At 58.1% G+C, this 57,671-nt stretch carries 50 protein-coding genes, 3 tRNA genes and 1 pseudogene (1 of these 54 only partly in view); 32 read left to right on the forward strand and 22 right to left on the reverse strand.

What is annotated here, in order from left to right:
• Positions 1-348: 348 nt before the first annotated feature.
• Positions 349-429 (forward strand): annotated as a pseudogene (locus ASD60_RS28740) (lactoylglutathione lyase); the annotation flags it as partial.
• Positions 430-617: 188 nt separating this feature from the next.
• Here ASD60_RS28740 and ahpF read toward each other — a convergent pair.
• The 3 genes from ahpF to ASD60_RS04045 form a co-directional block, all read right to left on the reverse strand.
• Complete coding sequence (ahpF, locus tag ASD60_RS04035; protein ID WP_056852762.1) at positions 618-2,180, reverse strand: alkyl hydroperoxide reductase subunit F; 1,563 nt, start codon at positions 2,178-2,180, stop codon at positions 618-620.
• 127 nt (positions 2,181-2,307) lie between these two features.
• Positions 2,308-2,871, reverse strand: a complete 564-nt coding sequence (gene ahpC / locus ASD60_RS04040; protein ID WP_007975937.1) for an alkyl hydroperoxide reductase subunit C — start codon at positions 2,869-2,871, stop codon at positions 2,308-2,310.
• A 174-nt stretch (positions 2,872-3,045) separates the two neighbouring features.
• On the reverse strand, positions 3,046-3,984 hold the full coding sequence (locus tag ASD60_RS04045; protein ID WP_056852763.1) for a site-specific integrase: 939 nt from the start codon (positions 3,982-3,984) through the stop codon (positions 3,046-3,048).
• Between the two features lie 177 nt (positions 3,985-4,161).
• Here ASD60_RS04045 and ASD60_RS04050 point away from each other — a divergent pair, with 177 nt between their 5' ends.
• The gene (locus ASD60_RS04050; protein WP_056852764.1) at positions 4,162-5,178 is read left to right on the forward strand and encodes a DNA-binding protein; all 1,017 of its coding nucleotides are present in this window, start codon (positions 4,162-4,164) and stop codon (positions 5,176-5,178) included.
• Here the strand turns inward: ASD60_RS04050 and gorA are convergent.
• The 3 genes from gorA to galU form a co-directional block, all read right to left on the reverse strand.
• On the reverse strand, positions 5,175-6,533 hold the full coding sequence (gene gorA, locus ASD60_RS04055; protein WP_056852765.1) for a glutathione-disulfide reductase: 1,359 nt from the start codon (positions 6,531-6,533) through the stop codon (positions 5,175-5,177). The genes ASD60_RS04050 and gorA overlap by 4 nt on opposite strands.
• 107 nt (positions 6,534-6,640) lie before the next feature.
• Positions 6,641-8,170 carry an MFS transporter gene (locus ASD60_RS04060; protein WP_056852766.1) on the reverse strand — a complete coding sequence of 510 codons (1,530 nt, stop codon included), beginning with the start codon at positions 8,168-8,170 and terminating at the stop codon, positions 6,641-6,643.
• Between the two features lie 229 nt (positions 8,171-8,399).
• Entirely contained in the window at positions 8,400-9,239 is an 840-nt protein-coding gene (gene galU / locus ASD60_RS04065; RefSeq protein ID WP_008065368.1) for a UTP--glucose-1-phosphate uridylyltransferase GalU, read from the reverse strand.
• A 290-nt stretch (positions 9,240-9,529) separates the two neighbouring features.
• On the opposite strand from galU, the gene ASD60_RS04070 reads away from it, so the two are divergent.
• Entirely contained in the window at positions 9,530-9,718 is a 189-nt protein-coding gene (locus tag ASD60_RS04070) for a hypothetical protein (protein ID WP_056852767.1), read from the forward strand.
• A 140-nt stretch (positions 9,719-9,858) separates the two neighbouring features.
• Positions 9,859-10,140, forward strand: a complete 282-nt coding sequence (locus ASD60_RS04075) for a hypothetical protein (RefSeq protein ID WP_056852905.1) — start codon at positions 9,859-9,861, stop codon at positions 10,138-10,140.
• A 15-nt stretch (positions 10,141-10,155) separates the two neighbouring features.
• Here ASD60_RS04075 and ASD60_RS04080 read toward each other — a convergent pair whose 3' ends face one another.
• On the reverse strand, positions 10,156-10,386 hold the full coding sequence (locus tag ASD60_RS04080) for a hypothetical protein (RefSeq protein ID WP_056852768.1): 231 nt from the start codon (positions 10,384-10,386) through the stop codon (positions 10,156-10,158).
• A gap of 73 nt (positions 10,387-10,459) precedes the next feature.
• The gene (locus ASD60_RS04085; protein ID WP_056852769.1) at positions 10,460-10,816 is read right to left on the reverse strand and encodes a hypothetical protein; all 357 of its coding nucleotides are present in this window, start codon (positions 10,814-10,816) and stop codon (positions 10,460-10,462) included.
• Positions 10,817-11,025: 209 nt separating this feature from the next.
• Here ASD60_RS04085 and ASD60_RS04090 point away from each other — a divergent pair, with 209 nt between their 5' ends.
• The 4 genes from ASD60_RS04090 (at position 11,026) to ada (ending at position 13,382) form a co-directional block, all read left to right on the forward strand.
• Positions 11,026-11,328: a DUF1883 domain-containing protein gene (locus ASD60_RS04090; protein ID WP_007912251.1), complete on the forward strand. Its 303-nt coding sequence runs from the start codon at positions 11,026-11,028 to the stop codon at positions 11,326-11,328.
• Positions 11,329-11,363: 35 nt separating this feature from the next.
• Positions 11,364-11,534, forward strand: coding sequence for a hypothetical protein (locus ASD60_RS29085; RefSeq protein WP_162250568.1), 171 nt, complete (start codon positions 11,364-11,366; stop codon positions 11,532-11,534).
• 30 nt (positions 11,535-11,564) lie between these two features.
• Positions 11,565-12,230 carry a DNA oxidative demethylase AlkB gene (alkB, locus tag ASD60_RS04095; protein WP_056852906.1) on the forward strand — a complete coding sequence of 222 codons (666 nt, stop codon included), beginning with the start codon at positions 11,565-11,567 and terminating at the stop codon, positions 12,228-12,230.
• A gap of 87 nt (positions 12,231-12,317) precedes the next feature.
• A complete protein-coding gene (gene ada / locus ASD60_RS04100) occupies positions 12,318-13,382 on the forward strand; it encodes a bifunctional DNA-binding transcriptional regulator/O6-methylguanine-DNA methyltransferase Ada (RefSeq protein ID WP_056852770.1) in 1,065 nt (354 codons plus the stop codon).
• A 50-nt stretch (positions 13,383-13,432) separates the two neighbouring features.
• On the opposite strand, the gene acuI is transcribed toward ada, so the two are convergent.
• Positions 13,433-14,416 carry an acrylyl-CoA reductase (NADPH) gene (acuI, locus tag ASD60_RS04105; protein ID WP_056852771.1) on the reverse strand — a complete coding sequence of 328 codons (984 nt, stop codon included), beginning with the start codon at positions 14,414-14,416 and terminating at the stop codon, positions 13,433-13,435.
• A 214-nt stretch (positions 14,417-14,630) separates the two neighbouring features.
• Between acuI and ASD60_RS04110 the strand changes: the two genes are divergently transcribed.
• From ASD60_RS04110 to ASD60_RS04155, 10 genes are all read left to right on the forward strand, one after another.
• On the forward strand, positions 14,631-15,695 hold the full coding sequence (locus ASD60_RS04110; protein ID WP_056852772.1) for an NAD(P)H-dependent flavin oxidoreductase: 1,065 nt from the start codon (positions 14,631-14,633) through the stop codon (positions 15,693-15,695).
• A 107-nt stretch (positions 15,696-15,802) separates the two neighbouring features.
• On the forward strand, positions 15,803-16,570 hold the full coding sequence (gene modA / locus ASD60_RS04115) for a molybdate ABC transporter substrate-binding protein (protein WP_056852773.1): 768 nt from the start codon (positions 15,803-15,805) through the stop codon (positions 16,568-16,570).
• Positions 16,571-17,251: a molybdate ABC transporter permease subunit gene (modB, locus tag ASD60_RS04120; protein ID WP_056852774.1), complete on the forward strand. Its 681-nt coding sequence runs from the start codon at positions 16,571-16,573 to the stop codon at positions 17,249-17,251.
• Between the two features lie 3 nt (positions 17,252-17,254).
• A complete protein-coding gene (gene modC, locus ASD60_RS04125) occupies positions 17,255-18,334 on the forward strand; it encodes a molybdenum ABC transporter ATP-binding protein (protein WP_056852775.1) in 1,080 nt (359 codons plus the stop codon).
• A 74-nt stretch (positions 18,335-18,408) separates the two neighbouring features.
• Positions 18,409-19,428 (forward strand): DNA topoisomerase IB, encoded by a 1,020-nt coding sequence (locus ASD60_RS04130; protein WP_442965976.1) that lies wholly within the window; start codon positions 18,409-18,411, stop codon positions 19,426-19,428.
• A 72-nt stretch (positions 19,429-19,500) separates the two neighbouring features.
• On the forward strand, positions 19,501-19,722 hold the full coding sequence (locus ASD60_RS04135; protein ID WP_056852776.1) for a hypothetical protein: 222 nt from the start codon (positions 19,501-19,503) through the stop codon (positions 19,720-19,722).
• A 128-nt stretch (positions 19,723-19,850) separates the two neighbouring features.
• On the forward strand, positions 19,851-20,081 hold the full coding sequence (locus ASD60_RS04140; protein ID WP_056852777.1) for a hypothetical protein: 231 nt from the start codon (positions 19,851-19,853) through the stop codon (positions 20,079-20,081).
• 202 nt (positions 20,082-20,283) lie between these two features.
• Positions 20,284-20,568, forward strand: a complete 285-nt coding sequence (locus ASD60_RS04145) for a hypothetical protein (protein ID WP_056852778.1) — start codon at positions 20,284-20,286, stop codon at positions 20,566-20,568.
• A gap of 136 nt (positions 20,569-20,704) precedes the next feature.
• Positions 20,705-21,130: a hypothetical protein gene (locus ASD60_RS04150; protein WP_056852779.1), complete on the forward strand. Its 426-nt coding sequence runs from the start codon at positions 20,705-20,707 to the stop codon at positions 21,128-21,130.
• Positions 21,131-21,272: 142 nt separating this feature from the next.
• Positions 21,273-21,482 carry a hypothetical protein gene (locus ASD60_RS04155; RefSeq protein WP_056852780.1) on the forward strand — a complete coding sequence of 70 codons (210 nt, stop codon included), beginning with the start codon at positions 21,273-21,275 and terminating at the stop codon, positions 21,480-21,482.
• An 88-nt stretch (positions 21,483-21,570) separates the two neighbouring features.
• Here the strand turns inward: ASD60_RS04155 and ASD60_RS04160 are convergent.
• Positions 21,571-21,657 (reverse strand) — tRNA-Leu (locus tag ASD60_RS04160).
• 400 nt (positions 21,658-22,057) lie between these two features.
• On the opposite strand from ASD60_RS04160, the gene ASD60_RS04165 reads away from it, so the two are divergent.
• The gene (locus ASD60_RS04165) at positions 22,058-26,206 is read left to right on the forward strand and encodes a CheR family methyltransferase (protein WP_056852781.1); all 4,149 of its coding nucleotides are present in this window, start codon (positions 22,058-22,060) and stop codon (positions 26,204-26,206) included.
• A 127-nt stretch (positions 26,207-26,333) separates the two neighbouring features.
• Here ASD60_RS04165 and ASD60_RS04170 read toward each other — a convergent pair.
• The 6 genes from ASD60_RS04170 to ASD60_RS04195 all read right to left on the reverse strand — a co-directional run bounded on the left by ASD60_RS04170 (position 26,334) and on the right by ASD60_RS04195 (position 30,227).
• Positions 26,334-26,407, reverse strand: a tRNA-Cys gene (locus tag ASD60_RS04170).
• A gap of 46 nt (positions 26,408-26,453) precedes the next feature.
• Positions 26,454-26,529 (reverse strand) — tRNA-Gly (locus ASD60_RS04175).
• A 63-nt stretch (positions 26,530-26,592) separates the two neighbouring features.
• Positions 26,593-27,153: a CDP-diacylglycerol--glycerol-3-phosphate 3-phosphatidyltransferase gene (pgsA, locus tag ASD60_RS04180; RefSeq protein WP_056852782.1), complete on the reverse strand. Its 561-nt coding sequence runs from the start codon at positions 27,151-27,153 to the stop codon at positions 26,593-26,595.
• A 32-nt stretch (positions 27,154-27,185) separates the two neighbouring features.
• Positions 27,186-29,009, reverse strand: a complete 1,824-nt coding sequence (gene uvrC / locus ASD60_RS04185; RefSeq protein ID WP_056852783.1) for an excinuclease ABC subunit UvrC — start codon at positions 29,007-29,009, stop codon at positions 27,186-27,188.
• 6 nt (positions 29,010-29,015) lie between these two features.
• Entirely contained in the window at positions 29,016-29,657 is a 642-nt protein-coding gene (gene gacA, locus ASD60_RS04190) for a response regulator transcription factor GacA (protein WP_008015884.1), read from the reverse strand.
• A gap of 126 nt (positions 29,658-29,783) precedes the next feature.
• Positions 29,784-30,227: a GNAT family N-acetyltransferase gene (locus ASD60_RS04195; RefSeq protein ID WP_056852784.1), complete on the reverse strand. Its 444-nt coding sequence runs from the start codon at positions 30,225-30,227 to the stop codon at positions 29,784-29,786.
• A 700-nt stretch (positions 30,228-30,927) separates the two neighbouring features.
• Between ASD60_RS04195 and ASD60_RS04200 the strand changes: the two genes are divergently transcribed.
• Positions 30,928-32,007, forward strand: coding sequence for a 3-deoxy-7-phosphoheptulonate synthase (locus tag ASD60_RS04200; protein ID WP_056852785.1), 1,080 nt, complete (start codon positions 30,928-30,930; stop codon positions 32,005-32,007).
• 56 nt (positions 32,008-32,063) lie between these two features.
• Here ASD60_RS04200 and ASD60_RS04205 read toward each other — a convergent pair whose 3' ends face one another.
• Positions 32,064-33,107 (reverse strand): hypothetical protein, encoded by a 1,044-nt coding sequence (locus tag ASD60_RS04205; protein WP_056852786.1) that lies wholly within the window; start codon positions 33,105-33,107, stop codon positions 32,064-32,066.
• Positions 33,108-33,445: 338 nt separating this feature from the next.
• On the opposite strand from ASD60_RS04205, the gene ASD60_RS04210 reads away from it, so the two are divergent.
• The 10 genes from ASD60_RS04210 (at position 33,446) to ASD60_RS04255 (ending at position 46,433) form a co-directional block, all read left to right on the forward strand.
• A complete protein-coding gene (locus ASD60_RS04210; RefSeq protein WP_056852787.1) occupies positions 33,446-34,327 on the forward strand; it encodes an esterase/lipase family protein in 882 nt (293 codons plus the stop codon).
• Between the two features lie 106 nt (positions 34,328-34,433).
• Positions 34,434-34,715 (forward strand): peptidylprolyl isomerase, encoded by a 282-nt coding sequence (locus tag ASD60_RS04215; RefSeq protein ID WP_007984657.1) that lies wholly within the window; start codon positions 34,434-34,436, stop codon positions 34,713-34,715.
• Between the two features lie 137 nt (positions 34,716-34,852).
• On the forward strand, positions 34,853-36,721 hold the full coding sequence (locus ASD60_RS04220; RefSeq protein WP_056852788.1) for an extracellular solute-binding protein: 1,869 nt from the start codon (positions 34,853-34,855) through the stop codon (positions 36,719-36,721).
• On the forward strand, positions 36,721-37,779 hold the full coding sequence (locus tag ASD60_RS04225) for a microcin C ABC transporter permease YejB (protein WP_056852789.1): 1,059 nt from the start codon (positions 36,721-36,723) through the stop codon (positions 37,777-37,779). Before ASD60_RS04220 ends, ASD60_RS04225 begins: the two co-directional genes overlap by 1 nt.
• Positions 37,779-38,801, forward strand: a complete 1,023-nt coding sequence (locus tag ASD60_RS04230) for an ABC transporter permease (protein WP_056852790.1) — start codon at positions 37,779-37,781, stop codon at positions 38,799-38,801. Before ASD60_RS04225 ends, ASD60_RS04230 begins: the two co-directional genes overlap by 1 nt.
• A gap of 13 nt (positions 38,802-38,814) precedes the next feature.
• On the forward strand, positions 38,815-40,392 hold the full coding sequence (locus ASD60_RS04235) for an ABC transporter ATP-binding protein (RefSeq protein ID WP_056852791.1): 1,578 nt from the start codon (positions 38,815-38,817) through the stop codon (positions 40,390-40,392).
• A 131-nt stretch (positions 40,393-40,523) separates the two neighbouring features.
• Complete coding sequence (locus ASD60_RS04240) at positions 40,524-41,939, forward strand: sigma-54 interaction domain-containing protein (protein WP_056852792.1); 1,416 nt, start codon at positions 40,524-40,526, stop codon at positions 41,937-41,939.
• A gap of 289 nt (positions 41,940-42,228) precedes the next feature.
• Positions 42,229-43,620, forward strand: coding sequence for a GntP family permease (locus tag ASD60_RS04245; RefSeq protein WP_056852793.1), 1,392 nt, complete (start codon positions 42,229-42,231; stop codon positions 43,618-43,620).
• Positions 43,621-43,627: 7 nt separating this feature from the next.
• Positions 43,628-44,401 carry a 3-hydroxybutyrate dehydrogenase gene (hbdH, locus tag ASD60_RS04250; RefSeq protein ID WP_056852794.1) on the forward strand — a complete coding sequence of 258 codons (774 nt, stop codon included), beginning with the start codon at positions 43,628-43,630 and terminating at the stop codon, positions 44,399-44,401.
• Positions 44,402-44,477: 76 nt separating this feature from the next.
• The gene (locus tag ASD60_RS04255; protein WP_056852795.1) at positions 44,478-46,433 is read left to right on the forward strand and encodes an acetoacetate--CoA ligase; all 1,956 of its coding nucleotides are present in this window, start codon (positions 44,478-44,480) and stop codon (positions 46,431-46,433) included.
• A gap of 19 nt (positions 46,434-46,452) precedes the next feature.
• Here the strand turns inward: ASD60_RS04255 and ASD60_RS04260 are convergent, their stop codons facing one another.
• The gene (locus ASD60_RS04260) at positions 46,453-50,304 is read right to left on the reverse strand and encodes a hypothetical protein (protein WP_056852796.1); all 3,852 of its coding nucleotides are present in this window, start codon (positions 50,302-50,304) and stop codon (positions 46,453-46,455) included.
• 135 nt (positions 50,305-50,439) lie between these two features.
• Positions 50,440-51,549, reverse strand: a complete 1,110-nt coding sequence (locus ASD60_RS04265; protein WP_056852797.1) for a PilT/PilU family type 4a pilus ATPase — start codon at positions 51,547-51,549, stop codon at positions 50,440-50,442.
• A 111-nt stretch (positions 51,550-51,660) separates the two neighbouring features.
• Here ASD60_RS04265 and ASD60_RS04270 point away from each other — a divergent pair, with 111 nt between their 5' ends.
• Together ASD60_RS04270 and ASD60_RS04275 are read left to right on the forward strand one after the other, a co-directional pair.
• On the forward strand, positions 51,661-54,198 hold the full coding sequence (locus ASD60_RS04270; RefSeq protein ID WP_056852798.1) for a PAS domain-containing hybrid sensor histidine kinase/response regulator: 2,538 nt from the start codon (positions 51,661-51,663) through the stop codon (positions 54,196-54,198).
• 54 nt (positions 54,199-54,252) lie between these two features.
• Positions 54,253-54,528, forward strand: coding sequence for a peptidylprolyl isomerase (locus tag ASD60_RS04275; protein ID WP_007933743.1), 276 nt, complete (start codon positions 54,253-54,255; stop codon positions 54,526-54,528).
• A 139-nt stretch (positions 54,529-54,667) separates the two neighbouring features.
• On the opposite strand, the gene ASD60_RS04280 is transcribed toward ASD60_RS04275, so the two are convergent.
• The 3 genes from ASD60_RS04280 to ASD60_RS04290 form a co-directional block, all read right to left on the reverse strand.
• Complete coding sequence (locus tag ASD60_RS04280; protein WP_056852799.1) at positions 54,668-55,600, reverse strand: sugar kinase; 933 nt, start codon at positions 55,598-55,600, stop codon at positions 54,668-54,670.
• Between the two features lie 142 nt (positions 55,601-55,742).
• A complete protein-coding gene (locus ASD60_RS04285; protein WP_056852800.1) occupies positions 55,743-56,960 on the reverse strand; it encodes an amino acid deaminase in 1,218 nt (405 codons plus the stop codon).
• 38 nt (positions 56,961-56,998) lie between these two features.
• On the reverse strand, positions 56,999-57,671 hold the 3' portion of the coding sequence (locus ASD60_RS04290; protein ID WP_056852801.1) for an IclR family transcriptional regulator. The gene runs 92 nt beyond the window's last position; 673 of the gene's 765 nt are visible here — the last part of the coding sequence; its start codon lies beyond the right edge, outside the window; the stop codon is at positions 56,999-57,001.

Consider the following 57,671-nt stretch of genomic DNA (forward strand, 5'->3'; position numbering starts at 1 on the left):
GCACCGCTGTAAAAAAGTTTGCTGCCACTGATCGTTCCCACGCTCTGCGTGGTAACGCCTCCTGTGACGCTCTGCGTCACGCTTTTGGGGACGCGGAGCGTCCTGGGCTGMATTCCCACGCAGAGCGTGGGAACGATCAGTAAGCGTTTGACTGGCCGCAGGGGTTCATCAAGGACCCGGATGCCTACTGGGTCGAAATCATTCAGCCGACGCCGCTGTAAAAAAGTTTGCTGCCACTGATCGTTCCCACGCTCTGCGTGGTAACGCCTCCTGTGACGCTCTGCGTCACGCTTTTGGGGACGCGGAGCGTCCTGGGCATTCCCACGCAGAGCGTGGGAACGATCATGTAAGCGTTCGACCGATGGCCGCATGAAGAGCCTGGCGTTCATCACTTACTGGGTCGAGATCATTCAGCCGGCRCCGCTGTAAAAAAGTTTGCTGCCACTGATCGTTCCCACGCTCTGCGTGGTAACGCCTCCTGTGACGCTCTGCGTCACGCTTTTTGGGACGTGGAACGTCCTGGGCTGCATTCCCACGCAGAGCGTGGGAACGATCATGTAAAGAAAAACAAAAACCCCATGATCACTCATGGGGTTTTGTATTTTCAGCGTCCCGGTTTACGCCGGGGCTGAAGTTCGGATCAGGTGATCAAATGCGCTCAGGGAAGCCTTGGCGCCCTCGCCCACCGCAATCACGATCTGCTTGTAAGGCACGGTCGTTACGTCACCGGCGGCAAACACGCCAGGGATTGACGTTTCACCACGGGCATCGACGATGATCTCGCCGCGCGGCGACAACTCGATGGTGCCCTTGAGCCAATCGGTGTTCGGCAACAGGCCGATCTGCACGAAGATCCCTTCCAGCTCAACAGTACGCAGTTCGTCACTCTGACGATCCTTGTAACGCAAGCCGTTGACCTTCTGTCCATCGCCAGTCACTTCAGTGGTTTGCGCACTGGTAATCACGGTGACGTTGGGCAGGCTGTGCAACTTGCGCTGCAATACCGCATCGGCGCGCAGTTGTACGTCGAACTCCAGCAGCGTGACGTGGGAGACGATACCGGCCAGGTCAATGGCCGCTTCGACGCCGGAGTTACCGCCGCCAATCACTGCAACGCGCTTGCCTTTGAACAGCGGACCGTCGCAATGCGGGCAGTACGCCACGCCCTTGTTGCGGTACTGCTGCTCGCCGGGGACGTTCATTTCACGCCACCGCGCACCCGTCGCCAGGATCACGGTCTTGGCTTTGAGTTTCGCGCCGCTGGCGAAGTGGACCTCGTGCAGCTCACCCTCTTTGCCAGGCACCAGTTTGTCGGCACGCTGCAGGTTCATGATGTCCACATCGTACTGTTTAACGTGTTCTTCCAGCGCTACGGCCAGTTTCGGCCCTTCGGTTTCCTGCACCGAGATGAAGTTCTCGATGGCCATGGTGTCCAGCACCTGTCCACCGAAACGCTCAGCCGCCACACCGGTACGAATGCCTTTACGCGCGGCATAAATCGCTGCCGAGGCACCGGCCGGGCCACCGCCCACCACCAGCACGTCAAACGCGTCTTTGGCGCTGATCTTTTCAGCCTGACGCTCGATGCCGCTGGTGTCGATCTTGGCGAGGATTTCCTCCAGGCCCATGCGGCCCTGGCCGAAGTTCACGCCATTGAGGTAGATGCTCGGCACCGCCATGATCTGACGCTCATCGACTTCAGCCTGGAACAGCGCACCGTCGATTGCGACGTGGCGGATGTTCGGGTTGAGTACGGCCATCAGATTCAATGCCTGGACTACGTCGGGGCAGTTCTGGCAGGACAGCGAGAAGTAAGTCTCGAAGTTGAACTCACCTTTGAGCGAACGGATCTGTTCAATGACTTCAGCGCTGGCCTTCGATGGATGACCGCCAACCTGCAGCAGAGCCAACACCAGCGACGTGAATTCGTGACCCATGGGGATGCCGGCGAAGCGCAGGCTGATGTCGGCACCCGGGCGATTGATCGAGAACGATGGCTTGCGTGCATCGTCACCGTTGTCGAGCAAAGTAATCTGGCTGGAAAGACTGGCAACGTCCTTCAGCAATTCAAGCATTTCCTGGGATTTCGCACCGTCGTCGAGGGATGCAACGATCTCGATCGGCTGGGTGACCCGTTCCAGGTACGATTTCAACTGGGCTTTAAGATTGGTGTCCAACATACGGGCGATTTCCTTGAATTTGGTGCATAAAAAAACGCCCGAGCGAATCTCGCCCGGGCGTTTTTAGTGGGCGGTGCAGCTTGCTTAGAAGGTGCGGAAGTCCGCCCTGATGAAGCGCGTCACTGACTTAGATCTTGCCGACCAGGTCCAGGGACGGAGCCAGAGTGGCCTCGCCTTCTTTCCACTTGGCTGGGCAAACCTGGCCTGGGTGAGCAGCGACGTACTGAGCAGCCTTGATCTTGCGCAGCAGCTCGGAGGCGTCACGGCCTACACCGCCGTCGTTCAGTTCAACGATTTTGATCTGGCCTTCAGGGTTGATCACGAAGGTGCCACGGTCAGCCAGACCAGCTTCTTCGATCAGCACGTCGAAGTTGCGGGAGATCGCGTGGGTCGGGTCGCCGATCATGGTGTACTGGATTTTGCCAATGGCTGGCGAAGTGTTGTGCCAGGCAGCGTGGGCAAAATGGGTGTCGGTGGAAACGCTGTAGATTTCGACGCCCAGCTTCTGGAAGGCATCGTAGTTGTCAGCCAGGTCTTCCAGCTCGGTTGGGCAAACGAAGGTGAAGTCTGCTGGGTAGAAGAAAACTACAGACCACTTGCCTTTCAGGTCAGCGTCCGAGACTTTTACGAAGTCGCCGTTTTTGAATGCGTCAGCTTTGAATGGTTTAACTTGGCTGTTGATGATAGGCATCGTTGACTCTCCGTCAGGGGTTAAGAAGTTGATGGGGAGAACTTTACCCACTCGACGGACGGTTGGCTCATTGGCAAACCTGATGCTGCTGATTGGCTTTGGCTATTAGCCAACAGTATTAATAGAAGAAAACGGTATCTGGGGAATTGCAGTGAGGGCGCGCTTGCGCTTGGCTCAGGGAACCAGCGCTTTTTCAGGCAGGCGCGCCATGCCGAGAAACGGGCTGGCTTCGATATAGCGCATGGCCGATTTCATGTCCTTCCAGCCGACGTAACTCATCAACGATTTCAGATCCCAGCCGGCCTGATGCGCCCAGGACGCAAAGCCGCGGCGTAACGAGTGACTGGTGTAGAGTTCGGCGGCAATCCCCGCGCGCTCCAGCGCTTGACGCAGCAAGGGTATGACGCTGTTGGCGTGTAGCCCCTCCTCACTCAAATGCCCCCAGCGATCAATGCCACGGAAAACCGGCCCGCGCACCAGCGCAGCTTCGGTGATCCAGTCGATGTAGGCCTGCACCGGACACAGGCGTTGCAGCGCCGGTGTCTGGTAAGTCTTACCGAGGTTTTCCCGATCACTCTTGCTGCGCGGCAGGTAGAGCGTAATGCCCGAGTTGGCGTTGACCTGTACATGTTCAATCTGTACGCGGCACAACTCGTCGCTGCGAAACCCGCGCCAGAAGCCCAGCAGAATCAGCGCGCTGTCGCGCTTTGCCCGCAGCAAACCGGGGCGATCGCCCTGTGCCCTGGCGGTTGCCGCCTCCTGCTCGAGCCAACCAATCACTTGCTCCAGATGCTGAAGCTGCAAGGGCTGCGCCTGTTTCTCTTGCGCAGGGTGCAACGCACGAATCCCTTTGAACACCTTGCGCACCACGGGCGCCTTGGTCGGATCGGCAAAACCTTGGCTGTTGTGCCATTGCGCCAGCGCCGACAAACGCAACTTGAGCGTATTGATCGACAACACGCCTGCATGGGCAACCAGGTAGCGCGCAACGCTGTCGCTGGTGGCCGGCAGAAACCCGCCCCAACTGACTTCGAAGTGCTCGATTGCCGCGCGATAACTGCGACGGGTGTTGTCGCGGGTGGCGGCTTGCAGGTAGCGGTCCAGTTCAGTCATGGCGCAGATCTCGAAAACGTACCGTTTCAGCGGGAAAATTCACGGCTTTTGCTGTATCACATGGGGTAATACCAGTATATCCCATGTCAATAACGCTTTGTATTTAACTTCTATGATTGAATGGTACAATGTGTATTCAGGTAGTACGTACCACATTACGAAATTGTAGGAGTAGTCATGGCCCGTGGCGGTGTAAATAAGGCGGTCGTGCAAGCGGCCCGTTTGGCCATTCTTGCCCGCGGTGAGAACCCGAGCATCGATGCAGTGCGGATCGAAATGGGCAATACCGGCTCCAAAACCACCATTCATCGCTATCTCAAGGAACTGGACGACGGCGCTCAGCGCGTAGAAGCCGAACCTGCCGAACCGATCGACGATGAACTGCTGGCCTTGGTTTCGCGACTGGCGCAACGCCTGAAAGAACAGGCGCAAGAGCCGATTGATCAGGCCCGCGAACAGTTCGAGCAGCAGCGCAAAGCGCTTGAAGCCCAGCTGACAGAAGCGCAGGAAACCAACAACGAACTCCACGAGCAGTATGAAATCCAGAGCCTGGCGCTGACTCAAGAACACGAATCCCTGCAAGAAACCCTGGCTACGCTGCAGGCCGAACAGACCCGCAACGCCGGATTGAACCAGGCGCTGGCGGATTTCGAATTACGCTTGCAAGACAAAGACGAGCAAATCCGCTCGCTGGAAGAAAAGCACCTGCATGCCCGCGATGCTCTTGAGCACTACCGCAATGCCGTCAAGGAGCAGCGCGAACAGGAACTCAGCCGTCATGAAAGTCAGGTGCAACAGTTGCAGATGGAGTTGCGCCAAGCGCAGCAAAATGCGCTGGTGCGCCAGGACGAAATCACGCAGTTGCACCGTGACAACGAACGATTGCTCACGGAGAACCGCGGAACGTTGCGTGAGCTGAGCCTGTTGCAGGATCAACTCAAGCAAAGCAATAACCGTCAGGACCAGCTACTGGAACAGGCCACCCGTGTCGACGCCGAACGCACCCTCCTCCAGGAACGCCTGCGCGTTGCCCTGTTGGAAAGTCAGGCGCAAAAACAGAACATCGATGAGCAATCGCACATCAACAAAGCACTGGAAATTGAACTGACGAAAACCCAGGCAGCGCTGGAAGAAAGCGTACGTCTGGCCGCTGCAGCAGCAGCAGCGGCGGCAGACGCAGCCAAAGACGATTAACCGGCGACCGGCGTACGCATGGTGACGAACTCTTCGGCGGCCGTCGGGTGCACGCCGATGGTTTCGTCGAAGTGGCGCTTGGTAGCGCCTGCCTTCAAGGCAATCGCCAGGCCCTGAACGATTTCACCGGCGTCCGGCCCGACCATGTGGCAACCCAGCACCTTGTCGGACTTGCCGTCCACCACCAGCTTCATCAGCGTGCGCTCCTGGCATTCGGTCAAAGTCAGCTTCATTGGGCGGAAGCGGCTTTCGTAGATCACGACGTCATGCCCGGCGTCGCGCGCCTCTTCTTCGGTCAAGCCGACGGTGCCAATGTTCGGCAAGCTGAACACCGCGGTCGGGATCATCTTGTAATCCACTGGGCGATATTGCTCAGGTTTGAACAAACGGCGCGCCACCGCCATGCCTTCGGCCAACGCCACAGGTGTCAGTTGCACCCGACCGATCACATCACCCAGCGCCAGGATCGACGGTTCGGAGGTCTGATACTGCTCATCCACCTCGACAAAGCCTTTCTTGTCGAGCTTGACCGCGGTGTTCTCCAATCCGAGATTGTCCAGCATCGGCCGGCGACCCGTGGCGTAAAACACGCAATCGGCTTCCAGCTGACGACCGTCCTTGAGCGTGACTTTCAGGCTGCCATCAGCCTGCTTGTCGATGCGTTCGATGTCGGCGTTGAACTGCAGGTCCATGCCGCGCTTGGTCAGCTCTTCCTGCAAATGCTTGCGCACGGAACCGTCAAAGCCACGCAGGAACAGTTCACCGCGATACAGCAGCGTGGTTTGCGCACCGAGGCCATGGAAAATCCCGGCAAATTCGACCGCAATGTAACCACCGCCTACCACCAGCACACGCTTGGGCAGTTCTTTGAGGAAAAACGCCTGGTTGGAACTGATCGCGTGTTCATGCCCCGGAATGTCCGGGATCTGCGGCCAGCCGCCAGTGGCGATCAGGATATTCTTCGCGGTGAAACGCTCGCCATTAACCTCGATCTGATGCGGATCGACGATCTTCGCGTGGCCTTCATGCAGCGTCACACCACTGTTGACCAGCAGGTTGCGGTAGATACCATTGAGGCGATTGATCTCGCGATCCTTGTTGGCGATCAGCGTCGACCAATCGAACTGCGCTTCATCCAGCGTCCAGCCAAAACCCGACGCCTGCTCAAAATCTTCGGCAAAGTGCGCGCCGTAAACCAGCAGCTTTTTCGGCACGCAACCGACGTTCACACAAGTGCCGCCCAGGTAACGGCTCTCGGCCACGCCCACCTTCGCCCCAAAACCCGCCGCAAACCGCGCAGCCCGCACACCGCCGGAACCGGCGCCAATCACATAAAGATCAAAATCGTAGGCCATTGTCTATCTCCTCGGCAGGTGATCAGCATACCTGCGAGCCGCCATTGAGCAAGCTTTGCACTAAAACGCTGGCGGCACGCGATGTATGACGCAGCCTCCGTTTTCGATCAATGGCCCTCTGCAGATTGCATTTTGGCTGCCCGCAAACAGCGCCAGGCCATCAAAATCGCCATGAGAGCCAAGCCGGACGTCACCCACGAAACCAAACCGATTCCACCTTCGAATGCCCTTCCCGCCTGTGCCATCAACTCATTCGCTTGGTCACCTGACAGGCCTGCTGCCACATTATGGGCACCAGACAGCGTCTCCGTAGCCAGAACCATCTGCAATTCGGTTAGAAACACCGGTAGCTGCAACGCACCGCGATAGTAGGCAGTGACGACACCGCCGAGTACAGTGGTGCCCAAAACTACGCCGACTTCATAGGCTGTTTCGCTAATGGCCGACGCTGCGCCCGCCTTTGCTGGAGGTGCTGCTGACAGAATCACATCATTGGATACCGTGGCGATCGCGCCTACACCGATATTCAACAAGGCAAAAGCCACCACCAGAACGCTCAGACTACTGCCCATGCTGGCGACCAGCAAAAACGCCGCTCCAGCAAACGCCATCAAAATCGGTATCAACACATGCACTTGTAATCGCTGTGCGACAGGCACAACCGCCATCCCCACTACAATCGCCATAATCTGACCTGGAACCAACGCGAGGCTAGCGTTCAAGGGCGACATCTGAAGAACGATCTGCAGGAACTGAGTGGTAAAGAAAACGAAGCCGACGAGAAACGCGAGGCTCATCAAATTGATTGCGACAGAGCCGCTAAAGGTGCCACTGCGGAACAGACTCAGATCCATCAGCGGCACTGGTAGTCGTAACTGTCGACGCACAAATAACCAGCCCGCGACTGCGCCACCTGCAAATGCTGTCAGCGCCATCCAGTCGATACCATCACTGGCGCTGTGTTTAATGCCATAAACAATGGCACCAAGGGCTACCATTGATTGCAGGATGCTTATCGGATCCAAGGGTCCTGAAGCATCTCGCTCCGATTCGGGCAACAACAATGGTCCCAATACCAGCAATGGCACCAACACGGGCACCGCCAACAGGAAAATCGACCCCCAACTGAAAAACTCCAGCAATACCCCGCCTACCAAGGGTCCCAGTGCCGAACCGACGGTCAACGTCGTTGCCCAGATAGCAACCGCCAGCCTGCGCTCTTCTCGATCTTCAAATACCGAACGTATCAATGCCAACGTTGAGGGCATCAGCATTGCTCCGAAAATGCCCATGCAAGCTCGCCCGGCAATCAGTTGCGGAGCGGTACCGGAATACGCGGTTAGCACCGACACAATGGCAAAACCCAAAGACCCGGCCAGCAACAACTTACGATGACCGATTCGATCTCCCAGACTACCCATCGACACCAACAATCCCGCCAGGACCAGCGAATAAGCATCGATCATCCACAACTGCTGGCTAGCGCTCGGACGCAGGGCCTCGGCAATTTTTGGTAGCGCGAATCCGAGCACCGTATTATCAACGGTCACTAGCAACACAGGCAGCATCAGCACGCTCAGGCTTAACCAGCGTATTGATTTTGTTTTGCCATGAGTTGAGTCATTAGTTAACGCCATTAGCTAAACTCCTTGTCCCCACTGAAGTTCACGGGCATGCATCTATGCAGCCGTGAACCAAACCATGAGCACTCCTTTGCCAGCGTTTGGTCGAGTTCATTAATGGCAACGCATGGTCAATCAGGCAACAGGAAAAGTATTTCCAAAAAGAAATAAGCTCCTGAATTTCGATCAAAAAAAACCCCGAACAAGTCGGGGTCTTTTTTCAAACCAAGCAACCAAGGCGCTATCAGTAAGCCTTACCCGTCTTGTAGAAGTTCTCGAAGCAGAAGTTGGTCGCGTCGATGTAGCCTTCGGCGCCGCCGCAGTCGAAGCGCTTGCCTTTGAACTTGTAGGCCATTACGCAGCCGTTCTGGGCTTGCTTCATCAGGGCGTCGGTGATCTGGATTTCGCCGCCTTTGCCTGGCTCGGTCTGTTCGATCAGGTCGAAGATGTCCGGGGTCAGGATGTAGCGACCGATGATGGCCAGGTTCGACGGTGCGTCTTCAGGCTTTGGTTTTTCGACCATGCTGTGCACACGGTAGATGTCGTCGCGGATCATCTCGCCGGCGATGACGCCGTACTTGTTGGTCTCTTGCGGATCGACTTCCTGGATGGCCACGATCGAGCAGCGGAACTGCTTGTACAGCTTGACCATCTGGGTCAGTACGCCGTCGCCTTCAAGGTTGACGCACAAGTCGTCCGCCAGCACGACCGCGAAAGGTTCGTCGCCGATCAGTGGACGACCGGTCAGGATCGCGTGACCCAGGCCTTTCATTTCGGTCTGACGGGTGTAGGAGAACGAGCAGTTGTCGAGCAGCTTGCGGATGCCGACCAGGTATTTCTCCTTGTCGGTGCCCTTGATCTGGTTTTCCAGCTCGTAGCTGATGTCGAAATGGTCTTCAAGAGCGCGCTTGCCACGACCGGTGACGATGGAGATTTCGGTCAAACCGGCATCCAGTGCTTCTTCGACGCCGTACTGGATCAGTGGCTTGTTTACCACCGGCAGCATTTCTTTGGGCATGGCTTTAGTCGCTGGCAGGAAGCGAGTACCGTAACCGGCTGCTGGGAACAAGCATTTCTTGATCATATAAGTCCTTGAAAGGGCTGTGTGTACGAGTTTCGGCGCAGTCTAATCAGGCGGCGTGCACCTTACAATGCCCCGCGCTGGCTAACCGATGTCAACATAGAGAAATATTCGAGCGGATAGTTCCGCACGGATCCGCGCAGATCGCTGCGTCGCCTCTTATTGATAGCAGAGACCGGCAGACTTGCACGGTTATCAATTGTCAACAAACGCACCACCCTACACCCATTGGCACCCGTCAGGTGCGTTTGGCGCTATCATGGCGCGATTGAACCAGCCAACGAGGCAGATAGATGTCGGCAGCAAAAAGCGTCAACGGATTCTTGATCAACAAGGCGAAAGACGGCCAATGGTGGGTCGCCAGCGTCAACGGCGAGAATATTGCCGGGCCTTTCCCAACCGAAGCCCTGGCAATCGAAGTGGCATCGGTGCTGGAACTTGAACACCCGGAACCCAAGCGCCGCGGCAAGGACAAGAATTGATCGAGGCCTGACACGCCCGCAGCCCTGCCATTGCGCAGGGCTTTTTTGTGCTTTTTGTAGAAGAAGTGGCCTTTGGCTATAACCTTTTGCAACTGGCGCTGTCACAGCATTTGCCTACCCCTCCTGACGACGACTACGACATGACTAAATTTTTGCCGCTGATTGCGGTATTGGCCCTCGGTGGCTGTGCAACATCCGAAACCACCTACCTGAATAACGGTGAGCAAGGCTTGGCGATTGATTGCTCAGGAGAAGCGAACTCCTGGGCGACCTGTTACGAAAAGGCCGATGCATCCTGTGCCGGCACCGGTTACCGCATCGTTGGCACTGACGGCAGCCCGGCGCCAGCGGAGAGCGATAAAACCCTGGGCGTCGATGTCGGTAACTACAAGAACCGTAATGTCGTGGTGGTCTGCAAATAAGGCAGCTTGCCCGCCTTATATATGGATTTCGGCGAATTTGATCCCGAGGCCACGCACGGTCTCGATCAGATCATCGAGACTGCTGAAGGACTCGACTTCGTCGTTGTCATCCACCAGGAAAAAACTGCGCCCGGCGCTTTTCTTGAAAAACACGATCCATTCCCCCGGATCGGCCGGATTCTGAATCACATGGGTGGCACAGATATGCCCCTCTGCGTGCCGCTCCCGTACCCGCTCTCGCTTCATGCCCGACTCCATAAATGACAAATGCCGCCAAAGCGTCGCTTTGGCGGCATCGATGTGTAGGGTCGACAGTTTATCAGCCAGAAATGCAGGCTGTGGCGGCATTGCGCACATCCCAAGGGCGTAACGGCACATTGGAAATACGTTCATGCAGCTTGATACTGCTGCCACCGGAGCGTTCTTCGATATCGAAAACGGCCGCCGGACCTGATGAAAGCTTCTGCGGAACGATTACCCGCACCCCATCTTTCTGCGATTCGACTTGCAAGGCGCCGCGACTGTCGGCGAGCTTTTCGCCCAGGCATTGCGCGTATTCATGAGGTTTCTTGCCTGAAATCACACTCATGGTGGGCAACGTTTCGTTGATGTCCGAGACGCTTGCACAACCACTCATTGCCAAGACCAATGGCAGGACCCACGCACCCCACTTCATACGAAATCTCCGATAAAGACCCTCCGACAGCACCGATACGGTTTTTCTCCAAGGCCGGGTGCATTTATCACTCATCGAATGTGAAATAACTGTTTTTAATTGCCAAAGCGCAGCCCGGCGGCCGGATTTTCAGGTGTCAGGGCTGATAAACTGCGCGCATTGCCTTGTATCGTTTTGATTTTGTAGTAAAAGCCCTTCTGGAGGCGCCCATGAAATTCATTCACCAACGCGAGCACCTCAACGAAGACGACATCGTCGTCATTCAATGCTCGCAGATGTGCAACATCCGTTTGATGAACGACGCCAACTTCCGCAGCTTCAAGAATGGCGGCCGTCACACTTACCACGGCGGCGCGTTCGATACGTTCCCGGCCCGCATCACCGCGCCGAGCACCGGTTTCTGGAACATCACCATCGACACCGTCAACCGCCGGGCGATCAGCGTGACCCGTAAACCGACCCTGACCCATTCGATCAAGATCATCCGCCGCTCCAGCACGAAATTGAGCTGAGTGGCGCTTCACTACGCACATAGACAGGTATGACCGTGGCTCAAACGACCAAATACGTCATCAAGTACAAGCTCAACGGCGAACGTCGTTTCGAGTTTGCCCAACTGGAAAATGGTAGCGAGGCAGAAGCCAAGGCGGCGCTGGATGCTATTCATGGCCAAACCGAAGACGTCATCAGCGAAATCAGTGTCAGCAAAGCGTTGTAACATCATCTTTCACGATGCGTTATGAATGCCATGAAACCACCCCTTCTTGATTTGTTCGCTGACGCGGAGCCTCAACAGGCGCCCCGCTGCGAACAGATCGGCGAACAGTCCTGCGTGCTGCGAGGTTTTGCCTTGCCCTGGCTGGATCGGTTGCTGCCCGCACTGGAATCGGTGCTGGCGGCAGCGCCGTTCCGGCAGATGGTCACGCCTGGCGGCTTTACCATGTCAGTTGCCCTGAGCAGTTGCGGCACGCTTGGCTGGACCACTGACCGCAGCGGTTACCGCTATAGCCGAATCGATCCGCAGACCGGGCACCCCTGGCCCGCCATGCCTGAGGTGTTTTTTCAGTTGGCGCAGGCAGCGGCGCGAGAAGCAGGGTTTGCCGAATTCGTCCCGGATGCCTGCCTGATTAATCGCTATATTCCTGGGTCGAAGATGTCTTTGCATCAGGACAAAAACGAAAACTCCTACGCTGCGCCCATCGTTTCGGTTTCCCTGGGCTTGCCCGCCATGTTCCTGTTTGGCGGTTTTGAACGCAGCGACAAGAGCCGAAGGGTGCCGCTGCTGCACGGTGACATCGTGGTGTGGGGCGGTGTCGATCGCTTGCGTTATCACGGCGTTCTGCCCATCAAGCCAGGACATCATCCGCGCCTGGGTGAACAACGGATCAACTTCACCTTTCGTACCGCGGGCTGAAGCCTTGGAATTTGACCGCAAGCAGCGGAGTGTGACGACACGGTCGCGTGGTTAACCTGCAGGAAACGGGTCAACGGACATCTAGCCATGACAAGCCAATCGAAAAAAATCTCCACCGAAAACGATCCTCGCTGGGCCGCCGTCGTAGCGCGTGACCCGCAGGCCGACGGGCAGTTTGTCTACGCGGTGAAAACCACCGGCATCTACTGCAATCCCAGCAGCCTGGCACGCCTGCCAAAACCGCAGAATGTGGAATTCTTCGATACCCCCGAGCTCGCTCAAGCAGCGGGTTACCGACCAAGCAAACGCGCTGCCAAGGATCAAAGCGACATCGCCGCGCAGCACGCCGCCACCGTGGCCGCTGCGTGCCGACAGATTGAAAACGCCGAGACGCTGCCAGCCCTCGGCGAACTGGCAGACGTCGCCGGCCTGAGCAGCTTTCACTTCCACCGGGTCTTCAAGGCCGTCACCGGCCTGACCCCAAAAGGCTACGCCGCTGCCCATCGCTCCCGCCGCGTGCGCGAGCGCCTGGCGGATGGCAATTCTGTGACCGAGGCGTTGTACGACGCGGGCTTCAATTCCAACAGTCGTTTCTACGAGGCAGCCGATCAGCTTCTGGGCATGAAACCCGCCGAGTACCGCGCAGCGGGCCACAACAACGACATTCGCTTTGCCGTCGGTCAGTGTTCACTTGGGGCGATTCTGGTGGCGCAAAGCGAGCGCGGGGTTTGCGCGATTCTGCTGGGCGATGATCCGCATCAGCTGGTGTGCGATCTGCAGGACAAGTTTCGCCGGGCCAATCTGATTGGCGCCGACCAGGACTTCGAGCGCCTGATTGCCCAGGTTGTCGGCTTCATCGAGAAGCCGGCGCTTGGCCTCGACTTGCCGCTGGACGTGCGCGGCACAGCATTTCAGGAGCGCGTCTGGCAGGCCTTGCGGGACATTCCAGTCGGCAGCACCGCCAGCTACGCCGAGATTGCCCAGTGCATCGGCGCGCCAAAAGCGGTTCGCGCGGTAGCGCAAGCCTGTGGCGCTAACAGCCTGGCAGTGGCGATCCCTTGCCATCGCGTGGTGCGCAGCGATGGCAATCTTTCGGGATATCGTTGGGGCGTGGAGCGCAAACGGCAGTTGTTGGAGCGCGAATCGCAGTAGATCTGTGCAGGCGCTGCCGCAGGTTGCGACAGCTTTTCCAGGCGAACGCCTCAGCGATTCACATCCACGACAACCCGACCGCGCAACTGTCCGGCCAATAAACGCGGCGCCGCGTCTATTGCTTCGCTCAATGCGATCTCGTGGCTGATCAGTGGCAACAGATTGAAGTCCAGATCCTGGGCCAGACGGCGCCAGGCTTCCACACGCTTGGCCTTGGGTTGCGTCACGCTGTTGATACCCGCCAGGGTCACGCCGCGCAAAATGAATGGCGCAACCGATGCCGGGAAATCCATGCCTTGCGCCAGCCCGCATGCGGCCACCGTGCCATTGGCCTTGGTGCTGGCGCAGGCATTGGCAAGGGTGTGGCTGCCTACCGAGTCGATCACGCCCGCCCAACGCTCCTTCGCCAGAGGCTTGCCCGGCTCCGACAATGTCGCGCGGTCAATGATTTCACTGGCGCCCAATTGTTTTAGATACTCGTGCTCGGACGTGCGCCCAGTGGACGCGACCACTCGATAACCCAAGCGGCTCAGTAGCGCGATGGCAAAGCTGCCGACGCCGCCATTGGCACCCGTGACCAGGATTTCACCTTGCTCGGGCGTTACGCCGTTGTGCTCAAGCGCCAGGATGCACAGCATCGCCGTGTAACCCGCCGTGCCGATGGCCATTGCCTGAGCAGCAGTGAATGCCGCTGGCAGCGGTATCAACCAATCACCATTCAAGCGGGCTTTCTGGGCCAGACCGCCCCAATGCCCTTCACCGACACCCCAGCCATTGAGCAGGACTTTGTCGCCGGCCTTGTAGTCCGGATGCCCACTGACTTCGACGGTTCCCGCCAGATCGATCCCGGGCACCATGGGGAATTTTCGCACCACCGGGCTGCTGCCAGTGATCGCAAGGCCGTCCTTGAAGTTCAACGTGCTGTACGCCACGCGCACCGTTACATCGCCCTCGGGCAGTTGATCGTCATTGATCTGTTGCAGTGTGGCCCGGTAACCGCTTTCGTCTTTGTCGATCAAAATACCTTGGAACATGACTGCCTCCTGGTGAGATCACCCCATTGTGGTGTGATTTAGATACCACATCGCAAAAAATCCCCGTACTCGACTTTAAGCCAAATAGCCAAACAGGGGGTTGGCCATGACCTGCGGCGCTCCCGTCAGCAAACATCGCTGGCCTTGACTCAAGCATTGCTGCTACAAATCTTTTCTGCTGCCCTGCCCGGGCTGAACGTCGGAGGACATCAAAATGAGTCAATGGCCAGACACCCGCATTCTTGACTTGCTCGGGATCGAACTGCCGATCATTCAGGCGCCCATGGCCGGTGCCACCCACTCTTCGATGGTCATCGCCGCGAGCAACGCCGGCGGCCTCGGTTCAATGCCAGCGGCCATGCTGACTGTCGATCAGTTGCGCGATGAATTGAAGACCATCCGGCTACAGTGCCAGCGTCCGATCAACGTCAACTTTTTCTGCCATCAACCGCCACCCGTCGACGAGCAACGCGCGCAAGACTGGAAAAACCTGTTGCAACCCTATTACCGCGAGCTGGGTGTCGATTTCGATGCGCCGACACCCGTATCCAATCGCGCGCCGTTCGATGCCGCTGCCTGTGAAGTGATCGAAGCGTTCCGCCCTGAAGTGGTGAGTTTTCACTTTGGCCTGCCGGAAAAATCCCTGCTCGATCGCGTAAAAGCTACCGGAGCCAAAGTGCTGTCGTCGGCCACCACCGTCGAAGAAGCGATCTGGCTGGAACAGCATGGCTGTGACGCGATCATTGCCATGGGCTACGAAGCCGGCGGACACCGCGGGATGTTTCTCAGCGATGACCTCAGCAGCCAGGTGGGCACTTTTGCCCTGGTGCCGCAGGTTGTCGATGCCGTGAAGGTCCCGGTGATCGCCGCGGGTGGCATTGCCGATGCGCGAGGTGTTGCGGCGGCTTTCATGCTGGGAGCTTCAGCGGTGCAAGTGGGCACGGCGTATCTGTTTACACCGGAAGCCAAGGTCAGCGCCTCCCATCACAAGGCCTTGCGCACCGCCAAGGAAAGCCAAACGGCCCTGACCAACATTTTTACCGGACGTGCGGCGCGAGGGATATTCAACCGGGTCATGCACGAACTTGGGCCGATGAATGCCAACGCTCCGGCCTTTCCACTGGCTGGCGGTGCACTGATGCCGTTGCGCGCCAAAGGCGAAGCCGACTTCAGCAATCTCTGGGCCGGGCAGGCGTTTACCTTGGGCATGGAATTGACCAGCGCAGAACTGACCCGGCGCTTGGCCGAAGAAGGCTTGGCAAAACTGCTGCATCGATAGCCTGACCAGGGTTCTTATCCACGGCGTTCCGTTTGCAGGCGTTTCGCTATATATTCGCGTATATAGCGATTCACCCTCGAATCATTCGCCTGTAACGGAGCCGCTTCATGACCATTGGTACCTCACGGTTAGCCCCTGCTTGCCTGGCCACTTTGCTCGCCGCATTCACTGCTGGCATTGCCCAAGCGAATGAAGTCCAGGTCGCGGTGGCTGCTAACTTCAGCGCACCTATTCAGGCGATTGCAGCGGACTTCGAGAAAGACACCGGCCACACACTGGTGACCTCGTTCGGTGCAACAGGCCAGTTCTATACGCAGATCAAAAACGGCGCACCGTTCGAAGTGTTCCTTTCAGCGGACGACACCACCCCGGAAAAACTCGAGAAAGAAGGTGACACGGTCAAGGGCTCGCGCTTCACCTACGCCATCGGTACCCTGGCACTTTGGTCGGTCAAAGACGGTTATGTCGATGCCAAGGGTGATGTGCTGAAAAACAACGCGTATCAGCACCTGTCCATCGCCAACCCCAAAGCTGCGCCTTATGGCCTCGCCGCCACGCAGGTTTTGGCCAAACAGGGCCTGACCGACAAGGTCAAGGACAAGATCGTCGAAGGCCAGAACATCACCCAGGCCTTCCAGTTCGTATCCACCGGCAACGCCGAACTGGGCTTCGTTGCCTTGTCGCAGATCTACAAAGACGGCAAAGTCACCCACGGTTCGGCGTGGATCGTTCCGGCTGAACTGCACGACCCGATCAAACAGGACGCGGTCATCCTCAACAAAGGTAAAGACAACCCGGCCGCCAAGGCACTGGTTGACTACCTCAAGGGGCCGAAAGCCGCGGCTGTCATCAAGTCCTACGGTTACCAACGCTAAATGACCCTGACGAGTGCCGATTTTTCCGCCATCTGGCTGACCCTGAAACTGGCGTCCCTGACGACCGTCATCCTGTTGATCATCGGCACACCGTTGGCGTTATGGCTGTCGCGAACCCAATCCTGGTTGCGCGGCCCGGTCGGGGCGATCGTCGCCCTGCCCCTGGTGCTGCCGCCCACGGTGATTGGTTTTTACCTGCTGCTCGCGCTCGGCCCCCACGGGTTTGTTGGCCAGCTCACCCAGTCGCTGGGGCTTGGCACCCTGACGTTCAGTTTCGCCGGGCTGGTGATCGGCTCGGTGCTGTATTCGATGCCGTTTGTAGTTCAGCCCTTGCAGAACGCGTTCTCCGCCATCGGCACTCGACCGTTGGAGGTGGCTGCGACTTTGCGCGCCAATCCCTGGGACACCTTCTTCAGCGTAACGCTGCCGCTGGCCCGCCCCGGCTTCATCACCGCCGCGGTCCTCGGCTTTGCCCATACCGTGGGTGAGTTTGGCGTGGTGCTGATGATCGGCGGCAACATTCCCGACAAGACCCGCGTGGTTTCGGTGCAGATCTATGACCACGTCGAAGCCATGGAATACGCCCAGGCCCATTGGCTCTCCGGAGCAATGCTGGTGTTCTCTTTTGCGGTCTTGCTGGTGCTGTACTCCAGCCGTAAAACCAAAGCGGGATGGAGCTGACGGATGATTCACACGCGCCTGAAGTTGAATTACTCGGGATTTGCCCTTGATCTCGATTTGCAGCTGCCCGGCCGCGGCGTTACGGCGCTTTATGGCCATTCCGGTTCGGGCAAGACCACGTGCCTGCGCTGCATCGCAGGGCTGGAGCGGGCTGATCAGGGGTTTGTCCAGGTCAACGATGAAGTCTGGCAGGACAGCGCAAACAACCTCTTCGTCGCGCCACACAAGCGCGCCCTGGGCTACGTGTTTCAGGAAGCCAGTCTGTTCCCTCATCTGTCCGTGTTGGCCAACCTGGAATTCGGCCTTAAACGCATCCCCAAACAACAGCGCCGGGTCGACATGGCTCATGCCACTGAACTGTTGGGCATCGGTCACCTTCTGGATCGTCATCCGCAACATTTGTCGGGCGGTGAACGGCAACGTGTGGGCATTGCCCGCGCCCTGCTCACCAGCCCCAGACTGTTGCTGATGGACGAACCGCTGGCGGCGCTCGATGCCAAGCGCAAAAGCGAAATCCTGCCTTATCTGCAACGGCTGCACGATGAGTTGGACATTCCAGTGCTGTATGTCAGTCACTCCCAGGATGAAGTGGCGCAACTGGCCGACCACATCGTATTGCTCAGCGAAGGCCAGGCATTGGCCAGCGGCCCTATCGGCCAGATGCTCGCGCGACTGGACTTGCCGCTGGCAATGGGTAATGACGCAGGTGTGATGATTGAAGGCCGTGTCAGCCGCTATGACGCCGATTACCAATTGCTGACCCTGCAATTGCCCGACTCGGCGCTGACGATCCGCGTAGCGCATACGCCCATGACCCCGGGTCAGGCATTGCGCTGCAAAGTGCAGGCGCGGGATGTCAGCCTCAGCCTGCACGGTGTCGAGCAAAGCAGCATCCTCAACCGCCTGCCGGTCACCGTCGTCAATGAAATGAATGCCGACAACGCCGCCCATGTACTGATTCGGCTGGACGCTGCGGGGACGCCATTGCTGGCGCGGATCACCCGGTACTCCCGTGATCAGATGAACATCCATCCGGGCCAGCAACTCTGGGCACAGATCAAGGCTGTGGCCGTGCTGGCATAACTTCTCGGCACGACTGCATCGGCGTGGGGTCAATGGCTGTAACGGCCCATGTTCACCTGCCAAGGACAATCGCCATGCCCGATGCGCTGCCTGCCGACCTGCATTACGTCGATGACACTCAACCCGGGATCACCCGCAAGAAGCTGCGCGGTAAATTCTGCTACTTCGATCCGGCCGGTCAACGCATCAGCGACCCGGAGGAAATCCGGCGCATCAATGCCCTCGCCGTACCACCGGCCTACACCGACGTATGGATTTGCACCGACCCGCGCGGCCATTTGCAGGCCACCGGGCGCGACGCCCGTGGTCGCAAGCAATATCGCTATCACCCGCGCTGGCGCGAGGTGCGCGACACCGACAAATACTCGCGTTTGAGAGATTTCGGCCAGGCATTGCCAAAACTGCGCAAGCAACTGGAAGCCTTACTGGCCGCTCCCGGCTTCAGCCGCGACAAAGTCATGGCCACCGTCATCACGTTGCTCGATGCCACGCTGATCCGTGTCGGCAATACACAATACGCACGGGACAACCGTTCTTACGGTTTGACCACCTTGCGCAGCCGGCATGTGGAGGTCAACGGCAGTGCGATCCAGTTCCAGTTCCGCGGCAAGAGTGGCGTGGAACATCAAATCACCGTGAAAGACCGTCGCCTGGCGCGGATCATCAAGCGGTGCCAGGAAATCCCCGGGCAAAACCTTTTTCAATACCTCGATGAAAATGGCGAGCGACACAGCATCACCTCCGCCGACGTCAACGCTTACCTGCAAACCCTGACCGGCGCCGACTTCACCGCCAAGGATTACCGCACCTGGGCCGGAAGCGTGCTGGCACTGGCGGTATTGCGCAAGTTGCAGTGGCAACCCGAATCCGAGGCCAAACGGCACATGGTGGAGATGGTAAAAAACGTCGCCAAACAGTTGGGCAACACCCCGGCAGTCTGTCGCAAGTGCTACATCCATCCCGGTGTGCTCGACGGTTTCTTACTGGGCGCATTGGCCCAGTTGCCCAGGCCGAGAACGCGCAAAGGCCTGCGCGCCGAGGAAGTCGGGCTGGCGATGCTGTTGGAGAAACTCGCTACTGAACCGACGAATTGACCTGCCTGTTTTTTGCACGATTACAAATGACTTCTATAGTTGATCTGTACATGAATCAGCTGCGGTGAAGCCATGGAAGACATATTCGTCGTCAAGCGATGCAACAAGATCATCATTCACGGCCGTCGGGCCGGAGAAACCGCTCACCCGCCACCTGATTCCGCTGTCTGGTACCGCATCGCCGATAGCCGCACCAACGGTTTCATCGGTGACGGCTACGATCTTGAAGAGGATGCGCGGCGTGTTTGCCGACAGCTGAACGCTCGATCAAAAATCACGGCCCAGCAAGGTTGATGAGCTTCGCCGGGCCTGTTACGGGTCTATACTGAAGAGAGCTGAAGGACCAGCGCCCATCGGTAGAAAGCTCGCTCCCCGCGGGCTTTTTACTGCCCTGCCAGGTGTCTTCAACGGAGGTGTTTCCCATGTCCGAAAAAGAGTCCATCACCACCCTGCTCACTCTGCTCGATTCCCGCCAGGTTCGCTTGGCCGCAGCTTGCAAGGAAATCGCCGATTGGGTCGACCATCAAGGCGGACATCCGACTGCCCTCAGAATTCGTGATCGCCTGAACGACATCGAAAAGGACACGCCGCTGATCCGCAATACGCTGTCTTCGCTCAAGCCTGTCGATCGGCCACTGCCACGGTTCAGATGATTTGATCCGGACATCCGATGCGCAACACAGCCTGATGCAGGACACATGATCGGCGACAACCTCGTCACCGGGCATGTGCCTGCCTGACTCTTTCGTGCAACGCCCACCCGGCCACTCGCCGGGATTTTTTTGCCCAAGCGAAGCGGCGAACGTCAATGTTTACACGCGGTCCAACGATCACACGTCGCGAAGGAGACGTTTGATGGTTACCCACTTCAAAATCAGCGGGCACTTGGCCTGCGGTCACAAGGGCAGCAACCTCACCTCGACCCGAGAACTCAACCGGGTCAAATGCAGAAGTTGCCGCAACACCGAAGCGTACAAGGAAGCACGCAAATCCGAGCGCAACGCAGCCCGTCGCGCTGCACGCAAGGCCAAAACCGTACACACGGTGAACGACTGGCGCCAGGCATGGACAGAACGACTCACCGCCATGGCTGGCCTGCAACGGTTACCCCGTGGATTTACGGGTCAACCTTTCGTTTAGCTCATCCGTTTGGCGGTTGAATCGATTGGATCAGCCGCCAAACACCTCCAATCAACACCGATTGAACGCGCCAGCCGATTGCATTTCAAATCCTGTAGACCCCTGCATCAAGCGGGCTATCGGAGAGGAAATTCGCATGAACAGTCGACTTCTGCTGCTGATCGTCAGTCTGTGCCCTGCCCTGGCAATGGCCCAAGGCTGTGACGTCATCACCCGCTCACAGAGCCCTTCCGTTCCGGTCATCGAATCCCACACCTGTTACGAATACGAAAACATGCCGGTCGACGCCATCGATTGGTCGTGCAGCAACGAAAGCAAGGAAATGCTCAGCAGCACCAAGAAAAAAGTCGCTCAGTGCGGCGATCAGTACAAAGCCACATGCGTGGGCACACTGACCCCGGAATCGATGGCCAATCCGCAGTCGACCAGCAAAGACAAGAACAGCAAAGCACTGAACATCCCCGCCAACGCGCAGATCTCGACGTATTACTACAACGCCGAAAACCTGGCGCAAGCAAAGATCGATTGCGAGACGGGCGGTGGCAGCTGGAAAGCCAAATAGCTGAACAGGCCGAGCGGGTTCCGGACCAGCGAAACCTCAGTCCGACGTACAGCATTGGCGGCATCAGGCAGACTCGGCTAGCGTCTCTTTCGTATCGAACTGCAACGCCTTCAGCAGAGCAAGCCCTATCATGGAGGAAACGATGTCATCCATTCGTAGTGCCGAACAAACCTATCGCCAGTGGTCCAACCCGATCCTGCTTGAGCTCAAGGAGCGAGAACATCAACTGGCCCCCACAGACCGCCAGGCGTTGCAAAATATTTTGCTGGAAAGACGGCTGATCAACAGCGGTAATCCTTGCGGGGCAGATCGACGCAAGCCGGGATCGTTGGCAAATGACAAATATTGCTGAGTAAACCAAATCCATTGAGCTGATCAGGTTTTGCAGAGCAAAAAATAAGGGCTTGCATGAGAAATCTCATGCAAGCCCTTGATATTCATGGTGCCCGAAGCCGGAATCGAACCGGCACGCCCTTACGAGCGGGGGATTTTAAGTCCCATGCGTCTACCAGTTTCGCCATTCGGGCGGTAGCGCGGTGAATCAGAGGGTGGAAATATATACATCCCTTCCCGGTGAAGCAAGGACGCATTAGTGTTTTTCCAGACAAAATCGTACCGCCACTGAAAATAAAAAAGCTCCGTAAATCATGGATCTACGAAGCTTCTCTATGGCACTCACGGAAGTCGCCGTTGATAGAGCGCCTCAGAACCGAGAATCGTCGATAAAACCCTGCATATCGGGCTACCGCGCCCTTGGGACGCCAGTCGCGAATGACCGAGAAAGGCAATCTTCGACCAGGCTCATCTATTATCAGAGTTGGGCTATTGTGGTTTCGCAATGCACCTCCAAGCGCATTATCCTTGTCCTGATATGAAATCCGTTCGGCCTGGTGTCGGCATTTGTGCTGCAGCATTTAAGGTTTGTTAATGAAGACGTCTACGAAGCCCTCACCCAATGTTCCACAGCGCGGAGAGCTGACACCCAGCTCCCTGGACTTTCCCGTGGTTGGTATCGGCGCGTCTGCCGGCGGCTTGCAGGCGATCAAGTCATTTTTCGAACACATGCCCCATAACAATGGCATGGCCTTCGTCGTCATCCTTCATTTGTCGCCTGACCATCGAAGCATCGCCGACCGGATCATTCAGGAGGTCACCAAAATGCCGGTGCGGCAGGTGACTGAAACCGTCGCGATCGAAAAAAACACGGTTTACGTCATTTCCCCTGCCCACAGCCTGGCCATGAACGATGGCTACATTTGCGTGACGCCGTCCGATCGCAAGCCCGGGCTGCACACCGCTATCGATCTGTTTTTTCGGGACTTGGCCGACGTGCACAAGGAGCGCGCCTTTTGCCTGGTGCTTTCGGGCACCGGTTCTGACGGTGCGGTGGGCCTTTCGAGGATCAAGGAGCAAGGCGGTGTGACATTGGTCCAGGCTCCGGAAGATGCCGAGTTCGACGGCATGCCCCGCGCCGCCATCGACACGCAAATGGTCGATTTGGTGCTGCCCGTCGTAGAGATGCCACAAAAGCTCATGGAGCTATGGAGCAACTCGCAGGCCATCACCCTGCCCACCAGCAACGACCCCGATTTCAGGATTATCGCTCCTCCTACCGAACGGGATGCCGTTGTCGCCGAGCAAATGCTGCAGGACATATTGCTGCAATTGCGTGCCGGAACCGGCCACGATTTCAAGCACTACAAACGTGCAACAGTACTGCGTCGAATTGAGCGCCGCCTGCAAGTCACAGCACAGCCAGACCTGGCCTCGTACTACGAATACCTGCAAGCACACCCGGAAGAAACCAAAGCCTTGCTGGGCGACATGCTGATCGGCGTGACCAATTTTTTCCGCGACCGCGAGGCATTTGAAGCACTGGAACGCGACGTCGTGCCCAACCTGCTGAAATCGCTGCAAGACGAACTGCCTCATCGAGAAGAAATTCGTGTCTGGTCGGCCGGTTGTTCCACCGGCGAAGAAGCCTACAGCCTGGCGATTCTACTGGCAGAGCAAATGACACTGGAGGCCAGCGCTGCCAAGCTGCAGGTTTTCGCCACCGACATCGATGATCGGGCCATCGCTTTCGGTCGCAATGGCGTCTATCCCGAAGCGATCATCACCGATGTTCCCCCTGCGCGCATGCGCCAGTATTTCACCCATGAAAATCAACACTATCGTGTCCGCAAGGAAATCCGCGAAAAGGTGCTGTTCGCCAAGCACAGCCTGTTGCTCGACCCGCCGTTTTCGCAAATTGACTTGATCGTATGCAGGAACCTGCTGATTTATCTCGATCGCGAGGTGCAGCGAGACATCATGCAGATGTTTCATTTTGCCCTTCGACCAGGCGGCTATCTGTTTCTGGGCACATCGGAATCTGCTGACGGCTGTCTGGACCTGTTCACCCCCGTGGACAAGCGCAATCGCATTTTCCGCGCCAAGAGTGTCTCGACCAATACGCGTCGCACGCCGACCATGCCCCGTGGTGGCTACGCGCGGACCACCGTTGCCACCAGTCCGGTAGAAACGGTGGTCAAGCGCAAGGTTTCTTTCGCTGACATCCACCTCAGAGCGCTGGAAAAAGCCGCCCCACCGAGCATCATTGTCGATACCAACGCCAATATCCTGCACCTGAGTGAAGGCGCCGGGCGTTTTCTGCGCTATGTGGCCGGGGAAATATCGCGCAACCTCCTGACGCTGGCCCACCCCGACCTGCGCCTGGAAATTCGCACCACATTGTTTCAGGCCCAACAAACCGGCGTGGCGGTCACTTCGCGCAAAATCCGGATGGAACGCGAACAGCGCAAGTTCCTGGTCGACCTGACTGCGCATCCCTACAAGGATGATGCAACCGAAAACGAGTATGTGTTGGTGATCTTCGAAGAGCGCGAGGTCAACCCGCATGAGCCGGCCGATGTCGCCGCCGATCCGATGAAAAACCAGGTATTGACCAACCTTGAGCACGAACTGCAGCGCACCAAGCTGCATTTGCAGGAGACGATCGAACAGTCCGAAGTGTCCAGCGAGGAACTCAAGGCCTCCAACGAAGAAATGCAGGCCATCAACGAAGAACTGCGTTCGGCCACCGAAGAGCTGGAGACCAGCAAGGAAGAGCTGCAGTCGATCAACGAAGAGTTGCTGACGGTCAACTACGAACTCAAGACCAAAGTTGAAGAAACCGACAAGATCAACGACTACCTCACCAACCTGATTGCTTCGACTGACATTGCCACGGTGTTTGTCGACCGCAACATGCGTATCCGCTGGTTTACACCGCGGGCCACGGACATATTCAGCATGTTGCCCGTCGATACCGGGCGCTCGCTGATGGACATCACCCACCGGCTGGACTATCCGGAGATGGCCGAAGATGCAGCGACGGTATTCGACTCGCTAAACATGATCGAGCGGGAGATCAGCAGCAACGACCAGCGCTGGTACATCGCGCGCCTGCTGCCCTACCGTTCCAGTGAAGATCATATCGACGGTACGGTACTGACCTTCATCGACATCACCAAGCGTCGTGCCGCCGAAGACGAACTGCGCCTCGGTGAAGAGCGCATGCGTCTTGTGGCTGAAAGCACCCACGATTTCGCGATCATCCTGCTGGATATCAACGGGATGATCACCGACTGGAACACCGGTGCCGAGCTGATTTTCGGCTACAAGAAAAGCGAGGTGCTTGGTGCTTTTTACGACCTTATCTTCACTCCCGAGGACCGGGCCGAGGCAATCCCCGAATCGGAACTGCGTGCAGCGCGCGAGCACGGGCGCGGCGAAGATGAGCGCTGGCACCTGCGCAAGGATGGCAGCCGCTTCTATTGCAGTGGTGAAGTGACGTTACTCATGGGTGACAGTCTGCAAGGGTATGTGAAAATCGCCCGCGACCTGACCGGCCACAAACGCATCCACGACGAGCAAAGTCAGCAATTGGCTGAGACCCAAACGAACAGCCATCTCAAGGATGAGTTTTTCGCGGTGATGTCCCACGAACTCAAGCATCCGCTGAACCTCATCCAGCTCAACGCCGAACTGCTGCGTCGACTGCCAATGACCAAAACCGCCGGCCCGGCCATGAAAGCGGTCAACACGATCTGCGACGCCGTCTCCAGCCAGGCGCGCATCATCGATGACCTGCTGGACGTCGCCCGGGTGCGCACTGGCAAACTCAAGCTTAAAAGGCAGGCGGTGGACCTGGGAAGAATGCTGCAGGATGTGCACACCGTGGTGATCAACGACCAGCATCCGTGCACCGTTACCCTGAAAGTGCCGCAGCCACCGGAACCACCGCTGGTGATTGATGCCGACCCTACTCGCCTGGAACAGATCATCTGGAACCTGGTGAACAATGCGCTGAAATTCACGCCCAGGGATGGTTGCGTCGAGCTGATTGCCCAGCGCGTCGAAAACATGGCACAACTGGACGTGATCGACAGCGGCGTTGGTCTTGAGCAGGGCAACCTGCATAAGGTTTTCGACCTGTTCAGCCAAGCGCAGAGCCAACATAACGCCCATCATCGCGAAGGCCTCGGCATCGGTCTTTCGCTGGTGCGACAACTGGTTGAGGCCCACGGCGGCTCGGTGAGCGTGCACTCCGAAGGCATGGGACGCGGCTGCACCTTCACCGTCCGCCTGCCACTTTGCCAGCCTCACCAGCACACTGACGACCAGCCCAGGGTGTCGAATGAGTCAGGGCGCCTGCTTGGCCAAAAGATCATGCTGGTAGAAGACTCCCAGGACGTGATGGAAGTCCTGCAAATGTTGCTGGAGATGGAAGATGCGCATGTGGAGGCCTTCAGCGACCCGTTATTGGCGCTTCAGGCGGCGAAGGATGGCAATTATGACGTGATTATTTCGGACATTGGCATGCCGGTCATGAATGGCCACGAATTCATCCAGGCCATTCGCCAGATCGCTCATCTGAAACACACACCAGCCATTGCCCTGACGGGTTATGGCACCGCCAATGACCAGAAAAAAGCCAGGCAATCGGGCTTCAATTATCACGTCAGCAAACCGGTTTCACATGATGACTTCATCGACATCATTGGCGAAGCGTGCACGGCGCGGCCTTATTGAGTGACCCGCGGATTGGAAAGAACCTGCAGCAGTCGACATCACCGACTGCTGCAGGTCGGCAATAACCGGCTTTCTCGCGGACAATAAAAAACCCCGTAGATCATCGATCTACGGGGTTGATTATTAGTGGAGGCCGAGGTCGGAATCGAACCGGCGTAGGCGGATTTGCAATCCGCTGCATAACCATTTTGCTACTCGGCCTCAAAACATTTGCTGTCAGTAGCGCGACATCAAATGCGTACAAACTTGGAGCGGGAAACGAGACTCGAACTCGCGACCCCGACCTTGGCAAGGTCGTGCTCTACCAACTGAGCTATTCCCGCGTCTTGGTGTGGCGCATTCTATAGAATCCAGAAGCCCCGTCAACCCCTTGATTCAAAAAAGTTTTATTTCTTTTCAACGTCGGTCTTCAGATGCGGCCAGGCAGCCCGCAGGTACTGGACCATGGACCACAATGTCAGGCCGGCAGAGACCATCAGCAAGGCATAACCCAACAGAACCCAGAAGCTGAAGTCCGACGGATTGGCCAGCAGAATCACCAGCGCCAGCATTTGCGCGGCAGTTTTCCATTTGCCCAGGTTCGACACGGCTACGTGAGCACGAGCGCCGAGTTCGGCCATCCATTCCCGCAGGGCCGAGACAACGATCTCACGACCAATAATGACCGCAGCCGGCAGCGTGAGCCACAGGTTGCCGTGTTCCTGCACCAGCAGCACCAGCGCAACGGCCACCATCAGCTTGTCCGCAACGGGATCCAGAAAGGCCCCGAATGGCGTGCTTTGCTCCAGCCGGCGAGCGAGATACCCGTCCAGCCAGTCTGTGGCGGCAGCAAATGCGAAGACCGAGGCAGACGCCAGGTAACTCCAGTGGTAAGGCAGATAAAACAGCAAAATGAAGATCGGTATGAGCAGGACGCGTAGAACGGTAATCAGATTAGGGATATTCATCGGCACAACTGGCTACGAGGTGAGGGGGCATTCTACTCGCTGTGCAGATTTGCATAAATCAACTCTGCAAGCTTTTTACTGATCCCGGGAGCTTTGGCGATCTCTTCGATGCTGGCACGAGACAGCTCCTGCAATCCACCAAAATGTTTCAATAAATCGCGACGGCGTGTCGGCCCTACTCCGGCGACCCCTTCAAGCGTAGACGTTCGGCGGGTTTTGCCACGTCGGGCGCGGTGCCCGGTAATGGCGAAACGGTGGGCTTCGTCACGTATCTGCTGGATCAAATGCAATGCAGGAGAGTCACCGCGCAAGGTGAATTCGTGGGCGGCATCGTTGAGGTACAGCGTTTCGAAACCCGCCTTGCGCGTTGCGCCTTTGGCGACACCCAGCAGGATCAGGTCAGGCACCGCCAGTTCGTTGAGCACGTCACGCGCCATGGACAACTGCCCTTTGCCGCCATCGACCAGCAGAATGTCCGGCAGCTTGCCCTCCCCGTCCTTCAGTTTGCTGAAGCGCCGCGTGAGTGCCTGATGCATCGCCGCGTAGTCATCGCCTGCGGTGACGCCTTCGATATTGTAGCGACGGTAGTCGGCCTTGATCGGCCCTTCAGGACCGAATACCACACACGATGCCACCGTCGCTTCGCCGCTGGAATGGCTGATGTCATAGCACTCCAGGCGCTGCGGCGGCTCGTCCAGTTTCAGCACGTCGGCCAGCGCATCGAAGCGCGCCGTAATGTGCTGACGATTGGCCAGACGTGCGCCCAGGGCCTGTTCGGCATTCGTCACCGCCAATTGCTGCCAGCGCGCTCGCGTGCCACGCACCCGGTGACTGATGGTCAGCTCGCGACCACGAAGCTCTTCGATGGCTGCAATCAGTGTCGGGAAGTCGTCATGAACCACGTTGACGATCAATTCGCTCGGCAAGTCGCGCTCAGGACTGCTGATGAAGTACTGGCCAAGAAACGCCGCCATGACCTCAGACACGTCTTCTTCAATACCGACTTGCGGGAAGAAGTTCTTGCTCCCCAGTACCCGCCCGCCACGCACACTGATCAAGTGGACGCAGGCGCCCCCCGGATTGACGAACGCCGCGATCACATCGACGTCACCGCTTCCGCCTTCCATGCTCTGCTGATCCTGAACCCGTCGCAGCAGCGCGATCTGGTCGCGCAACTCGGCGGCGCGCTCGAACTCGAGATTGATCGCCGCTTCTTCCATGCCGGCGGACAACTCATCGGCCAGCGCATTGCTGCGGCCTTCGAGAAACATCACCGAGTGCCGCACATCTTCGGCGTACACCTCAGGTTCCACCAACCCGACACAGGGTGCCTTGCAGCGCTTGATCTGATACTGCAAACAAGGACGGGTGCGATTCTTGTAGTAGCTGTCTTCGCACTGGCGAACGAAAAACGCCTTTTGCAGCAGGCTGAGGCTTTCGCGAATGGCCCCTGCGCTGGGATACGGGCCGAAATACTTGCCCTTGGCTTTTTTCGCGCCCCGATGAATGCTCAGCCGCGGGAACTGGCCGTCCGAGAGAAAAACGTAAGGGTACGATTTGTCGTCGCGCAGCAGGATATTGTACGGCGGGCGCCATTCCTTGATCAGCGTCTGCTCAAGCAACAGGGCTTCGGTTTCGTTGGCGGTGATGGTCGTTTCGACCTGGGCGATTCGCGCTACCAAGGCTGCGGTCTTGGGCGCGAGTCCGGTTTTGCGAAAGTAGCTCGACAGGCGATTTTTAAGATTCTTGGCCTTGCCGACGTAGAGCAGGCGTGCATCGCTGTCGAACATGCGATACACACCCGGACGCCCACTCACGGTTGACAGGAAGGCGCCTGGATCAAAGGAATCGGTCATTTTTACTCAGAGACTGGCATCGACCATGCCGTGACGTACCGCCAACAGCGTCAACTCGACATCACTGCTGATCGAAAGCTTTTCGAAGATGCGGTAACGATAGGTATTAACGGTTTTAGGCGACAGGCACAACTTGTCGGAAATGATTTGTACTTTCTGGCACCCGACGATCATCAAGGCGATCTGGATTTCCCGCTCGGACAAGGCATCGAACGGTGAATCGTTGGTCGGCTGGAACGACTTGATCGCCAGTTGCTGGGCGATTTGCGGACTGATGTAACGTTGACCGGCGAAGACCAGGCGGATGGCCTGAACCATTTCCGGCAAACCGGCGCCCTTGGTCAGATAGCCTGCCGCACCTGCTTGTAAAAGCCGTGTCGGGAACGGGTCTTCCTCGCACACCGTGACTGCAACGACTTTGATGTCCGGATGGCTGCGCAACAGTTTGCGAGTGGCTTCGAGGCCGCCGATGCCAGGCATTTTGACATCCATCAACACCACATCGGGCTTGAGCTCGCGCGCCTTGAGCAGGGATTCTTCACCTGATTCAGCCTGGCCGACCACTTGCAGGCCATCGATGTCAGCCAGCATTCGTGTAATGCCTGTACGCACGAGATCATGGTCATCGACTACTAGCACCCTAATCAAGCAGACACCTCGCGATATGGTCTTATTGGGTTGCCGACACCTTAGCAAAAAGCATGTGGCAGACCTAGCGGAAAGCAGCATATAAAAAGTTTCAATACATCTTGAAAGGCTTGTGGCATACGCGTTTCAGCGATGCGGGCGCGGAACGTTTCGCTGCATCCTCAGGAAACAGTCATCCGCACCCACCACTTGTAGTCCTTTTCTTTCATACAATGCCCGTGCCGGGTTGTTTTCAAACACGGTCAAGCGCAATGCCGGACGTCGTTCCACGCACGCCAGAGCAAAAACCTGGTCGATCACCCAGGATCCCGCCCCCTGCCCCCGAAATGCTTCGCCAATGTGCAATTCGCGGATGTACAAAGCCCTGGCGTCTCGACTCAAGCTGACATACCCGAGCCGAACGTTGTCACTCACGATCAAACGGTTGTCACGCCCCGCCCAAGCCACATCGAATGCTTCGTCTTGCCACAACAGATTGTGCTGAATGTAATAGCGCAACAGGTTGCTGCAGGTCAGGTTGCGCGCATATTCGAGGTCACGTTCGTTGGCTGTTTGCCATTCAAGCTTCATTGAACCTCCGTGACTGCTTTGGCGGCCGGTTCACTTCTTCAATGTGGCAGCGAGTTGTTTCGATCATGACGTCTGGTTCATCCTGGCGAAGCGGTTTTATGGCTCAAACGCGAAGTGTGTCACAACCTCAGGGCTGCTCAACCGATAGAAAGCGCCAGTGATGAGCAATAGCATTTTCTGATTGAATCCTCGCACCAGCCTCTAGTAAGCTCGGTGCATCCATTGGAGTCAGCCCATGTCAAACGCCCTTTCACAGCTTTCCTCCGCCAGCGCCCTGCGCTCGGTCGCGGCTACCCGGGTGAACGACGTTTGCGCTCCGATCAACTTTTATTTTGGGTATTGGTTTAGCCACTGGCGCGCCTGATACCCACACGGCGCCCACTTCAAACGGGTCGCCACCAGAGAATTCTCAACCCCCGGTCGGCCTCCCGACCGGGGGTTTTGTTTTTTCAGCCCCACTAATTTTTGCGACATACCAGACACTCAGAGGATCCAGAACATGAACTACGCCACTTATTACCGTTACGACAGTTTTACCGCCTGGCGATTTACCACCCTCCGCTCGGGACAGCCTGCCGCCTCCGATCGGTCACCCACAGGTGGCAAGCACACACACGTAGCCAAACCGGCCAATTGTCGAACACCCCAGTAGGGCCGAGTGCGCGGGAATGAACCCGCCGCCCGCCCAGGAAGCCTGAACATGAATTCGTCCGTCTCTGCTCTGCCACTGTCCACCCTGAGTCCGGCCAATGAGGCATTGACCCTGCGTCTGCCCAGCTCATTGCAGCTCAAACAGCAGTTGCCGCTTACCAATGCCCTGACCCAACAAGTCGCTGCCCACCGCCAGGCGGTTCGCGCGATTCTCAATGGCGAAGACTCTCGCCTGCTGGTCATTGTTGGCCCCTGCTCGATTCACGACCCACAATCGGCGCTCGAATACGCTGGCAACCTGGCCCGCCTGGCGGCCGACGTCAGCGATGAAATGCTGCTGGTGATGCGCGCCTACGTTGAAAAACCCCGCACCACAGTCGGCTGGAAAGGCCTCGCGTACGATCCGTACCTCGATGGCAGCGACGACATGGCCGCCGGCCTGACCTTGTCCCGCGAACTGATGCGCGAAATGCTCCAACTGGGTTTACCGGTGGCCACTGAGCTGCTGCAACCGATGGCAGCCGGTTACTTCGATGACCTGCTCAGCTGGGTCGCCATCGGCGCCCGCACCACTGAGTCGCAAATCCATCGGGAGATGGCCAGCGGTTTGAGCATGCCGGTCGGTTTCAAGAACGGCACTGACGGTGGTGTAGCCGTGGCCAGTGATGCCATGCGCTCGGCCGCCCATCCGCACCGGCATTTCGGCGTCGACAGCCAGGGACATCCCGCGATCATCCAGACCCCGGGCAACGCCGATACGCATCTGGTTTTGCGCGGAGGCCATCATGGACCGAACTACGACCGCACCAGTGTGGCCAAGGTGCACAACGACTTGACCAGGTTGAAAATCCCCGCACGGATCATGGTCGATTGCAGCCACGCCAACAGCAGCAAAGACCTGCTGCGCCAGCCCGCGGTGTTCAACGACGTACTGGAACAACGCCTGCAAGGTGACCGCTCGCTGATCGGCATGATGATCGAAAGCCATTTGTTCGAGGGTTGCCAGCCACTGAGTGCGTCGTTGAAATATGGCGTGTCGATCACCGACGGCTGTTTGGGGTGGAACGGGACGGAAGAACTGCTGCGACAGGCAGCACGACGCCTGCGCGCGCAGCGCACCAAACCGTAACCGGCCCGTCGTTCACCAACCAGTCTTCACGTCCGACTGGTTGGTGACCAGCACCTCTAGGCGCGCACCTGTACCGTCATCACGGCTGACTGCTGACTGACATCGTCAAGTCGCTCAACTGAGTAGGCAATCCGGATCGTCGTGTCCCGATGCTCCCGCCAGAATCTGTACGGCACGATGAACACCAGTGGCTCGCCGACCATTTCCCTGGTTATCTCGCGGTCATCGCGATGATTGAAATAGTCGCCATCGCACTTCAGGTACACCAACTCGCCTTCTTCAACCCGAGCGTCATTGATCACGACGGTAATGCCATCGATCGCAGCCTGCAGGTCCAGCCTGCCCTCATCAGCCTCAAGCACCAACGGTGGCAAAAGAGGCTGGCGCGACAGCGGCCCGATCAGCAATTGAACCGATTCAGAGTATCGAGGGGCGTGACCTGTTTGCTGGATGCAATAGCTGAGCGTCACGTTGCTTCCCAGATTGGGAGCGATACAGTCCGGATGGATCCAGAAGGACAGCTCACTGCCCACGGCAAATGACTCGACCTTCAGCGTATCGTTGAAACTCGCTTGCGCAGAAATACCAGCCCAGGCCAACAGGATTCGATCGCCTTCGGCCATCCGGGCATAGGGCCTGATCGTGACGAGAATGCCTTCGGGCACGCGATCAGGGTCGATCGTCCCGCCAACGGCATCGACCGCAATCGGTGGCAGCAGATCCGGATTGACGTCGCCCACGTCCAGCTGCAAACGCGATGAGTTCACGGGCACCGCGCGCCCGGCACGTTGCAACGTATGGAAAACTTCCAGGCTTCCCCCGTCGAGTGCCGCGATGTGCACCGGCGGCACGACGAATACCACGTCGTAGCCAACCTGTTCTTCGCTGACAAACCGAGTCATCTGATGCTTGTATACAAGCCCTTCGACGTCCAGGCCCTCCCAGTTCAAAAGCAATTTGTCGCCACAGGCCATGCCCGGATACGGCTTGATCCTGACGACGGCACGTTTTTGAAAGGGGTCGAGTACCGCGTTTTCCACCGGCTCAAGCAACGGTGGCGGTAATAAATGCAAGGAAATGCTTGCTTCGTGAGAGGTCATTTGAGGGTTCCGATCCGTGGAATCAGCGTCACCTTGGGGTCAAGGCAACCAACGGAGCCTATTGAACCCGATGCCAGCCATTTGCGATGCCGGAGATCGTCTTTGCAGGAGAGGAAAAAGGACACGCGTGAAGTAGGTCGTTGATCATCGAAGCTCGGGACTTGCTGAAAAGATGTCTGGATATTCCGATCAAGGCTTCGCACACGTCCGAGCTTTCGTACGCTTTCTATTCCGTTTTCATCAACTTACAGCGGTTTTTTCATACATCGCGCGCCCATCCGAGTGTTTTAGAGTGAGGCTCATGGCACCTCCTTAACTCCCTGTAAAAGGTAAATGCGATGCAACGGAATGCGAACACCCATTATCCAATTCTGCTGGTCCATGGACTTTTCGGCTTTGACCGGATCGGTCCGTTCGAGCTCTTTCACGATGTGAAACAGACACTCAGAAGCGAAGGCGCCAGAGTTTTCGTGCCGTATTTATCGGCCACCCACTGCAATGAGGCACGGGGCGAGCAACTGCTGGCACAGATTCAACGGGTGCTGGAAGGCACAGGCGCGGGCAAAGTCAATCTGATCGGTCACAGTCAGGGCGCACTCGCTGCTCGCTACGCTGCGGCGGTTGCACCACAGTCGGTTGCTTCGGTGACATCCGTCAGTGGGCCGAACCATGGGTCGGAACTGGCCGACTTTCTGCGCAAGGCGCTTGAACCGGGATGTTTGCCGGAACAGGTCGCTGAAACGGTCGCCACTTTGTTCGCAGGCTTCCTGTCCTTGCTCAGCGGCCACCATCGCCTTCCGCAGAACGCCATCGCCGCGCTCAATGCCCTGACCACAACTGGCGTAGGGGCATTCAACGACAAATACCCTCAAGGGTTGCCAAAAACCTGGGGTGGCAAGGGTCGGGAATTGGTCAATGGCGTGCGTTATTACTCCTGGAGCGGCGTCCTGCCGGACAATGCCCTGGATGAAGGAATGAACGCCCTTGATCCGTTCCACGGTTTCCTGCGGGCGTTTTCGCGATACTTCATCACTGAAGCCGAGCAAAACGATGGCATGGTTGGCCGCTACAGTTCGCATCTGGGGACGATTATCCGATCCGATTACCCGCTGGATCATCTGGCGGTCATCCGCCCATCAGCCGGTTTCCTCACGAAAAGCATCGACCCGATCGATCTATACGTACAACACGCTGCACGCCTGAAAAAAGCCGGACTATAAAAAGCACCCGCCGTCGAGGCCGTATGGAACGGAACTTTGAGAAGAAATCGTCCACTGAATCCGGTAGGCTCACCACTTTACAGAATATTGAAAGGAGTATTTCCCCATGGCTAAAGCCACTGCCCGCCACATCCTCGTTGCCAGCGAAGCCAAGTGCAACGAACTCAAAGCGCAAATCGAGGCTGGCGCAGATTTCGCCGAAGTCGCCAAGGCCAACTCCACCTGCCCTTCCAGCCGCCAGGGTGGTGACCTGGGTTCGTTCGGTCCTGGCCAGATGGTCAAGGAGTTCGACACCGTGGTATTCAGCGCGCCGATCAATGTCGTGCAAGGCCCGGTGAAGACCCAGTTCGGTTATCACCTGCTGGAAGTGACCAGCCGTCAGGACTGATCGACGCCTGATGCCTCTTACGCAACGGCCCGCCTTTTTGGTGGGCCGTTGTGCTTCAACTGCGTAATACGGCTGGCGAGGGACGCGCCGCTAGCGTACAAATTGTGGTTATCGACCACCCGGCTCTAAGGCTGACAATGCGACTGGCTTTCCCAACTTTGTTATTCACTGCCATGGCCCTGCTGATCGGCCCGGCTGGTGTGAACGCCGCACCGCAACATGCGTTGACCGTCTACGGCGAACCGGCCAAGTACCCTGCCGGGTTCAGCCACTTTGCCTACACCAATCCGCAAGCCCCCAAAGGCGGGACGATGCGCCGTTCGGCCATCGAGATCGGGCATTTCGACCATGTCTTGCCCTACATCGACAAGGGCATTGGCGTCTCGCAGATCGACGGCCTGCTTTACTCGCCGTTGGCTCAGCGCTCGCTGGACGAGCCTTATACGGTGTACGGCCTGGTGGCGCAGAAGATGGAGCGTTCCGATGACGGATTGTCCCTGCGCTTCTACCTCAACCCCAAGGCGCGTTTCGCCGACGGCAAGCCGATCACCGCGCAAGATGTGCGCTACACCTTCGACTTGCTGATGACCCAGGGCAGCCTGCGTTATCGCACGCAATTCGCCGACGTCAAAGGCGTCGAGGTGGAGTCGCCACTGACCGTGCGCTTCGACTTCAAGAACAACGAAAACCGCACGCTTCCTCTGGACATCGCCACCCTGCCGGTGTTTCCCGAGCATTGGTGGAAAACCCGCGATTTCGCCGGTGGCGGCGGTTATGAGCCGCCACTGGGCAGCGGTCCCTATAAAGTGGGCAAGGTCGATTCCGGGCGCAGCATTACTTTCGAGCGCAACGCCGACTGGTGGGGCAAGGATCTGCCGGTCAGCCGCGGCCTGTACAATTTCGATCGTTTCAGCATCGAATACTTCGGCGACACCGACGTTGCCCGTCAGGTCTTGCGCGGCGGTGCCTACGACTACAACCGCGAGTTTTCCGCCACCGGCTATTCCATCGGTTACGAGAGCCCGGCCCTGAGCGATGGACGACTGCAAAAGGCTCACCTGGCCACCGAAGCGCCGCAACCGTCCCAGGGCTTTGTGTTCAATCTGCAAAAACCGATGTTCCAGGACCGCCGCGTACGCCAGGCGCTGGTCATGCTGTGGGATTTCGAATGGAGCAACCGGCAGATGATGCGCAACATGTACATCCGCCAGCAGAGCTTCTTCTCCAACACCGATCTCGCGGCCCGGCAACTGCCGGATGCTGGCGAACTGGCGATTCTCGAGCCGTTGCGCGGGCAGATCCCGGACGAAGTGTTCACCAAGGTATTCGAGGCACCGAAGACCGATGGCAGCGGCATCATTCGCGACAAACAGTTGCAAGCCCTGGACCTGCTCGAACAGGCCGGATGGACACCCAAAGGCGATCAGCTGGTCAACGCCGACGGCGAGCCGCTGAGCTTCACGTTCCTGGTCAGCCAGAACGGTATGGATCGCTTGCTGCTGCCCTACAAGCGTACCCTCAAGCAAATCGGTATCGACCTGAATATCCGGCGCATCGATTCGTCGCAGTACGTCAACCGTCTGATGAGTCGCGACTACGACATGATTGTCACCGGTTACCCGGTGACAACTTCCCCGGGCGGCGAGCTGTTCAACTACTTCGGTTCAGCCGCGGCCACTGATTCTGGCTCCAACAACTACATGGTGCTGAAAAACCCGGCAGTGGATACGCTCATTACCGGGCTGGTTCGGGCGAACACCCAGGCCGACATGTTGCGTTATGCCCATGCGCTGGACCGGGTGCTGCAATGGAACTACTACTGGATTCCCAACTATTACCCGCCAGGAACATCCACCGTGTGGTGGAACCGCTTCGGCATACCGAATGTGCAGGCCAGCAATGACGAAGCCATCGAAAGCTGGTGGGAAATGAGCACCACGCCGCTGACCAACCAGGAAATGACCGCCGAGCGCATCCGCCGCGGCAAACCCGGAGGACCGCATTGATGTGGGGCTACATTCTGCGGCGGTTGCTGCTGATCATTCCGACGCTGGTGATCATTCTTCTGGTCAACTTCGTTATCGTCCAGGCCGCACCGGGCGGGCCGGTGGAACAGGCTATCGCGCACTTGCAGGGCATCGGCGGCGCCAGTGTCGGCGGCAGTTCCAGCGAGGCCATGAGCACCTCCCGAGCCAGCCGTGGCCTCGATCCGCAACTGATCAAGGACATCGAAAAACAGTACGGCTTCGACAAGCCTGCGCACGAACGCCTGTGGCTGATGCTGACCAGTTACGCGAGGCTGGATTTCGGCAAGAGCTTTTTCCGCGGTGCCACGGTCACCGACCTGATCCTGCAGAAAATGCCGGTGACCATTTCCCTCGGCCTCTGGGCAACCTTGATCACTTATCTGGTATCGATCCCGCTGGGCATCCGCAAGGCCGTGCACCACGGCAGTCATTTCGATATCTGGAGCAGTACCGCAATCATCATCGGCTACGCGATGCCGGCGTTTCTCTTCGCCATGTTCCTGATCGTGGTTTTTGCCGGCGGCACGTCACTGAACTGGTTCCCGGTGCGCGGGCTGGTGTCGGACAACTTCGAGTCGCTGTCGGCCCTGGGCAAAATTGCCGACTATTTCTGGCACCTGGTTTTGCCGGTGACGTCGCTGGTGATCGGCGGTTTCGCGACCCTGACCATCCTGACCAAAAACTCGTTCCTCAATGAAATCACCCGCCAGTACGTGGTCACCGCCCGCGCCAAAGGCTTGAGCGAACGCCGCGTGCTCTACGGCCACGTCTTTCGCAACGCCATGTTGCTGGTGGTGTCAGGGATTCCCCAGGCGTTCATCAGCGTGTTTTTTGCCGGCTCACTGCTGATCGAAGTGATCTTCTCTCTGGACGGCCTGGGCCGCATGAGCTACGAAGCGGCCGTTTCACGAGACTATCCGGTGGTGTTCGGCTCGCTGTTCATCTTCACCCTGTTCGGTCTATTGATAAAACTGGTGGGTGACCTGTGCTACACCCTGGTCGATCCGCGCATCGACTTCGCCGCGAGGAACGCCTGATGTTCAAGCTTTCACCTTTAGGCCGACGTCGTTTCGAGCGTTTCAAGAAAAACCGCCGTGGCTGGTGGTCGCTGTGGTTGTTTGTCGGGTTGTTTTTGTTGACCCTGGGTGGCGAGCTGATCGCCAATGACAAACCGCTGGTAGTCAGTCACCAGGGCTCGTTGTATTTCCCTGTCTTCAAGCGCTACACCGAGCAGGAGTTCGGCGGTCAACTGCCGTTCCAGGCCGATTACCGTAGCGACTACGTGCAGCAACTGATCAAGAAAGACGGCGGATGGCTGCTGTTCCCGCCGGTTCCCTTCAGTGATGACACGCCTAACTATGACCTGAACAAACCCGCACCGAGCCCGCCTTCGCAGGTCAACTGGCTGGGCACCGACGATCAGGCCCGGGACGTCCTGGCCCGGGTTATTTTTGGCGCTCGGGTGTCGATTCTGTTTGCCTTGATGCTGACCGTTGTCAGTGCACTGATCGGCATCGCCGCGGGCGCCTTGCAAGGCTATTACGGTGGTTGGGTGGATTTGCTCGGGCAGCGGTTGCTGGAAGTCTGGTCCGGACTGCCGGTGCTGTACTTGCTGATTATTCTGTCGGGGTTCGTCGAACCGAATTTCTGGTGGCTGCTGGGGATCATGGCGCTGTTTTCCTGGCTGGCGCTGGTGGACGTGGTGCGCGCCGAGTTCCTGCGCGGGCGCAATCTGGAATACGTCAAGGCTGCCCGGGCACTGGGCCTGAGCGATCGCAAGGTGATCGTGCGGCACATCCTGCCCAACGCCATGAACGCGACCTTGAGCTATCTGCCGTTCATTCTTACCGGCGCAATTTCGACCCTCACGGCGCTGGACTTCCTTGGCTTCGGCATGCCGGCGGGCAGCGCATCCCTGGGCGAATTGATCGGTCAGGGCAAGCAGAACCTGCAAGCGCCATGGCTCGGACTGACCGCGTTTTTTACCCTGGCGCTGATTCTTTCTTTACTCGTGTTCATTGGCGAAGCGTTGCGCGACGCCTTTGATCCGCGTTCTTGAGCGGACTGTTGATATGACCAACCTGATCGAAATCCGAGACCTCAGCGTGGCTTTCAGCGGCCAGACCGTCGTGCGCAATCTGTGCCTGGATATCCTCCCGGGCGAATGCCTGGCGCTGGTGGGTGAATCAGGATCGGGCAAGTCAGTGACCGCCCACTCGATTCTGCAATTGCTGCCCGAATGCGGAACCGAGACGACCGGCAGCATCCGTTATCGAGGCCAGGAGCTGGTGGGCGCGGACGCAAAGAAACTGCGCGAATTGCGCGGCAACCGCATTGCGATGATTTTCCAGGAGCCGATGACTTCGCTCAATCCGCTGCACAGTATCGAAAAACAGATCGGCGAAACCCTGCTCGTGCATAAAGGCATGGCCGGCAAAGCGGCGCAGGCGCGGATTCTTGAGTTGCTGCATCTGGTGGGCATTCAGAAACCCAAGGAACGCCTCAAGGCCTACCCGCATCAATTGTCCGGTGGCCAGCGGCAACGGGTGATGATCGCCATGGCCCTGGCCTGCGAGCCGGAACTGTTGATCGCCGACGAACCCACCACGGCCCTCGACGTTACCGTGCAGCGCAAGATTCTGCTGCTGCTCAAATCATTGCAGCGACGGCTCGGTATGTCGCTGCTGCTGATCAGCCATGACCTCAATCTGGTGCGCAGCATCGCCCAACGCGTCTGCGTGATGAAGGCCGGCGAGATTGTCGAGCAAGCGTCCTGCGAGACTATTTTTACCGAGCCGAAACATCCCTACAGCTGCATGCTGCTCAATGCCGAACCCGACGGTGAAGCGCTGCCAAGGGACGAGCGCGAGAATGTGTTGGAAGTCGACGACCTGCGCGTGCAGTTTGCCGTGGGTGGCGGACTGCTGCGGCGCAAGACTTACTTCAAGGCGGTAGACGGCATCAGCCTGAGCATCCAGCGAGGCAAAACCCTGGGCATCGTCGGCGAATCCGGATCCGGCAAGTCAACGCTGGGCCAGGCAATCCTGCGCCTGCTCGACTCCGAAGGCAGCATCCGTTTCCAGGGCGAGGCACTCGATGGTTTGTCACAGAAGCAACTACGGCCGTGGCGCAAGAAAATGCAGGTGGTGTTCCAGGACCCGTTCGGCAGCCTCAGCCCGCGGATGTCTGTTGAACAGATCATTTGCGAGGGCCTGGAGGTTCATAGCCAACTGAGTCCCGAGCAATGCAATGCCGAAGTGATTCGGGCATTGCAGGAAGTCGGCCTCGACCCGCAAAGCCGTCATCGCTACCCCCACGAATTTTCCGGCGGCCAACGACAGCGCATTGCAATCGCTCGGGCACTGGTGCTGAAACCGGCGCTGATCCTGCTGGACGAACCGACCTCGGCGCTGGATCGCACCGTGCAAAAACAGGTGGTCGCCCTGCTCCGCCAACTGCAGGAAAAACATGGCTTGACCTATCTGTTTATCAGCCATGACCTGGCAGTGGTCCGCGCCCTGGCGCACGACATGATCGTGGTCAAGGATGGCAAGGTCGTGGAACGTGGCGCCAGCCATGACGTATTCGATGCCCCACAGCATCCGTACACCAAGGAGCTGTTGGCGGCGGCGCACGTTGGGCAGGCATAATCGATTCACAATCGTTAAACCGTGTCACGGCCATCGCGGGCAAGCCTTGCTCCTACAGGGGGGCATCTGTAGGAGCAAGGCTTGCCCGCGATTAGGCCGGATCGGGCAATGAAAAATCAGGATCAGCACCCATGAACACCACCGAAAGCCTCAAGGACTACCAGCGCGTGCGCCTGCTGGCGATCCGTTCACTGTTCGAAATTATCGAGCAATCGAGTGAAGGCACGGTGATCGTCGACCGCGACGCCAACATTGTCTGGATGAACGAGCGTTATGCCCGGCGTTTCGGTCTGCAATCGGCCGAGAACGCCATCGGCAAAGCCTGCGAAAGCGTGATACCCGGCAGCCTGTTGCGTGAAGTGGTGCGCACCGGCCGACCGATCCTGCTCGACATGCAGGACACGCCCAAGGAACCCTTGGTGGTCATGCGCCTGCCGATTCATGACGACGCTGGCGAGGTCATCGGTGCAATCGGTTTCGCCCTGTTCGATGAACTGCGCAGCCTGTCGCCGATGCTCAAGCGCTACATGAGCATGCAGGAAGAGCTTGCTTCCACGCGCTCGCTGTTGCGCGCGCGGCAGACCAAATACAACTTCGCCCACTTCATTGGCACCAGCGCCGCCAGCCTTGAAGTCAAACGCCGCGCCCGGCGCAGTGCCAGCACCGAGTCGCCGGTGTTACTGCTTGGCGAAACCGGCACCGGCAAGGAGTTGCTGGCGCAGGCTATCCACAACGCTTCGCCGCGGGCACACAAGGCGTTTGTCAGTATCAACAGCGCAGCGATCCCGGAATCGTTGCTGGAAGCTGAATTCTTCGGCACGGCACCGGGTGCCTTCACCGGCGCTGATCGCAAGGGCCGCGCAGGCAAACTGCAAATCGCCCAGGGCGGTACGCTGTTTCTCGATGAAATCGGTGACATGCCGCTGCCGTTGCAAAGCAAGCTGCTGCGGGTGTTGCAGGAAAAGGAATTCGAACCGGTGGGTTCCAATGAAGTGATCCAGAGCGATGTTCGGGTGATCGCTGCGACCTCGACCGACCTGGAAGCCGCGATCAAGCGCGGTGATTTCCGCGCGGATTTGTATTACCGCCTCAATGTCCTGCCAATCCAGGTGCCACCGCTTCGCGACCGCCTCGACGACCTGCCCGCGCTCAGCGAGGCCATCCTTGAAGAGCTGCGCAGCCAGCACGAACTCAACAGTGAAGCGCTGCAGCTGCTGGGTCAACACGCCTGGCCGGGGAACATTCGCGAGTTGCGCAACGTCCTGGAACGGGCCGCCTTGCTCAGTGATGACCTGCGGCTTTCGGCCACGGACATCCGCGCGGCCATCGGAACGTTTACCCCCGTTGAACGCCCGGCACCAGCGACTCTGGAACCGCTGGAGCATGAGACGTTCAGTGCGGCACGGGAGCGCTTCGATCGCCAACTGATCGAAACCACGCTGGCGCGATGCGGCGGCAAGGTGATTGAAGCCGCGGCGCATTTGGGGCTTGGGCGGTCGACGTTGTACAAGAAAATGGTGGCGTTGGGGATTGCTGAGTCTCAATAGAGAGACAGACATCTCTATTGGTAGATCCGGCCTCATCGCGGGCAAGCCTCGCTCCTACGGATTCGTGAAACTCTGATCATTCCCAAATCTCTGTAGGAGCGACGCTTGCCCGCAAAAACGCCCTCCTGGTCGAAATAATCTCAAAATAGAGACACCTCCTGTAAATCTATCGCACCAACGATAAATATTTCCTTATATTTCAGCTAGTTAACCACCTGGCACGAAACTCGCTATAGCCCCTTCCTACAAGATTTCACCACACAAAAATAACAATCCCAGGAGACACACCATGAGTGTGATCATTGCCTTGGCAGCCCTCGCGCTGCTGATGGTGGCTGCTTACCGTGGCTACAGCGTTATCCTTTTTGCCCCGATTGCCGCCCTCGGCGCCGTCCTGCTGACTGACCCTTCCGCCGTCGCACCTGCCTTCACCGGCGTGTTCATGGAGAAAATGGTCGGTTTCATCAAACTCTACTTCCCGGTGTTCCTGCTCGGTGCGGTGTTCGGCAAGCTCATCGAGCTGTCCGGTTTCTCGCGTTCCATTGTCGCCGCGGCCATTCGCCTGCTGGGTACCCGCCAGGCGATGCTGGTGATCGTGCTGGTTTGTGCCGTGCTCACTTACGGTGGTGTTTCGCTGTTTGTGGTGGTATTCGCGGTGTATCCGTTTGCCGCTGAAATGTTCCGTCAGAGCAACATCCCCAAACGCCTGATCCCGGCGACCATCGCCCTCGGCGCGTTTTCGTTCACCATGGACGCCCTGCCCGGCACCCCGCAGATCCAGAACATCATCCCCAGTACGTTCTTCAACACCACCGCCTGGGCTGCGCCATGGTTGGGTGTGATCGGTACGATTTTCGTGTTCTGCGCCGGCATGCTGTTTCTCCAGCGCCAGCGCAACAAGGCCCAGCGTGCCGGTGAAGGTTATGGCACCGACCTGCGCAACGAGCCGGAAACCGCTGCCGACATCAAGCTGCCCAACCCGTGGATCGCCCTGTCGCCGCTGCTAGCCGTGGGCATCATGAACCTGCTGTTCACCCAGTGGATTCCACAGTGGTACGGCAAGACCCACAGCCTGGCGCTGCCGGGCATGGCGACACCGGTCACCACTGAAATCGCCAAACTCACCGCAATCTGGGCGGTGCAGGCTGCGCTGCTGGTCGGCATCCTCATGGTGTTGGCGTTCGGCTACAAAGCCATCAGCAGCAAACTTGCCGAAGGCAGCAAAAGTGCGGTCGGCGGTGCATTGCTGGCGGCGATGAACACGGCTTCGGAATACGGCTTTGGTGCGGTGATCGCCTCCCTGCCGGGTTTCCTGGTGCTGGCCGACTGGCTCAAGAGCATCCCCAATCCGCTGGTTAACGAAGCGATCACCGTCACCTTGCTGGCGGGTATCACTGGCTCCGCCTCGGGCGGCATGAGCATCGCGCTCGCGGCAATGTCCGAGCAGTTTATCGCGGCGGCCCACGCCGCCAATATTCCGCTGGAAGTGATGCACCGTGTAGCTTCGATGGCCAGTGGCGGCATGGACACCCTGCCGCACAACGGCGCGGTGATTACCTTGCTCGCGGTCACCGGCCTGACCCACCGCGAAGCTTACAAAGATATTTTCTGTATTACGCTGATCAAGACCCTGGCGGTTTTCGTGGTGATCGGTACTTTCTACGCCACTGGCATTGTGTGAGGTATTCATGACGACTCTTTCCGGCAAGACCGCACTGGTTACCGGCTCCACCAGCGGCATTGGCCTGGGGATTGCCCTGAGCCTGGCCAAGGCCGGCGCCAACCTGATCCTCAATGGCTTCGGCGATGCGTCCAGGGTGATTGCTGAAGTCGAACAGTTCGGCGGCAAGGTCGGCCATCACCCGGCCGACGTCAGCGACCCGCAACAGATCGCCGACATGATTGCCTACGCCGAGCGTGAGTTCGGCGGCGTCGACATTCTGGTCAACAATGCCGGCATCCAGCACGTCGCGCCGGTGGACGAGTTCCCGGTGGAGCGCTGGGATTCGATCATCGCGATCAACCTGTCGTCGGTGTTTCACAGCACCCGCCTGAGCCTGCCGGGCATGCGCGCCAAAGGTTGGGGCCGGGTGATCAATATTGCTTCGGTGCATGGACTGGTGGGTTCAACCGGCAAAGCCGCTTACGTTGCCGCCAAGCATGGGGTGATCGGCTTGACCAAAGTGGTCGCCCTGGAAACCGCCACCAGCAACGTTACCTGCAATGCCATTTGCCCGGGTTGGGTACTGACCCCGCTGGTGCAAAAACAGATCGACGATCGCGCCGCGACCGGAATCGATCCGCAGCAGGCGCAGCATGATCTGTTGGCCGAGAAGCAACCCTCGCTGGAATTCGTGACCCCGCCGCAGTTGGGCGAGTTGGTGCTGTTCTTGTGCAGTGAAGCCGGGGCTCAGGTGCGGGGTGCGGCGTGGAATATTGATGGTGGGTGGTTGGCGCAGTGATTGGCCGCTAAACCCTTATAGATGATCGTTCCCACGCTCTGCGTGGGAACGATCTGACAACAAGAAGAGGCAAACCATGTCCGACATCCTCTGGCAACCCAGCGCCGAACGCATCGGCAAGACCCGCATGGACGCCTTTCGGCGCTTCGTCAATCAGCGGCATCATCTGCACATCGACGACTACCCTGCCCTGCATCAGTGGTCCATCGATCAGCGTGAAGCGTTCTGGCAAGCCATCTTCGATTTCTTCGACATTCGATTCCACGATCAACCGGACACAGTACTGGTCGAGGGCACGCAAATGCCCAGCGCCGAGTGGTTTCCCGGCGCTACCCTGAACTTTGCCGAACATTTGCTGCGCCGTCGCGACGATGCCGTGGCCGTGGTGGCCGTGGCGGAGAACGGCCAGCGCGAACAACTGACCTGGGCCGAGCTGGCGGAACATGTCGCCGGTTTTCAAAGTGGTTTGATCGCCGCCGGTGTCGGCCTGGGCGACCGGGTGACGGCGTGCATGCCCAATACCTGGCAGACATTGGTGGCCATGCTCGCCACCACCAGCCTCGGCGCGATCTGGTCCTGTTCTTCGCCGGACTTCGGCACGCAAGGCGTGATCGATCGTTTCGGCCAGATCGAACCCAAAGTGCTGGTCACCTGTGCCGGCTATCGCTATGCCGGGAAAGAAATCGACCAGAGCGCCAAGGTCAACGAGATCCTCGAACGACTGCCATCCTTGCAGCAACTGATCATCGTGCCTTATGCGCGGCCTGAAGCGCGCATCGAAGACTTTCACACATCGGCCAACGTCACGCTGTGGGACGACTTCTACTTCCCCGGTGGTGAACCGGATTTCACGCCGGTGCCCTTCGCCCATCCGCTGTACATCCTTTATTCCAGCGGCACCACCGGCGTTCCCAAATGCATCATTCACAGCACCGGCGGCGTGCTGCTGCAACACGTCAAGGAACACGGCCTGCATTGCGATCTCGGCCCCGGCGAACGCCTGTTCTACTACACCACGTGCGGCTGGATGATGTGGAACTGGCTGGTCTCGGCCCTCGCAGTCGGCAGCGCCGTGGTGCTGTACGACGGCTCGCCCTTCCAGCCAGATGCCGAGCGTTTGATCGACCTGATCGACGACGAGCGCATCAGCGTCTTCGGTACCAGCCCCAAGTACCTCGCGACCCTGGAAAGCAGCGGCGTCAAACCCAGGCACAGCCATGAACTTGGCAGCCTGAAAACCTTGCTCTGCACCGGCTCGGCACTCTCGCCGCAGAGTTACGATTTCGTCTATCGCGATTTCAAGCCTGACGTGTGCCTGGCCTCGATGTCCGGCGGTACGGACATCGTCTCGTGCTTCGTCAACGGCAACCCGTTGAGCCCGGTCAGACGCGGCGAAAACATGGGCAAGAGCCTGGGCATGGCCGTTGAAGTGTGGAACGACAACGGCCAACCGGTGATCGGCGAAAAAGGCGAACTGGTCTGCACCCGACACTTCCCGGCAATGCCCATCGGCCTCTGGCACGACCCCGACGGCGCAAAGCTCAGGGCGTCGTATTTCAGTCAGTTTCCCGGAGTCTGGGCGCAAGGTGATTACGCAGAACAACTGCCCCATGGCGGCATGATGATCCACGGTCGCTCAGACGCGGTGCTCAATCCCGGTGGCGTGCGCATTGGCACGGCGGAAATCTATCGTCAGGTCGAGAAAGTCCCGCAGGTCATCGACAGCGTCGCTATCGGCCAGCAATGGCAAGACGACGTGCGGGTGGTGCTGTTCGTGCGATTGGCTGATGGCGTTGAGCTGGACGAAGCATTGCAGCAACAGATCCGCCAGGTCATTCGTGCCAACACCACGCCGCGGCATGTTCCGGCGAAAATTGTTGCAGTGAGCGATATACCACGCACCATCAGCGGCAAGGTGGTTGAACTGGCGGTAAGGAATGTAGTGCACGGGCAGGCGGTGAAAAACACAGATGCGCTGGCCAATCCCGAAGCGCTGGAACAGTTTCGGGATCGGCCGGAACTCGACACGTGAACGATCGTGCGGGGGCGTGTTAATCCATGTGCGAACCCGGCGGCCGCGTTCCACCGGCAGGTTTAGATGCAAGTGAGCTGTTCAGAGTGATCAGAACCGGCTGGTCAATCACGCGCCCGGCGTTTGCTTCGACTGCGCCGCGCAGGATGGACATATTGCGTTCATAAGCATTTCTGTCCGTGTACAACTGGCTCAGCAGCGAGGTAGTCACCGCCAGCGAGTCAGCATTTTCAAAGGTTTTGGCACTGGCGTGACAGGCATCGCCCTCATCCGTAACCGGCAGACGTCCCGACGCCAGGTTCAGCAGCGCGGCTACATCCAGCAACTGCCCTCTTTCGCCGTTGCGTCCGGCATCGCGGGCATAGCTGACATCGTCAGTCTGTGAAGCACCGTGGAACAACTCATGAATCAAGTCGTCTGCCACGACATCATGGTTGAAGCCCAAACTGATGAAGTGTTTGTTCAGTTGGGGTGTATAGATTTCGATGAATTGCGTGTTCGATGGGTCTTGTGCGCCTTTCCATTGTTCGTACGCCTCCTTGTTCAATGCAGCGATGTTGTGAGTGGTCTTGAGCGGATCGAGAAACATGTTACTGATGGAAAGACCTGCAAAGTCAGCCCTGACCAATCTCAGATAGCTCAACAACCGTTCGAATGCATCGCTCGAGTTGCTTCCCATCAGCACCTTGATGATTGCGTCGCGCTCCCTCGTCAGGTCGAGACTGTTCAAGACGTTGATCGCGTTTTCGATTTTTGTACGCGCCAGCGGCAAGCTTTGCTCAATGAACTGTCGGGTATAGCTGACGGGCAATGTCTTGTTGAATCGAGGCAACTGGATAGGTGACTCAAACATGAAGTTGTTCAGTCTGGGTCCCCAGGGTTTGCCCAATCGATCAAGGGCATACCATTGATGAGCGTTACGCGCTGCCACCACCGTTAATGTGTCACCGGTTGCGCCAAGAGGTCGCCAGGTACCCTGCCCGGTGGTATCGGCGCGATTGGCTGCGCGAATCAAGTCATAGGTTTTGTGTCGGCCATTGAGTTTTTGTAACTGTGATTGCGCCAGCCCGAGCATCTCTTGAGCCTGCCTGTTAAAGCGTAGCGCTCCCTTGTGGACGAGTTTCCCGGCTCCGAACAATGCCGTAGGCACACCATCCAGCGGGTTGATGAGGGAAACGGAGGTCACGAAGGCTAGCTTGGTCAACTGGGCGGCTTTGGACGACAAGGAGACGGCCTTCGACGAAATGCTCAGCGCTTTGGCAGCCGCCCCCGCAAAGGCACCTCCCAAGGCAATGGCGTCCATGGCACAACCATAGATCCCGTCGACCACCCTATTGTGATCCCCAGAAGATAAATCCTCGATGCACTTTTTAAAGGGAACCACCAGATTCACGATGTAATCGGCAGTCTCATTGCCCATTTTGCGCTGGCTTTCAAGCGCAGTCGGCACGGTGGCCATTGCTTCAACTTCGGAAAACTTGCGGAACGGATGATGACTCACGACGAACTCGGCAATCCTTGCAAACTGCGGGTTGCCAAAATTCATATAAATACTCTGCGTGCGCGCTACCACAGACCTTGGTGCCGGGAGCTCACCCAACTTTTCGATAATCGCCAAGTCGCTGCGCGCATGCTGCTCAACTGCAACCCCCTCCGTGTATTCCTTCAGAGTGACAGGCAACGCTTCCAAAGGCGTGGGTGCCACCTGCGCATTCAAATCGCCGATGAAATCGATCCTGGAGCGACCCGAACATTTTCCCTTCGAGGTGATCAGGTTTCCAAGGACATCGTTTTTCCGTAGCTCTCCTCTGAATGTAAACAACTCATAGCACGCAACCGAGTTTTCGTGGATGGCGTACATCACAACACCAAAGCGGCCCGTGACAGCATCTTTGCCTTGTTGGGTTTCGTAATCTGTCTCATACGTAAGCGGTCCGCCGATATAGCGGGAGGATATCTCTACCGCTGCACCGCGAAGGGTAAAGAACGTAATCTTGCCTTTCAGAAAGATTTCCAGGTCAAAGGGGAGCATGTGTGAAAGGGCCAATTTCACGTTTGTGACCACCGCACTATTCAAATTGCCGAGATAGCCGCGCAATTGCCGATGAAATTCGACATTGTTGGGTGCCAGGTACGACAACAGAGGGAAACGTTTGTAAATGCTGAGTACGGAGGGATCGTGGAAGGTTGGCCTTGTGTAATGGGTCATACCGGCCAGCAAGTCAGTTGTCGTGGTGTCATCGGGAAAAACCGCGCGAAGATCCCACTCACCGCTCGCCAGGTCTCCTGACATATGCAAATCGACCATCGACATGGCGGTGGGCGAGGCATATAGGCCAGGGCGTTGATAGATAACTTTCCTGTCGAGGAAATCACAACCGGGTGCCACGTCTTCCAAGGCTTTGCGAGCAATGTCTTCTCTACTGGGCAACGGATTGGACAGTACCCGGGCCAGATGGGTGAAGTGCTCTGTGTAAGCCTCGAAAGCGGCAATCGCCCGCTCCGTCGTTTCCTTCGCCGCTTGAGTGAGCTCAGTTGGCTCGATAACACCATTCAACAACGCCCAGTCAACGATTGGATCGATCATTGCCAGATCCCGCAGACGGGAGAGGGGCGAACTGACAGGCTCGAGTTCGACGTAGGCCATGATTTGCCCGTAGCTCAGCACAAGCGCCGCCCCTTTCGTGACCGCCTCCACCAGCGCAACGCCACGGCAAAAGACCACCCAGGCAACCGAGCCCATCGTCAACGACGATGGAACACCCTTGACCAGAAATTCCGGCGCAATTTCCGCCAGTAGCAGGTGCGATGCCATTGGCGCCAGGACAGGATTCACCCAGCCTTTGGTGTGCAGGAAGGTTTCCAGTTCCTTGCGCACGTTCAACGAAGATCGTTCGACGTTGGTTGGAGAATACAAATCGAACCCGCCGATACTCTTTCTGCCTTGAGCTTTGCCGAAGTCTGGATACAGCTCCAGCAAAATAGCCGTTATCAATAGTTGCCCAAGATCCTGTGCAGAGACGTCTTGCCCAGATGTTGCACCGAACCAGTCCAGTTCCTTCAGGAGGTTTCTGGCGCAGGTTTGGGCCGCCGGATGCCTGACCAACTGAACGATACATTCAGCGGCGTTATCGTGCGTTGCAAGAGTGCCACTTGTTTCGCGATACAGTTTGTCCAGCAGCTTTTTGTCGGGAGCTATAAGCTTTGCAGTGGCTTGACGAATAGCTGCATGTTGCTCAGCCGACAATACGATTAATGACGGATCATCGGCAGCAAGTTGCCGCCAATAGTTACCAAGTTCATCAACTTCAGGATCAAATTCGAACAACGCGATCAGATTCCTGGTTTCGCTCGCATTCCTGGGAACCGCCAACCCATGAAACTCCAGCCATTGATCAACAAAAGTGTAATCCTCTGTATATACGTACCCGCCCGCCTGGCTTGCAATATCCCCTATGACAAGAAGTTTCTGATAGTTGTGGGATGCCTGGATGAGTTCCAGGTCAACGGCTTCCCACGTTGTAGTGCTTTTTCTGTATATTTCCAACACGCCGGTGGCGTTAATACGTGTTAAGGCCATACTCTCGAGACGGAGGCGGCGGAGTTCATCCATCACGGACGTATGATTAGCCAGATTATTCCATGCCACTCGCCCTGGCATATGGACCTCATAGAGAGAAGACCCCGTCACCAACGGAAACTCATACCCTTGCCAGTCATACGGCCCTTCGTCCTCTTGTTCATCGAAGACAGTTTTTAACTGCTGCAATACCAATTGACGCTCTGCCGCATCGGCCTTTAACCATTCGCACTGCACATCTGAAACCGACCCCGACAACTGATAGGCTTTATATTTCAAACTGTCACACATAAAACAACCTCATAGATTTAATCACTGATTAGTTAAACGAGCATCAATCCTTACCCACCCGGGATTAATTAAACAGTAAAAATCTACGAAACAATATTTCAGAACTTCAAATAACGAACCTGCCTGCCAATAAAATCAATCCTCCAAATTCCACTCACTACTCGGCCCACTTACTATTGAAACACCCTCCCTATAACGTTTTAGGCGCAACTTTAGATTATTAAACGAGTCCGCATTCTTTAATGCTTCGCTCTCGCTGATAACACCTTCGACCACCAGTTCATACAGTGCGCCATCGAAGGTCTGCATGCCCAACTCTTTGGATTTTTCCATAATGTTTTTAAGTTCATCCAGTTCATTGCGCCGGATCAAATCGCCAATGGTCGGCGTCCCGAGCATCACTTCCACCGCCGCCCGTCGCTGACCATCCCGAGTGCGCACCAACCGTTGCGACACGAATGCCTTGAGGTTGTTGCCCAGGTCGTGGAGCAGCTGCGTACGCCGTTCCTCGGGGAAAAAGTTGATGATGCGGTCCAGCGCCTGATGGGCGTTGTGAGCATGCAGCGTGGAGATCACCAGATGCCCGGTATCAGCAAATGCCAGTGCGTGCTCCATGGTTTCGCGGTCGCGAATCTCGCCGATCAGCACCACGTCTGGCGCCTGACGCAGGGTATTTTTTAACGCGGCGTGAAAACTGCGGGTATCGACGCCGACCTCGCGCTGGTTGATGATTGATTTCTTGTGCCGGTGGATGTATTCGATCGGGTCTTCGATAGTGACGATATGCCCACTGGCATGACGGTTGCGATAATCGATCAGGGCCGCCAGCGAGGTAGACTTGCCGGAACCGGTGGCGCCGACGAACAACATCAAACCTTGCTTGAGCATCACCGTCTCGAGCAGTACCGGCGGCAACTTGAGGTCTTCGTAACGTGGTATGTCGAGTTTGACGTTGCGCACCACCATCGACACGTCGTTACGCTGCTTGAAGATATTGACCCGGAAGCGACCAATCCCCGCCAGGGAGATCGCCAGGTTCATCTCCAGTTGACGATCGAACTCCAGCCGCTGTTCGGCGTCCATGATGGACGCGGCAATTGCCGCAATGTCTCCCGGCTTGAAGGGATGGTCGTCAAGCGCTGTAAGAATTCCGTCGAAGCGCGCGCTGGGTGGCGCGCCCGTGGACAGGTAAAGGTCGGAGCCATCCTGGCTGGCCAGGCGTTTCAACAGCGCATCGATTTCCATGGCAAAAAGCACCCGCGAAGCATTCAATTGGAAAATGACCCGATTGCGGTCATTCAGCGTCTGGTAACAATAGTAGACGCCGCCATACCGACTTATGTGCAGGACAACTTGATGAACGCATCACCGACCGGCAGCGATGCCCAGGCCTTGATTGCCCGACTGGACTGGGCGAACAGTCCGCTCGGCGCCGCCAGTACCTGGCCGCAAAGCCTGCGAACCGCCGTGGATATCGTGATTCACTCGCCAATGCCGATGTTGCTGCTCTGGGGCCCGCAGCTGACGCAGATCTACAACGACGGCTTCGCCCTGCTCGCGGGCAGCAAGCATCCGCACGCTTTCGGACAGCCTACACACCAGATCTGGCCAGAACTCCAGGACTTCACCGACCCGATTTACAGCGCCGTCCTACAAGGCCAGGTGCGAACCTACAGCGAGCAGCGTTTCACCTTGCAGCGCAACGGCAAGGATTCCGACTTCTGGCTTGATCTGACTTATAGCCCGATCCGCGACGAGAATGCCCAGGTCGCCGGAATTCTGGTCACCGCCATCGAAACCAATGAACGACGGCGCATCGCCCTGGAACTTGAACAGCGCTCGGCCGCCAGCCTCAAGGCACAGCAAGACACCGAGGAGCGCCTGCAACTGGCGCTCTCTGCCACCGACGCGGTGGGCACCTGGGATTGGGATATCGGCGAGGACCGCTTCATCGCCGATGCGCATTTCGCCCAACTGCACGGTATCGATCCGGCCATGGCCGGCCAACTGCCGATCAGCGATTACCTGCACGGCGTCCACCCCGAAGACCGCGCCATGATCGCCCGCAGCATCAAGCACTGCATCACCCACGGCACCGAATACGCCGAGGAATATCGCCTGCTGCAGCCAGATGGCCAAGTGCGCTGGGTGTTTGCCCGCGGGCGTTGCTACAAGGACCATCACGGCCGGCCGATCCGTTTCCTCGGCGCGGCCCTGGACCTGACCGAACGCAAGAATACCGAGCAGGCCCTGCGTCAGAGCCAGACCGAGTTGCAGTTGATCATCAACGCCATGCCGATTCTGATCAGCTATGTCGACCGTGAGGAACGCTTTCGCCTGAACAACGCCGCGTATCTGGACTGGTACGGCCTGACACCACAGGAGCTCTATGGCCGCACGGTTCGGGAAGTCCTGGGCGATGAGGCCTACGCCCTGCGCGCCGAGCACATCGCCCAGGCATTGAGCGGCAAACCATGCTGCTTCAGCCTCAATACGCCGCACCGTGACGGCAGTATCCGCCATGCCTTGATGAATTACTTGCCACGTCACGGTGCCGATGGCTCGGTAAACGGTTTCTACATCTTCGTGATCGACGAAACCGAGCGCAAGCAGACCGAAGAAGCCCTGCGTAACCTCAACGAAACCCTCGAAGAGCGCGTTGCCGCCCGCACCCGGCAACTGGCCGAAAGCAATCAGCGTCTGCAAAACGAGATGGTCGAGCGCGAACGCGCGGAAGACGCCTTGCGCCATGCGCAGAAGATGGAAGCGGTGGGCCAGCTGACGGGGGGTATCGCCCATGACTTCAACAACATGCTCACCGGGATCATCGGCAGCCTTGACCTGATGCAGCGCTACATCGCCGAAGGGCGCACGGAAGAAATCGGCCGCTTCACCGAGGCGGCGGTGTCCTCGGCCAACCGCGCCGCCGCTCTTACCCATCGCCTGCTGGCGTTTTCCAGGCGCCAGTCGCTGGATCGCAAACCGCTGAACGCCAACGATCTGATCCATTCCCTGGAAGACCTGCTGCGGCGAACCAAGGGCGATCACATCGAACTCAAGTTGCAACTGGCCGAAGATGCCTGGCCGGTCAGCACTGACGTCAGCCAACTGGAAAACGCCCTGCTCAACCTGGTCATAAACGCTCGGGATGCCATGCCCGATGGCGGTGAGCTGCGTATCGAAACCGCCAACGTCTACCTCGACAGCAGCGACATCAATACGCTGGAACCGGTCAAGGCCGGCGATTACCTGATGATCGCCGTCACGGACAACGGTACCGGCATGACCCCCAAAGTCCTGGCCAAGGCGTTCGATCCGTTCTTCACCACCAAACCCATCGGTCAGGGCACCGGGCTTGGGTTATCGATGATTTATGGCTTTGCGCAACAGTCGGGCGGCCACGTCAGCCTGTTCAGCCTGCCGGGCCAGGGCACCAGTGTGCGCTTGTATCTGCCGCGTCTGCGTGTCATGGAACCCGAAGATGTGCTGTCGCCGGTGATCAGCGAAGCGCCACCGGCCATTGCCGGGGAAACCGTGGTGTTGGTCGAGGATGACCCAGCGGTGCGCATGTTGGTGCGAGACCTGCTCAAGGAACTGGGGTATCACGCACACGAAGCCGAAGATGCGAAATCCGCCCTGCCCTTGCTGGAGTCCGACATGCGGGTCGACCTGCTGGTGACGGATGTCGGCCTGCCGGGCATGAACGGTCGGCAATTGGCGGAAATCGCCCGCCAGTATCGTCCGGCGCTGAAAGTGCTGTTCATGACCGGGTATGCGCAGATGGCGGCCGAACGTCAGGGCTTTCTCGAAGAAGGCATGGACATGGTGGCCAAACCGTTCTCCATTGATCTGTTGGCCAACAAGATTCGCACGATGATCGGCCAACCCCGCTGACTTAAGGCATAATCGCGCGCCCCGCCGTCAACACCGTTACAAGGTATCTACCCCATGAAAGCTCAAGCCCGCCACATTCTGGTGAAAACCTCGGAAGAAGCCGAGCAGCTCAAGCAACGCATCGCCAAGGGCGAGGCCTTTGATGTGTTGGCCAAGAAATATTCCACCTGCCCGTCCGGCAAACGTGGCGGCGACCTGGGTGAAGTGCGGCCGGGGCAGATGGTTGGGGCGATTGATGCGGTGATCTTCAAGAAACCGTTGCGGGTGGTGCATGGGCCGATCAAGAGCAAGTTCGGGTATCACCTGGTGCAGGTGTTTTACCGGGATTGAGAGGCTGGCTTTCTGGCCGCATCGCTGGCAAGCCAGCTCCCAGTGATTTGTGGGTGGCCAGAGATGTCAGCCACACCAAAAAACCTGTGGGAGCTGGCTTGCCAGCGATCCGATGGCGCAGCCATCGGCCATGCCACTGTTATCCTGGAATCAGCGCCCCAGGCACCTGAATCACCTGGCTCGCCAACCGATGCCCCGCCTCGGCAGCCTCCACCGGGCTCCCGCCCCTGAGCCGCGAGGCCAGATACGCCGCACTGAACGAATCCCCTGCCGCCGTGGTATCCACCACCCGCTCGACCTTCTGCGCCGGCACTTCAAATGACTCACCAACACAGCGAATCAGGCACGCTTCGGCACCTCGCTTGAGCACCACTTCCGGCGTGCCGATCTGCTCGTACGCGGCGAACACCGCCTCGCAATCGGCAAAATGGAACAGCGCCTGTTCGTCATCGACGGTCAGCAACGCCAGATCGACATACGGCAAAACGCTGCGGTAGGCCGCCCGCGCATCCTCCAGCGAAGCCCACAGCCGTGGCCGATAGTTGTTGTCGAAGACGATTCGCGCATCACGCTGACGGGCTTCGATCAAGGTTTCCAACAGTTTTCCCCGACCTTGTACGCCAAGGACCGCGAGCGTGATGCCGCTAAAATAAAGCACATCGTAATCCGGCAACGCCGCCAGGATCGGCGCGGCGGCCGGGGTGGTGAAGCAATCGCGCACCGCGGCTTCATTGCGCCAATAAAGGAAACGACGCTCGCCGGCGGCATCGGTCTGAATGCAGTACAAACCCGGCAAACGCCCGGGTAAACGCTGAACCATGTCCAGGCCGATGTTTTCTTCGGCCCAGCTCTGGCACATGGCATCGCTGAAACTGTCGTCGCCCAGCGCGGTGACATAGTCGACGCTACCAGCATTGCCGAGCTCACGGGCCAGGTAGACCGCGGTGTTCAAGGTATCGCCGCCGAAGCTTTGTTGCAGGCTGCCGTCGGCGCGCTGTTGCAGCTCGATCATGCATTCGCCGATCAGGGCGATGCGCGGGGTGTTGGGGCCGAGGGTGTTGATGGTGTTCATTAGGGTGGAGGCTCTCTCAAACGATCGTACCCACGCTCTGCGTGGGAATGCATCCCGTGACGCTCTGCGTCACATTCGCAAGCAGGACGCGGAGCGTCCCTGGCGGCATTCCCACGCAGAGCGTGGGAACGAGCAGGTGTGGTTAGAAACAGGTTTCCATGGTCTCGATAACGCTCAACTGCTCATCCACCAGACACCCCATGCGCCACTTGTCGAACGTCAGGCACGGGTGCGAAGTGCCGAACGAAATAATGTCACCCACGCGTAGTTCTACCCCCGGCGCCACGGTCATGAACGCGTGCTGGTCCATCACCGCCGTCACCTTGCAGGCACCGACATCGTCGCCCTTGGCTGGCACCACGCCAGCCTTGTAACGCAGCAGCGGCACCGGCAAACCGGCGTCGTAGGCCACATCGCGCTTACCCAGGGCAATCACCGCGAAGCCCGGCTCCGGCAAGGACTGCACGTGCGCCCAGACTTCCAGCGCCGGGCGCAGGCCTTCGTGCAAATCACTGCGACGGTCGAGGACGCAGCATTGCGCTTCTTTGTAGATGCCATGGTCGTGGGCGACATAACTGCCCGGGCGCAAGACGCTGAGGAAACGCCCTGCGGCGTTCTGCGCCTCGAACTCTTCGGCAATCAAGTCATACCAGGCCGAGCCGGACGCGGTGATGATCGGCTTGGCGATGGCAAACGCGCCGCTGTCCTGCAACTGCACTGCCAGGCGAACCAGCGAGCCTGCAAACGCTCGAATCCCGCTGACCGCGTGATCACCGTGGATCACGCCTTCGTAACCTTCGATCCCGGTCAAGGCCAGTGCCGGTTGCGCAGCGATGGCCTTGGCCAGATCCAGCACTTGCTGCTCGCTGCGGCAACCACAACGTCCACCGACCACACCGTACTCGATCATCACGTTCAACCGAACGCCGCGCGAGGCGAAATAGGCGCCGAGGTCAGCGACGTTGTCCGGGTGGTCGACCATGCAATAGAAGTCGAACGCAGGGTCAGCCAGCAGATCGGCGATCAGCGCCATGTTCGGCGTACCGACCAGTTGGTTGGCCATCAGCACCCGATGCACGCCATGGGCGTAGGCCGCGCGGGTTTGCGTGGCGCTGGCCAGGGTGATGCCCCAGGCGCCGGCGTCCAGTTGCCGACGAAACAGCGCCGGGGTCATGCTGGTTTTGCCGTGGGGCGCCAGTTCAGCGCCGCTGTTGCTGACAAAGTCCTGCATCCAGCGGATGTTGTGTTCCAGCGCTTCACGGTGCAGCACCAGCGCCGGCAGGCTGACGTCGCGCACCAGGTTGGCGCCAATGTGGGCAAAGCCCTTTTCCACGGCGGCAGTATTCTTGGCAGAAGACATGGTCGAACTCCTCACATTCGCGGCCGCAGGCAGCCGCTTTATTCGTTGATGCGACGGGCCAGGCTGTTGGCGCTGTCGATCAGCACCCGGCGGTAGTCGTTGTAATTGTTCTTGGCATCGGCTCGCGGGGCGACGATGCACAGGGTCGCGATGGCTACGCCGTTCGGGTCTTTGACCGGGGCGGCGAAGCAATGGGTAAACGTGTCGGCGACGCTATCGAAAGAGAAAAAACCCTCGCGCCCGGCCTGACGAATTTCCGCCAGGAATTGCTCCAGCGGCAAGCGGTCGCCGTCGGGCAGGATGAAGTCGTCGTGGTCGATCAGCTCGACGATTTGCTGGTCACTGAGGTGCGCCAGCAACAGGCGCCCGGACGCGGTCCAGGGAATCGGCGCGTTCTCGCCGATATCCGAGGAAATACGAAAATGCCGCTCGCCCTCTTTCATCAACGCCACGGTGTATTTGCGTCCGTTGAGCAGGCACATCTGCGCGGTTTCATGGGTCTGGCTGACGATCTCCTGCAAGGCGAGATCGGCCTCGCGGGTCAGATCGAAATGACGCAAATGCGCCTGCCCGAGGAAGTACAGCTGACGACCGAGGTAGACGTGGCCGTCCTTGCCCACCGGCTCCAGAATCCTGCGTTCGAGCAATGAAGCCACCAGTTCGTAGACCGTGGATTTTGGGCTGCCGATGCCATTGGCGATATCGTTCGGG

The organism is Pseudomonas sp. Root562, assembly GCF_001427125.1.
In the GTDB taxonomy this organism is placed as follows: Bacteria; Pseudomonadota; Gammaproteobacteria; order Pseudomonadales; family Pseudomonadaceae; genus Aquipseudomonas.

Bases quoted from the DNA above. Each gene is read 5' to 3' on its own strand.
- ahpF (WP_056852762.1), bottom strand. From the start codon at position 2,180: ATGTTGGACACCAATCTTAAAGCCCAGTTGAAATCGTACCTGGAACGG.
- ahpC (WP_007975937.1), bottom strand. From the start codon at position 2,871: ATGCCTATCATCAACAGCCAAGTTAAACCATTCAAAGCTGACGCATTC.
- ASD60_RS04045 (WP_056852763.1), bottom strand. From the start codon at position 3,984: ATGACTGAACTGGACCGCTACCTGCAAGCCGCCACCCGCGACAACACC.
- ASD60_RS04050 (WP_056852764.1), top strand. From the start codon at position 4,162: ATGGCCCGTGGCGGTGTAAATAAGGCGGTCGTGCAAGCGGCCCGTTTG.
- gorA (WP_056852765.1), bottom strand. From the start codon at position 6,533: ATGGCCTACGATTTTGATCTTTATGTGATTGGCGCCGGTTCCGGCGGT.
- ASD60_RS04060 (WP_056852766.1), bottom strand. From the start codon at position 8,170: ATGGCGTTAACTAATGACTCAACTCATGGCAAAACAAAATCAATACGC.
- galU (WP_008065368.1), bottom strand. From the start codon at position 9,239: ATGATCAAGAAATGCTTGTTCCCAGCAGCCGGTTACGGTACTCGCTTC.
- ASD60_RS04070 (WP_056852767.1), top strand. From the start codon at position 9,530: ATGTCGGCAGCAAAAAGCGTCAACGGATTCTTGATCAACAAGGCGAAA.
- ASD60_RS04075 (WP_056852905.1), top strand. From the start codon at position 9,859: ATGACTAAATTTTTGCCGCTGATTGCGGTATTGGCCCTCGGTGGCTGT.
- ASD60_RS04080 (WP_056852768.1), bottom strand. From the start codon at position 10,386: ATGAAGCGAGAGCGGGTACGGGAGCGGCACGCAGAGGGGCATATCTGT.
- ASD60_RS04085 (WP_056852769.1), bottom strand. From the start codon at position 10,816: ATGAAGTGGGGTGCGTGGGTCCTGCCATTGGTCTTGGCAATGAGTGGT.
- ASD60_RS04090 (WP_007912251.1), top strand. From the start codon at position 11,026: ATGAAATTCATTCACCAACGCGAGCACCTCAACGAAGACGACATCGTC.
- alkB (WP_056852906.1), top strand. From the start codon at position 11,565: ATGAAACCACCCCTTCTTGATTTGTTCGCTGACGCGGAGCCTCAACAG.
- ada (WP_056852770.1), top strand. From the start codon at position 12,318: ATGACAAGCCAATCGAAAAAAATCTCCACCGAAAACGATCCTCGCTGG.
- acuI (WP_056852771.1), bottom strand. From the start codon at position 14,416: ATGTTCCAAGGTATTTTGATCGACAAAGACGAAAGCGGTTACCGGGCC.
- ASD60_RS04110 (WP_056852772.1), top strand. From the start codon at position 14,631: ATGAGTCAATGGCCAGACACCCGCATTCTTGACTTGCTCGGGATCGAA.
- modA (WP_056852773.1), top strand. From the start codon at position 15,803: ATGACCATTGGTACCTCACGGTTAGCCCCTGCTTGCCTGGCCACTTTG.
- modB (WP_056852774.1), top strand. From the start codon at position 16,571: ATGACCCTGACGAGTGCCGATTTTTCCGCCATCTGGCTGACCCTGAAA.
- modC (WP_056852775.1), top strand. From the start codon at position 17,255: ATGATTCACACGCGCCTGAAGTTGAATTACTCGGGATTTGCCCTTGAT.
- ASD60_RS04130 (WP_442965976.1), top strand. From the start codon at position 18,409: ATGCCCGATGCGCTGCCTGCCGACCTGCATTACGTCGATGACACTCAA.
- ASD60_RS04135 (WP_056852776.1), top strand. From the start codon at position 19,501: ATGGAAGACATATTCGTCGTCAAGCGATGCAACAAGATCATCATTCAC.
- ASD60_RS04140 (WP_056852777.1), top strand. From the start codon at position 19,851: ATGTCCGAAAAAGAGTCCATCACCACCCTGCTCACTCTGCTCGATTCC.
- ASD60_RS04145 (WP_056852778.1), top strand. From the start codon at position 20,284: ATGGTTACCCACTTCAAAATCAGCGGGCACTTGGCCTGCGGTCACAAG.
- ASD60_RS04150 (WP_056852779.1), top strand. From the start codon at position 20,705: ATGAACAGTCGACTTCTGCTGCTGATCGTCAGTCTGTGCCCTGCCCTG.
- ASD60_RS04155 (WP_056852780.1), top strand. From the start codon at position 21,273: ATGTCATCCATTCGTAGTGCCGAACAAACCTATCGCCAGTGGTCCAAC.
- ASD60_RS04165 (WP_056852781.1), top strand. From the start codon at position 22,058: ATGAAGACGTCTACGAAGCCCTCACCCAATGTTCCACAGCGCGGAGAG.
- pgsA (WP_056852782.1), bottom strand. From the start codon at position 27,153: ATGAATATCCCTAATCTGATTACCGTTCTACGCGTCCTGCTCATACCG.
- uvrC (WP_056852783.1), bottom strand. From the start codon at position 29,009: ATGACCGATTCCTTTGATCCAGGCGCCTTCCTGTCAACCGTGAGTGGG.
- ASD60_RS04195 (WP_056852784.1), bottom strand. From the start codon at position 30,227: ATGAAGCTTGAATGGCAAACAGCCAACGAACGTGACCTCGAATATGCG.
- ASD60_RS04200 (WP_056852785.1), top strand. From the start codon at position 30,928: ATGAATTCGTCCGTCTCTGCTCTGCCACTGTCCACCCTGAGTCCGGCC.
- ASD60_RS04205 (WP_056852786.1), bottom strand. From the start codon at position 33,107: ATGACCTCTCACGAAGCAAGCATTTCCTTGCATTTATTACCGCCACCG.
- ASD60_RS04210 (WP_056852787.1), top strand. From the start codon at position 33,446: ATGCAACGGAATGCGAACACCCATTATCCAATTCTGCTGGTCCATGGA.
- ASD60_RS04215 (WP_007984657.1), top strand. From the start codon at position 34,434: ATGGCTAAAGCCACTGCCCGCCACATCCTCGTTGCCAGCGAAGCCAAG.
- ASD60_RS04220 (WP_056852788.1), top strand. From the start codon at position 34,853: ATGCGACTGGCTTTCCCAACTTTGTTATTCACTGCCATGGCCCTGCTG.
- ASD60_RS04225 (WP_056852789.1), top strand. From the start codon at position 36,721: ATGTGGGGCTACATTCTGCGGCGGTTGCTGCTGATCATTCCGACGCTG.
- ASD60_RS04230 (WP_056852790.1), top strand. From the start codon at position 37,779: ATGTTCAAGCTTTCACCTTTAGGCCGACGTCGTTTCGAGCGTTTCAAG.
- ASD60_RS04235 (WP_056852791.1), top strand. From the start codon at position 38,815: ATGACCAACCTGATCGAAATCCGAGACCTCAGCGTGGCTTTCAGCGGC.
- ASD60_RS04240 (WP_056852792.1), top strand. From the start codon at position 40,524: ATGAACACCACCGAAAGCCTCAAGGACTACCAGCGCGTGCGCCTGCTG.
- ASD60_RS04245 (WP_056852793.1), top strand. From the start codon at position 42,229: ATGAGTGTGATCATTGCCTTGGCAGCCCTCGCGCTGCTGATGGTGGCT.
- hbdH (WP_056852794.1), top strand. From the start codon at position 43,628: ATGACGACTCTTTCCGGCAAGACCGCACTGGTTACCGGCTCCACCAGC.
- ASD60_RS04255 (WP_056852795.1), top strand. From the start codon at position 44,478: ATGTCCGACATCCTCTGGCAACCCAGCGCCGAACGCATCGGCAAGACC.
- ASD60_RS04260 (WP_056852796.1), bottom strand. From the start codon at position 50,304: ATGTGTGACAGTTTGAAATATAAAGCCTATCAGTTGTCGGGGTCGGTT.
- ASD60_RS04265 (WP_056852797.1), bottom strand. From the start codon at position 51,549: ATGGAAATCGATGCGCTGTTGAAACGCCTGGCCAGCCAGGATGGCTCC.
- ASD60_RS04270 (WP_056852798.1), top strand. From the start codon at position 51,661: ATGAACGCATCACCGACCGGCAGCGATGCCCAGGCCTTGATTGCCCGA.
- ASD60_RS04275 (WP_007933743.1), top strand. From the start codon at position 54,253: ATGAAAGCTCAAGCCCGCCACATTCTGGTGAAAACCTCGGAAGAAGCC.
- ASD60_RS04280 (WP_056852799.1), bottom strand. From the start codon at position 55,600: ATGAACACCATCAACACCCTCGGCCCCAACACCCCGCGCATCGCCCTG.
- ASD60_RS04285 (WP_056852800.1), bottom strand. From the start codon at position 56,960: ATGTCTTCTGCCAAGAATACTGCCGCCGTGGAAAAGGGCTTTGCCCAC.